The following is a 56,574-nucleotide window of genomic DNA, read 5'->3' as shown; positions in this document are numbered from 1 at the left end:
GTTCGCCAGTTGCTGCGCATCGGCCTTGGACTGGCCGACGAAGTTGGGCGTGGCCACCTTGTCGTTGCCCACGCCCCCGCCGCTGAACATCCACTTGCCGATGAGGATCGCGCCGACCAGAACCAGCACACCCGCGACGACCAGCAGGACCGTCGAGGTGTTCGACTTCTTCTGGCGGCGGCGGTCCGGGCGGTCGTCGTAGCCGAAGCCGCCGTCGTCGGGGTTCATCGGCGGCAGCATCGTGGTGGCGCCGCCACCGCCGTCCGCGCGCAGGGCCGTCGTCGGCTGGTCGTCGGGATAGCCGCCGTAGCCGACCGCGCCCAGCGCGGCCGTCGCCGCGACCGGCTGGCCGTCGAGGCACGCCTCGATGTCCTGCCGCATCTCGTCGGCGCTCTGGTAGCGGTAGTCCGGGTCCTTGACCAGCGCCCGCAGCACGATCGCGTCCATCGCCGGTGTGATCTCCGGGTCGAAGACGCTCGGCGGCTGGGGTTCCTCGCGGACGTGCTGGTAGGCGACGGCGACCGGGGAGTCGCCCACGAACGGCGGACGGACGGTCAGAAGCTCGTAGAGCAGGCAACCCGTCGAATACAGGTCCGACCGGGAGTCGACCTGCTCGCCTTTCGCCTGCTCCGGCGAGAGGTACTGGGCCGTACCGATCACCGCGGCCGTCTGCGTCATCGTCATACCGGAGTCGCCCATGGCGCGGGCGATGCCGAAGTCCATCACCTTGACCTGGCCGTTGCGCGTCAGCATGACGTTCGCGGGCTTGATGTCGCGGTGGACGATGCCGCTGCGATGGGCGTACTCGAGGCCCTGGAGGATGCCGATGGTCATCTCCATGGCTCGCTCCGGCAGCAGCTTGCGGCCGCTGTGAAGAAGCTCACGCAGTGTGGACCCGTCGACGTACTCCATCACGATGTACGGGATCGAGACCCCGTCGATGTAGTCCTCGCCCGTGTCGTACACCGCGACGATCGCGGGATGGTTGAGCGAGGCGGCCGACTGGGCCTCCCGGCGGAACCGGGCCTGGAACGACGGATCGCGTGCGAGGTCCGCCCGCAACGTCTTCACCGCCACGGTGCGGCCGAGCCGGGTGTCATGCGCGAGGTAGACCTCGGCCATGCCACCACGGCCGAGCACCTGGCCCAGCTCGTACCGGCCGCCGAGGCGACGCGGCTCTTCCATAGCTTCCTACCAGCCCTCTCCGTCGATCCCGACCACACCCGCGTGTGATCCGGCGGTGTGCTGTCCGGGCATACGGTACCCGGCTAGCTCTGCGTGACCTGGCCACATCCGCCACCCGATACAGGACCGGTATCGCAACGTGCACCGATGTGAAGGGAACGTGACGGGGGTCACTTCTTGCTGTTGATGACCGCCTCCATGACGTTCTTTGCGATGGGAGCGGCGAGGCCGCCACCGGAGATGTCGTCGCGGTTGGCCTTGTCGTCCTCGACGACCACGGCGACGGCCACCGGGGAGCTGCCGTCACTGAGCTTGGCGTACGAGATGAACCAGGCGTACGGCTTCTCGCTGTTGTTCAGACCGTGCTGGGCGGTACCGGTCTTACCGCCCACCGTGGCGCCCTGGATCTGCGCATTGGTACCGGTGCCCTTCTGGACGACCGTCTCCATCATCGACTGAAGGATCTGGGCGTTCTTCTCGGACAGCGGCCGGCTCAGCTCCTGCGGCTGGGTCTGCACCAGGGTGTCGACGCCCGACGTCTCCAGCTTGTCGACCATGTACGGCTTCATCAGCTTGCCGTCGTTGGCGACCGCCGAGGCGACCATCGCCATCTGCAGCGGCGTCGCGGCTGTCTCGAACTGGCCGATCGAGCTGAGCGCGGTCTGCGGCGCGTCCATCTTCTCCGGGAAGTTGGAGGCGTTGGCGCGGACCGGCGTGAACTGCTCGGAGTCGAACCCGAACTTCTTCGCCTCCGCCAGCATCTTGTCCTTGCCGAGGTCCGCGCCGATCTTGCCGAAGACCGTGTTGCAGGAGAACTGCAGCGCGATGCGCATGGTCGCGTCCTTGCAGGGGATGTTCCCCTCGTTCTTCAGCTCGGTCCTGGTGTTCGGCAGGGTGAAGGGCAGCGGCGAGTTGGTCTTCTGGTCGGCCTCGGAGTACAGCCCGTTCTCCAGCGCGGCGGCCGCGGTGACCACCTTGAAGGTGGAGCCCGGCGGGTAGGTCTCGCGCAGAGCCCGGTTCAGCATCGGGTCGCTCGGGTTGTTCTTCTTCTGCAGTCCCGTCCAGGCCTTGGAGTCCACCGAGGTGGAGTTGCCCGCGAACGACGACGGGTCGTACGACGGGTAGGAGGCCAGCGCCAGGATCGCCCCGGTCTGCGGGTCGAGCGCCACCGCGGCGCCCTTGCCGCCGACGTTCTTGAGCCCGTCGAACGCGGCCTTCTGCGCGGCCCCGTTCAGCGTGGTGACGACGTTGCCGCCCTCCTGCTCCTTGCCCGTCAGCATGTTGAGCGTGTTGCGGAAGAACAGCCGGTCGTCGTCGCCGGTGAGGATGCCGTCCTCGATGGACTCCAGCTGCGTGGCGCCGAACGCCTGGGACGCGTAGCCGGTGACCGGCGCCCACATCGGGCCGTCCTTGTACGTCCGCTTGTACGCGAAGTCGTTGAGGCTGTCGGTGGACGTCTTCTTGGACCCGGTGATCGGGTTGCCGTCGACGATTATGTCGCCGCGGGGCTTGGAGTACCGGGCGATCAGGACACGGCGGTTGTCCGGGTTGGTGCGCAGGCTGTCGGCCTGGACGTACTGGAGCCAGTTGTCGCGGATGAGCAGCGCGAGGACGAGCAGCCCGCAGAAGATCGCGATCCGGCGCAGGGGCTTGTTCACGGGCGGACCACCTGGGTCATCTCGGCGTCGGGGTTCGGTGCGGGGGACGGTGCGGGACGGCGCGCGGTGTCACTGATGCGGATCAGGATGCCGATCAGTGCCCAGTTGGCGATGACGGACGAACCGCCGTACGCGAGGAAGGGCATGGTCATACCGGTCAGCGGGATGAGGCCCATGACACCGCCGGCGACGACGAAGACCTGCAGCGCGAAGGCGCCGGACAGGCCCACGGCGAGCAGCTTGCCGAACGGGTCGCGGGCCGCGAGGGCGGTGCGGACGCCGCGCTCCACGATGAGGCCGTAGATCAGCAGGATCGCCATGATGCCGGCCAGCCCGAGCTCCTCGCCGAACGTGGCCAGGATGAAGTCGGAGTTCGCGGCGAAGCGGATCAGGTCGGAGTGGCCCTGGCCCAGGCCGCTGCCGAGGGTGCCGCCGGAGCCGAACGCCCACAGGGCCTGCATGGCCTGCTCGGAGTGGACGATGCCGTCCTGGGCCCCGGAGCGGCTGAGCTGGTACTCGTGAAAGGGGTTGAGCCAGGCCTGCACACGCGTCTGGATGTGCGGCTCGAAGCTCGCGACGCCGACGGCGCCCACCGCGGACATCAGCAGACCGAAGACGATCCAGCTGGTCCGCTCGGTGGCGACGTACAGCATGATGATGAACATTCCGAAGAACAGCAGCGATGTGCCGAGGTCGGTCTCGAAGACCAGGATGAGGATCGAGATCGCCCAGACGACCAGGATCGGGCCGAGGTCACGGCCGCGCGGCAGGTAGAGCCCCATGAAACGGCGGCTGGCCAGGGCCAGCGCGTCACGCTTCACCATCAGGTACCCGGCGAAGAACACCGCCAGCACGATCTTGGCGAACTCACCGGGCTGGATGGTGAAGCTGCCCACCTGGATCCAGATCTTGGCGCCGTAGACGTTGGCACCGAGGCCCGGGACCAGCGGGAGCAGCAGCAGGACCAGCGCGACGACCATGGAGATGTAGGTGTAGCGCTGCAGGACCCGGTGGTCCTTCAGGAAGACCAGTACGCCGACGAAGAGCGCGATGCCCATCGCCGTGTAGATCAGCTGGTTGGTCGCCTTGCCCCCGGCCACGTGGATCGACTGCAGCAGCTTGGACTGGTCGAGCCGCCAGATGACGACCAGGCCGAGTCCGTTGAGGAGCGTGGCCAGCGGCAGCAGCAACGGGTCCGCGTACGGCGCGAACTTGCGGACGACGAGGTGGCCGACCCCGGCCAGCAGACCCAGGCCGATGCCGTAGCTGAGCAGTCCGGCGGGCACCGAACCGTTGATGGCCAGGCCTACGTTGGCGTAGGCGAACACCGGGATGGCGACGGCGAAGATCAACAGCGCCAGTTCGGTGTTGCGCCGGCTCGGCGCCCCGATCGAGCCGATCGTGGACGTGTGGTGGGTCGACGTGTTCGTACTGCTGCTCATGGTGTGACAGGGCCCCTCACGGCTTGCTTACTGCTTACCGCACAGTGAGACGACCTTCTGCTCTTCCTCCGAGAGGGTGGGGCCGGGTGTGGGTGTGGGTGCGGTTGGGGTCTTGGTCGCCGAGCCCGAGGGATTCGGAGTCGGCGTGGCCTTGGACGTCAAGGAGGTGGTGGTGGTTCCCGTGGTGTCCCCGCCCTTGCCGGCCTTGGCGCCGCTCGCACTCTCGGCCTGCTGGCGCTCGTCCTCCTTCTTGCACGCGGACGCCTGCACGGCCAGTTCGGACACCTTCGACTGGGCCGCCGGGAGACCGCCCTCGGCGATGGTCGCCTTGACCTGCTTCTGCTGGTACGGCGGCAGGTACTTGAGTTCGATCTCGGGGTGGTCCTTCTCGACTTTCGAGAGCGACACCCACGCCAGGTCCTGGCTGATGCCGCGGTACAACGCGACATGCTCGCCGTTGGCGCCGACGTAGTACTGCGTCTGCGTCCACTGGTAGGCGCCGTAGGACCCGCCGCCGAGGATGCCGAGCGCGAGGACCGTGTAGAAGGATCTCTTCAGCCACTTGCGGCCCTTGCGCGGCTTGACGAAGTCCTCGTCGGTGTAGTCGTCGAAGCTACCCGCCGGGACGTAGCCGGTGGTGTCGCCGCTGCCGGGCGGCCCGAACTGGCCGCCGCCCTGCCCGGGCACCTGGCGGCCGAGGCCGGAGGCGCGGCCGGCGGGCGTCTGCATGATGCCGTTGTCGTGCAGATGATGCTGGTTCTCGGCGACCGCGCCCACCACGATCGGGGTGTCGGAGAGCTGCGCCGCGAGGGTGTCCCCGGTGTCCAGGTCGAGGACGTCGGCCACGATGACCGTGATGTTGTCGGGGCCGCCGCCGCGCAGCGCGAGCTGGATCAGCTCCTGCACGGTCTCCTGGGGGCCCTGGTAGCTGGCGAGGGTCTCCTCCATCGTCTGGTGGGAGACCACCCCTGACAGTCCGTCGGAGCAGATCAGGTACCGGTCGCCGGCCCGCACCTCACGGACGGACAGGTCGGGCTCGACATGGTCGCCGCTGCCCAGTGCGCGCATCAGGAGGGAGCGCTGCGGGTGGGTGGTGGCCTCTTCCTCCGTGATGCGGCCCTCGTCGACGAGCCGCTGCACCCAGGTGTGGTCCTGGGTGATCTGCGTCAGGACGCCGTCCCGCAGCAGATACGCGCGCGAGTCGCCGACGTGGACGAGGCCGAGCCGCTGACCGGTCCACAGCAGGGCGGTGAGCGTCGTCCCCATGCCCTCGAGCTGCGGGTCCTCCTCCACCATCGCGCGCAGCTGGTCGTTGGCGCGCTGCACCGCCGCGCCGAGCGAGGTGAGGATGTCGGAGCCGGGGATGTCGTCGTCGAGCGCGACGATGGTGGAGATCACCTCGGAGGAGGCGACCTCACCGGCGGCCTGGCCGCCCATTCCGTCGGCGATCGCGAGCAGGCGCGGTCCGGCGTAGCCGGAGTCCTCGTTGCCCTCGCGGATCATGCCTTTGTGCGATCCGGCGGCGAAGCGCAGTGACAGACTCATGCGCACCTCGCCTGTCGGCTCCGGGTACATCCGCACGGTGCCCACCCTCCGGTCGGGAGCGCGCCGGGGCCCGTGGTGTGGGCCACCGCTGCGTGCTCGCTCCGCTCGCTCATTTTTCGTACTACTTCCGCAGCTCGATGACGGTCTTGCCGATGCGGATCGGCGCGCCCAGCGGAATCGGTGTGGGAGTCGTCAACCGGGCCCGGTCCAGATAGGTGCCGTTGGTGGACCCGAGGTCCTCGACGATCCACTGACCATCCCGGTCGGGGTAGATCCTGGCGTGCCGACTGGAAGCGTAGTCGTCGTCCAGCACGATCGTGCTGTCGTGGGCGCGGCCGAGCGTGATCGTCTGGCCCTGCAGCGCGACTGTCGTACCGGTCAGGGAACCCTCGGAGACGACCAGCTTGGTGGGGGCACCACGGCGCTGCCGGCCGCCGCTGGGCTGCTGGCGCTGTGGCGGGGGCGCCGCCTGGCGGGCGGCCTGCTGGGGCCGTCCGCCGTCCCGGCGCGAGCCGCGCTGTGTGACACGCGTACCGAACAGGTCGCTGCGGATGACCTGCACGGCCACGATCACGAACAGCCACAGTACGGCCAGGAAACCCAGCCGCATGACCGTGAGGGTCAGCTCTGACATTGCCCCCGCTTCACCCTTCGGCTTGCCGGTAAATGATGGTGGTGCTGCCCACGACGATCCGCGAGCCGTCGCGGAGCGTAGCGCGGGTGGTGTGCTGCCCGTCCACCACGATGCCGTTGGTGGACCCGAGATCCTGGATCGTCGAGGGCGTTCCGGTCCGGATCTCACAGTGCCGGCGCGAGACGCCGGGGTCGTCGATCCGCACGTCGGCGTCGGTGCTGCGGCCCAGCACGAGCGTCGCACGGGAGATCTGATGGCGGGCGCCGTTGATCTCGATCCAGTAGCGGGTGCGCCCGCCGGAGGCCGGGGCGGCACCAGGGCGCTGGCCCGCGGGCTGCGGGTAGCCGCCTCCGCCGGCGCGCCCGCCGGGCGGCGGCGCGGACGGCATCGGGGGCACTCCCGCGGGAGCCGCGGGCTGCGGGTAGCCGTACCCACCGGGGCCCTGCCGTCCGGCCGGGGCGGCCGCGGGCGCCTGCTGGTCCGTGGAGGAGGCGAGCGTACGGCTGCGCACCCGGTACAGACCGGTGTCGAGATCGTCGGCCTTCTCCAGGTGGACCTTGATCGGGCCCATGAACGTGTACCGCTGCTGCTTGGCGTAGTCCCGCACCATGCCGGCGAGCTCGTCGCCGAGCTGGCCGGAGTAGGGGCTGAGGCGCTCATAGTCCGGCGTGCTCAGCTCCACGATGAAGTCGTTGGGGACGACAGTCCGGTCGCGGTTCCAGATGGTCGCGTTGTTGTCGCACTCCCGCTGCAGCGCACCGGCGATCTCCACGGGCTGGACCTCGGACTTGAACACCTTGGCGAAGGTGCCGTTGACCAGACCTTCGAGACGTTGCTCGAACTTCTTCAGGACTCCCATGGGGCACCTCCTCCGTCGTTGCCGTCCTGCGTCCTGCTTACCTGGTACTGCTTACTGATCGTATCCACGCGCCGGAAAATCGGCTGGTTCCCCCTAACGGCCCTGTCGACGATGCCGACGCCTCGGGAGTTCCCGTGGGACGACCTCTTCGAACTAGTTCCGGACGTACTCCTTGCACGTACGGCGCGGAGTAGTCCTGGCATGGATCGTAGAGGTGGCTGTAGACCAGTGTCCCGCACCTGACTGTGGACCCTGTCCCCTCCCGGATAGATGGGCGGGACCGGTACGAGGTTGATACGTGAACAGAGTCGCGTTGAGACGTTGTGGGACGCCGTGGGGGATATGGGCCGGCCGGCCCGGGAAATGGACCGTCGGCCGCTTTCGGGAGTGCCGTCGATCACGGAGGTGACGGGTCCTCCCGCGGGTCTGCGGACGGCGCCGGCCGCCGCCGTCCGGTGTCGCACGGCGGAGCGGTCGGGGACGGGGTGCGGGCCGCTCAGGGCGAAGGGCGGAGGGTGCGAGGTGGTGGCCGGTAGGCGCCGATGGGTTCGTGTCCACGCGGGGCCCTGCCGGGCCGGGCAGGCCATGGTGTCCGGTGCCAGGGGCCTGCGGGAAAGGGATGTGAACCCACCCTCTCCAGCGTGCTAATGTTCTGGATGTCGGAAGGCGGCGGCGCCGCAAGGAGCCAGGGACCGGAAGACACACCCAATGCGCGGGTGGCGGAATAGGCAGACGCGCTGGATTCAGGTTCCAGTGCCCGCAAGGGCGTGGGGGTTCAACTCCCCCCTCGCGCACCACGAGGTACCGACGAAACGGGTCTCAGTCAGTGGCGGAAGTCACGACGGGGCCCGTTTATCGTTGTTCTGCCGGGTTCTGTCGAGAATGTGAGACATTGCACGGTTCGAGCCGAGACGCCGTCAGGGCCCCGATATGTGAGGCATCTCACGGCGGGGTTCTGCTTCTTTGTCCTGATGTTCGCACTTCGGCGGCCGGTCTGGTCAGGGCGATCTACGCCGCCGGGACCAGGTAACCGGCTGGAGTCCAGGACCTCGGTTCTTCAGTCTTCCGGCGGTGATGGGTACGACGGCGTGGTCGTTCGCTGTTCAGTGCCAGGGTGTCCAACCACTTCTTGATTTTGCGGCGGTTGGCGTGGCCCAGCTGGAAGGCGAGCAGGATCGTCTGTGCCGCGGTGCCGCGGTGCCGCGGATGCGGTGGGAACCCGCGGACTCGATCGTCCACACCCTGATCGGTGGTCGAGACGAAATTCCCGAGGTCGCTCTCGAGGGGGAGCTCGAGAACTACGAGGACGTTGCGGCATTCGCCGGCTTCGAACCAGACGACGAGGAAGGTCTGAGGTCCCTCCGTGCACTTGGTGACTGCTACGGCGACGAGTCGCCGGTCCGCAAGCGCATCGACGAATCCCTCGCCGAAGCCGCGACGCCCGGATACCGGGCGTCTGATGTGCCTGCCATGCGATCCGAGAGACCCGCTGACCATGATTGCGGAAAACGATCTTGGTGTGCGTGGGAAATGACGACGACGATGGAGGGGTGGACTACGCGATCGAAGCAACTCGGAGCGTGGTTTCAGCCTGGAGCGTGAGGCGGCTGCCGTTCGAGCCCCAAGGATGGCAGCGTAGGTTCCGGGATGAACTGCGACTGGCGTTACAGGCACTTGAACCGGAGCGTGGGCACGGGCTGATAGCTGAGTACGACGCTCCGGATGACGCGTTCGCCGACGTGGAGAACGTCCTGCTGTACAACATCGGAGCGGGTTCCTATGGGCATCTGCTCGGCCCGGGACTGGTCTGCCGCCGCGGCAGCAGCACCGACGGTCGACACCATGTGCGCTACACCCTCGCCTCGGCGATACCTGATCCCGACCCAGACGCCACAGTGGTAATCGGTGATCTCGCTGCTGACCTTGGCGCCCAGCTCCCGCGGACGCCAGGGGAATGGTGGATGCGACTGCGCCCGCGCACCACGATACGAACCGGAAGGTCCGGGGCAGACCGAGTAGCAGACTCATTCGTGCTGGACTTGTCGGTGGCGGGACCTGACCTTCCCGGCCGGCGCGCGGCAGGCACCGTCAAGGCTCTGCTCGACGGCGTGGTCAGTTGCTTCCACGCCCACGACGGCAGCGAGTCCGACGTGCTCCTACCGCGATTGACAAGCCTCGGGGGCGACCAGGCATGGGAGCTTGTCTGTGAGCCAACTTCCGCGGTCCTCGGAGTGCGACCTCTTGTCCGCCCACACGGCAAAGGCATCGCGTGGAACCCGGCAGATGAACGCTGCCATGCCTTCCGCGTCGCCTTCGTCTGTGACACCCGGTGGAAAGTGCAGGCCCAACTCCGCGTCCACGCATCACCGGACGACGAAGGTTGACGAGTGCGTTGGAACGAACCCCCCATGGAACGCTGGGAAGTTCGTCGAATTGGTTCTTCGGGGCTGCCGCATCTTGCTCGCCTGGTAGAGGAAGGGCTGCCCTGACCGGCTGACTGCGGCACGCACCGGCAGGAGACCGCCCGCCGGGCCGGCCTGGGCATCGGGAGCGGAGCCCGAGAGGCGTGTGGCAAGCCGGCTGCCGCCCGCAGTAAACAGTTGATCAAGGGACGGTGGGGTCCTCCGAGGCGGTGTTAGCGTCCGGGTGCTCTGCGGTCCCGTATCGCAGCAGCGGGGGAAAGGCCGCGTGCGTGGGGAGACGCATGCTGCCCTGGCAATCGCCGTGTGCGCAACCTGGCCCCCGGGCGCTGCCCCCGCGAGAGCGCAGGCATTCGACACTGACGTACGGGCAGGGCCCAGAAGGAAGACACCTGTGAATCGAACCGCGCACCAGCGCGGCAGGCTCGCGCTGCTGCTGGCCGGCGCGATCGTGGCAGCGTTTCCGGCGGCAGCGGCCGCCGACGAGACCCCGATCGACCCGGCACTGCCGGCGCCTACCTTGCCGGCCGGAGCGGACTGCGGCAGCGACAGCAGCCCGACCTGGCGGACCGTGTCCAGTCCGCCTCCCACGGGGATGACCGTCTCCATCGGCGTACCGCGGCCCACGGTCAACGGGGTGACGTACCAGGGGGTCGTCCACATGTGGGACGTGGACGGTTCGCAGGCGGCCGACGGGTCCGTCTCCGGGCTGCCCGGGCCCGTCCAGTCCGTGTACGTCCCGCTGCCCCTGGCGGACGGGCACACTTACGGCTGGCACGCGTCGACGTACGACGGGACGGCGTACTCGAACCCGACCGAGCCCTGCTACTTCAGGGTGGACGGGAGCGCGCCCCTCACTCCGGTCGTCACCAACCCGGACTTCCCTCCGGTGGGCAGCCCGGGAACGCCCACGAAGGCTGCCGGGCAGCCCACCACGTTCAGCTTCAGCTCCACCAGCGATCCCCTGCCCAGCGGGTGCGCCGAGGCGGGCGCCCCGGACTGCCAGGCCAGCGGCTTGGACCACTTCGAGTACGCCCTGGACCAGGAACCGGGCATCGGTGCCGCCCGGGTTCCCGCCGACGCGGAGGGCAACGGCAGTCTGACGACCGCCCTGTCCTGGGGAACGCACACCCTTTACGTCGTCGGGGTCGATGTGGCCGGGAACCGGACGCAGCAGCCAGCTGCGTACACGTTCTCGGCTCCGTGGCAGCTCCCGCCCCCGAGTCAGCCCACCCTTGACCTCACCGCCCCGGTGACATCCGGCCGGACGGCCCAACTGACCGTCTCCGGGCAGCTGTCGGCGGCTCCGTACTCATCCGGTGAGGCCGTTCACGTGGTCAAGAGCGACCTGGCCCATCCCGCCGGTGTGGCGCTGCCCGATGCGCCGTTGTCCGCCGACGGCACGTTCCACATTGCCGATGTCCCGCAGGTCGGTGGAGCCAACACCTACACCGTGACCTACGCGGGTGACTCCACCCATCAGGCCGTCAGCGCGTCCGCGACCGTCCAGGTCTCCCGCAGTGCCACTGCGGTGTCCATCAAGACCGACGCTCCGTCGTACGCCTACGGCGCGACCGCAAAGGTCACCGCCCACCTCGGCACGACCTATAACGGCCGTACCCTCGCCATCTACGCACAGCCTTACGGCGGCAAGAAGGCGCTGGTCGAGAACGGCACGGTGAACAGCCACGGCGACCTGGTCACGACCTACAAACTCACCCGCAGGACCACCTTCACCGCGGCTTTCGCCGGTGACTACCGTTTCGCCCCGGCCACGGCCGCCACGACCGCGTCGGCCTACGCCAAGGTGTCCGAGTCGCTCAGCGGCTACTACGGGAGCACCCACTACGCCGGCCTTCTCTACCGGGTCTACCACCACACCGCCGAGGCCAAGCTGAACGCCACGGTCACGCCCAACAAGGCCGGCCAGTGCGTGCAATTCCAGATCCAGCGGTACTACGGCGGTGCCTGGCACACACAGAGCACCTCCTCCTGCCGCAAGCTCAGCACCTCGAGCACCGGCTACGCGACGCTGAGCCTCACCAAGGCGGTCAACAGCAAGTTCCGTATGCGGGCCGAGTATGTCCACAGCAGCAAGGACACCGGCAACCTCAACACTTGGGGTGCATGGCAGTACTTCACCGTCAGGCAGTGAGGCACGCGGTCCGCTGCGATAGCCGCCGACCGTAGACCGCTCCCATGGCGGCGTGGACGCGCAGGTATCGGGGCACGCTCCGATCTGGACTGTGGGAAACGATCTTTGATGAGGGTGGCGCGGCCCCTGATCAGCGCATTTCGTCGGGTGCCCCACCACGAGGTACCGATAAAACGGGTCTCAGCCAGTGGCGGAAGTCACGGCGGGGCCCGTTTTTCGTTCTTCTGGTCGAAGATCTGAGACATCGCACGGCGGGGCCCTGCTCGTTGACCAGCGCTGCCACCCCATGACGGCTTCAGGGCTTGGCGGCAGCAACCAAGGAAAGCGAACGCATCCGCTCGTTCAGGTCGTAGACGGGGGGCGACAGCATCAGTTCGTCTGCCCCGGTTTGTGACGCCACGGCCGACAGCCGTCGACGCACCTCTTCAGGGGTCCCGTACGCCTGAGCAGCACGCATCCGTCCGAGCCGCTCCTCCAGCGCCGGGTTCAGCGTCTCTGTCGCGGCCTTCGCCGGGGACAGCAGCGGCGCCTCGGCACGGCCCTCCACGGCCGCAGCCATGGCGAGCATCGCCGGGCGACCGAGACGGTCGGCCTCGGCATGGGTCGGCGCGCAGAGGGTCTCCACACTCACCAGCACCCGAGGGCGCTCGCACCACCGCGAGGCCCGGAACTGTTCCCGGTAACGCCCCAGCGCCTCAAGCGTGTTGTCCGGTCGAATGTGATGTGCGAAGGCGAGCGGCAATCCGAGCTCGGCGGCGAGCTCGGAACCGCCGACGCTCGATGACAGGAGCCACGGCTCGGGAAGTGCGTCGGCCCCCGGCAGCACTCGCCAGGCAACCGCATCGGCCAGATACTCCAGCAGTTCGACGAGGCCGGCACGGTACTCGTCGTCGGTCGCCCGATCGGCTCCGCGACGCAGCGCACGGATGGTGTCGAGGTCGTTCGTGCCCGGACCGCGGCCGATGCCCAGGTCGATGCGACCGTGGTGGAGCGCTGCCAGCGTGGTGAACTGCTCGGCGACGGCGAGCGGAGCGTGGTTCGTCAGCAGGACCCCACCCGAGCCGACCCTGACCCCGGAGGTCGAGGCCGCGAGATGGGACGACAGCACAGCGGGCGCGACGCTGCCGACAGACCGATACCTGTGGTGCTCGGCCACCCAGACCCTGCGAAAGCCGAGCTCACTGGCCCGTCGCGCGGTCGAGACCACCGCGGCCATGGCGTCGCGGGCTCCGGCGCCCTCTTCTGTCAACGCCAGGTCGAGGACGGACAGCGGCGGTAGAAGTCCAATTGCCGACGGCGGTTCCCCGGCCCTCCGCACCGAACGAACGTCACCCGGTTGGTGCTGACTGATGTCCACGAGCGCTCCTGATCCTTGAACGATGTGGTGATGCCGGTACGTCAGTCGCATCGGGCAACTGGCGGGCGTCCGTCTCACGGGCCGGCTCAGGGCGGGCGGGGCAGTTCTGAACGGCCGCGACTTGTTCTTCTTCTTTCCTGTGCTCCGGCCGTCGCTGATGCCCGGCTGAGGGACGGTGTGACGAGCCGTCCGCGAGCGGGACGGGTGATGCGTGGTGAGACTGGGGGGACGGGAAGGAGGCAGGAATGAGCCCGGTGGCGCTTTGTGTCCGCTTCACGCTGCGCGAGGGTGCAGGAGAAGCGTTTGACAACCTGGTCCGGGAGACCGCTGCGGCGATCCGTGCGCACGAGCCCGGCACGCTGGTGTACGTGTGCAACGAAGTCGAGGGGGCGGCGAACCAGCGCGTCTTCTTCGAGCTCTACGCCGACCACGACGCCTTCGAGGAGCATGGGCGTCAGCCGTACGTCCGTCACCTCCTGTCGGAGTGCGAGAAGTACGCGGAAAGAACCGAGATCGACCGCCTTCGGCCCTACGCCGGCAAACACCCTGCCGGGTCCGAATAGCGGCTCTCGCCGGAGCCGGGCTGTTGGCAGTTCTTGCCGGAGCCGGAGCCGGAGCTGGAGCCGCAACCGGAGCCGGGCGTCGGCCGCGGGGTGCCGTCGAGCACCGCACGCCGGAGGCGGTTCACGGTGCGGGCGGTGCGGTCTGACAGCCCGCGTGACCCGGGGCTGCGCGTCAGGCGGCGGGCGCCGAGTCATGTGACTGCCGTTGCTTGAGCCGGTCGGCGACCGTGGTCAGAAGCTGGTCGGACAAGGCCGGGTCGGCTACCGCCCTGGCCATGAGCATGGCGCCGACCAGGGCGCTGAGGGTGAGCATCGCCTCGGCCCGCGCCCCTTCGGAACCGTCGTCAAGGCCGGCGATGAGGTCCAGGTACGTGCGGACCTGCCTTTCGTAGGCCTCTTTGAGGCCTTGGTCACCGCGCCCGGCGGCGGCGCCGAGCGTGACCAGGGCGCATCCGGTGCCGGGCGCGTCGCGGTGCTGCTTGGCGAGGTAGGAGTCGATGAGGCCGGTCCGCGGTGCCTGCTCGTTCGTCCGCGCGGCCCGCTCCATCTTCGCCGAGCCCTCCTCCAGGGCCAGGGCCGCAGCCTGCGTGATCAGGTCGTCACGCGAGGTGAAGTGCTTGTAGAACCCGCCGTGGGTCAGGCCCGCCTCCTTCATCAGGTCCGCGACGCCCGGGCGTGTGAGGCCCTCCTCACGGATGCGTCGGGCGGTGACCTGCAGGACGCGCTCACGCGACGCGGCTCTGGCTGCCTGCGAGTGGCCCATGTCATGACCTCCCGGTATCTGTCTCTCGACCCGGCAATCTGGATGACGTTCATCATACAGATGTGATTCGTGCTGCTCCGCGCCCGGTCCGCCCGGGCGGCCTCTGCTGCGGGAAGTGATCCGCCCCCCTGCCCCCCTGCCTCGAGTCCGAGGCGTCGTTTGACTCTCAGGATGATGGTGGTAATCCTGAATCTAGATGTCCTTCATCATCCAGTTTTGGGAGGAACCATGTCCGAGACCTACGACCCCCGCCGGACGGCGGTTCTGCTGGTCGACCCCTTCAATGACTTCATCTCCGAGGGCGGCAAGGTCTGGCCGCATCTGGAGCCGGTGGCCAGGGAGGTCGGTCTGCTGGACCATCTGCGCTCCGTGATCGCCTCGGCCCGGGAAGCCGGTGTGCGCGTGGTGTTCGTCCCGCACCGCCGCTGGGAGCCGGGGGACTACGACTCCTGGAACCACCCGAACCCCTCACAGCGCAAGATCCAGCAGATGCACCACTTCGCCAGGGGCTCCTGGGGCGGGGAGTTCCACCCCGACTTCGAGCCGCAGCCGGGCGAGGTCGTCGCCCAGGAGCACTGGGGATCGAGCGGGTTCGCCAACACCGACCTGGACATGCAGCTCAAGCAGCACGGCATCACCCACGTGGCGATCGTGGGCCTGCTGGCCAACACCTGCATCGAGGCCACCGCGCGTTTCGCCATGGAACTCGGCTACCACGTGACGCTGGTCCGTGACGCCACCGCGGCCCTCCGCCCCGAGATGATGCACGCCGCTCACGAACTGAACGGCCCCACCTACGCCCACGCCATCGTCACCACTGACGAGCTCACCACCGCGTTCGAGGAGGCTCGGGCATGACACTGACCGGAGACCTGCTGATCGGAGCAGCCCAGGTGCCCGCCACCGCGGGCACGATGAAGGCGTTCAACCCCGCCACCGGGGAGTACTTGGAGCCGGAGTTCACCTTCGGCGGCGTGGCCGAGGTCGACCGGGCCCTGCGCCTGGCCGACGAGGCCTTCGACAGCTACAGCCACACCGGTCCGGCCGAGCGGGCCGCGTTCCTCGACCTCGTCGCGGACAAGCTCGAGGCGGTCAAGGACGAACTCGCCGCACGTACCTCGCTGGAGACCGGACTGCCCGCCGCCCAGTTCGAGGGGGAGACCCTGAGGACCGCGGCGAACTTCCGCAAGTTCGCCACCGTTGTGCGTCAGGGCCGGTTCCTCCAGGCGGCCGTCGACCCTGCCCAGCCGAGTCGGCAGCCCGCACCGCGCATGGACCACCGGCTGCAGAAGGTGGCCCTCGGCCCCGTCGTGATCTTCGGCGCGAGCAACTTCCCGATCTCGTACTCGGTCGCGGGCGGCGACACCGCCTCGGCCCTGGCCGCCGGCTGCCCCGTCGTCCTCAAGGCGCACAACGCCCACCCCGGTTCCTCCGAGATCCAGGGCCGCGCCATCCAGCAGGCCGTCGCCGAGGCGGGACTGCACGAAGGCGTCTTCTCGCTGATCCGGGGCGCCGGCAACGAGATCGGCGAGGCGCTGGTGGACCACCCGCTGGTCCGGGCGGTCACCTTCACCGGGTCCGAGGGCGGCGGCATGGCCCTGTACCGCCGGGCCCAGCAGCGTCCCGACCCCATCCCCGTGTTCACCGAGATGACCAGCGTCAACCCGACCTTCGTCCTGCCCGCCGCTCTCGCGGCCCGCGGCGCGGAGATCGGCGCCGGCCTTGCCCAGCGCGCGCAGTACAACGTCGGGCAGGCCTGCCTGAAGCCGGCCGTCCTCCTCGCCGTCGACGGGCCGGGCTTCGCGGAACTGCGGGACGCGGCGAGGGCCGAGGTGGAGAAGGCCGCCGCGCGGACCATGCTCACGCCCGGCATCCACGACGCCTACACGGGCAACGTACGGCGGATGCAGGACAGCGGCGCCGTCCGGATCGGCGCGGGACAGGCTCCGAACCACGCAGGGGACGGCCAGTCCCTGCTCTACGAGGTCACCGGTGAACAGCTGCTGTCCCAACCGGCCCTCCGCGAGGAGGTCTTCGGCCCCTCCGTCCTGCTGGTCCGGCTGACCGGCCTGGAGCAACTGCAGGAAGCCGCCCGCGTCTTCCGGGGTCAGCTGTCGGCCACCGTCCACGCCGAAGTGAGCGACCATGCCGTCGCCGTACAGCTCCTGCCGATCCTGGAACGCCGCACCGGCCGCATCGTGTTCAACGCCTTCTCCATCCCGCAGGAGGCGACCTATGCCTCTGTCCACACAGGCCCGTTCCCGGCCACCTCCGACAGTCGCTTCACCTCCGTCGGGATGAGCGCGATCGAGCGATTCCTGCGTCCGGTCACCTACCAGAACTTCCCCGACGAGTTGCTGCCCGAGCCGCTGCGCGAGGCCAACCCACTGCACCTGTGGCGCCTCGTCGACGGCGAACTCACCCGCGACTGACGCCCGTCGTCTCCGCCTCACAGGGCCCCTTCGCCTCACGGGGGCCCCTGTTCTTCCCCCTGACTCCGGCGCGCACCTCGCTACGGACAGCCGCGCGCAAAGGAGCTGAATGACGAACCCATGGATGAAAGCCGCACATCAATGACAACCAACGACCAAGCGGCGGCAAGCCGCGAACACGAGGCCTGCGAAGACGTACGCAAGAAACTGCTGGGCGCGTGGGAACTCGTGTCGTACACCGCGACAGACGCGGACGGCCAGGTCATCGACCCCCTCGGCCCCCAGCCGCACGGGCTGATCGTCTACACACCCGAGGGTTACATGTCCGCCCAGCTGTGCCGCAGTGATCGCCCGGGCCTGGGATCCGATCGTCTCGAGGAAGCCACAGCGGATGAACTGGCCCAGGCAGCGATGACCTACGTCGCCTACGGTGGCCCCTACACCGTCGTCGATCCGACGACCGTCGAGCACCAGGTCACCACCGGCCTCTTCCCGAACTGGGTCGGGCGGCCCCAGATCAGAAGAGTCGGCTTCGAAGGCGAGTTCCTGAAGCTGCGCCTTGCCACCCCCACGCGTCTGTGGGGCGCGGACCGCACAGCCGAACTCACGTGGCGGAGAGTGAGCTGACCCAGGTATCTGCCTCCTCTCACGGCGAGGCCGTCTTGGCCGCCCGGCGGGGGCTGCGGGGGCCGCCACCTCGACGAGGCCGGCCCCCAGGCCACCGTGCAGGGGCGGTGTCCAGCCCGTGGGTTGTCCGGCGCGGTTCGTCACTGGTAGTAGATCGTCATATTACTGTGGGTGACTGCTGTCGGGAGGAGCTGGCATGGGCGCCCATGTGGAGGCGGGGGGCGAGCCGGACCGGGTGCTGCGGATCGCCGTGGTGCTGCTCGTTACCGCTTCCGGCGCGGTGGAGGCCATCTCGTTCACCGCCCTGGACCGGGTCTTCGCCGGTGTCATGACGAGCAACCTGGCGCTGCTCGGGATGGCGATCGGTGAGTCGCGCAGCGCAGGTGTGAATGCGGCACTGCTGGCCTTGGTGGGCTTCGGCGTGGGCGCCGTGCTGGCCGCCTGGGTCACCCGGGGCGCCACGGGTATCGCCACCCACTGGCCGCCGCGCGTGATGGTCTGCCTGGTCGGTGAGGCGGTTCTGCTCGCTGTCGGGGCGGGGGTCTGGGCCACGGTCGGTGGCGCGCCGAGCATCATGGTGCGGCACGTGCTGCAGTGCGGCGCCGCCCTGACGATGGGCGTACAGGCCGCGGCCATGGTGGCGGCCGGGCGGGCGGCCGCTCCGACCACCTATCTGACCGGCACGCTCGCCACCTACATCGTGCGCGGCGTCGGCAGCGCCTCGACGCCCCCCAACCGGTGGGTCCCCCTCCGGCTCTTGGGTCTGATCGTGGGCGCGGCGGCCACCATGGCGCTGCGGCGGACCGCACCGGAATGGGCCGGCGTCCTCCCCTTCGTACTCGTCACCGCAGCGGCCCTCATCGCCCGCGGGCCCCTGGTCCGGGCCCGTCGCGGGGCCTGAAACGCGAGGTGGCGTGCCGTGGCCCGCCGACATGCGGTACGCCGCACCGCTGTCCCCCACGGTCGATGTGCGCTGCGGAGGCTACGACGAGCGACTCCGGCCGCCCGCGCGCTGTCCCGGTCGATCACCACGATCTCCCGGCAGGTGCCGCCGCGTTCGACCAGCGACAGCACGGTGGCGGATCCGACCGCGCCCACGCCGATGACTCCGACCTTCACCGCGCCACCTCTCCTTCCGGGTGGCCCGGCGGCGGTGACGGCGGCTCAAGGGCCACGACCGCCTCGCTCGTGTAGGCCAGGAAGGTGAGCGTCTCCTGGAAGTACAACTGCACGGTGCTGTCGTCGTGCGACAGGTACCCGATCGACAGGTCCTGGCCGATGCGCAGTTCGAAGTCGCCGCCCCGGGTGGACACGAGAAAGGCCCCGTCGATGGCGGGCGCCCACACGATGTCGCCGTCCAGGAGCCTGGCGATGTGGTTGATGACCGGGTAGCCGTAGTCGGAGGTCTCACTGACGGCGGTGTACGCCTCGGCGCTCAGCGCCAGGGTGTAAGCGCCGCCCACGCCCGCCAGCCGCAGCGCGCTGATGGCCTGGCTGACGGCGTCGGGGTAGGCGCGCACCTCAGCGGGCAGGGTCAGGACCGGGTTCGACGAGCTCGCACGCAGACCGGCGATGCCGGCGGAGGCATAGCCCTCGAACACGGCCCGGTCCTCGGCGTACGCGATCCGCCGGGCGGCGTCCTTCACCGGTTGCCAGTCGGCGTCCTTGGCTCCGCGTGCGACGTCGTCGACCTGCTGCCGGTCGACGGTGAACGGAACACAGAGTTCCACGACGGGCTGGTACAGGCGGGTACGGGCCAGGACCCCCTCGGCGGGGGCATCGACGGTCTGCAGATGACCGGTGCCCACGCCGGACAGCTCCAGGCCTTCGGGCTCGGGCACGTCGACGATCCGGCGGGCCGCCACATGGCGCCTGAACGTACGCCGCGCCTCCTCCTCCAGGTCCGCCCAAGCGACGGCGGAGAGGGGCGCCAGTTCGCGGTGAAGGTTGTTCATCGGCGTCAACTGCCCTTCAGGTCACCGATCCCGAGGGAATCGTCCGGAGCCGCCAGGTGCGCGAGGGGCATCGCGCCGGTCGTAGTACGGGTGCCATCGCCATCGGCGTCGGCCGCGGGAGGGGCTTCGAGTTCGGTCTCGGTTCCGGCTGCGGACGCGCTCGCATCGGGTGGGTCGGGAAGGTCGTCGAGGAAATCGCTGGTGGGCACGTGGAACAGCGATCCGGTGACCGGGGTGGAGAAGTCCAGGATCCGGTCGTGGGACGCGGGCGGCGCGCCGAGGAACATGCGCTCCAGCATGGTCTCCGTCACCGCTGGGGTGCGGGCATACCCGATGAAGTAGGTGCCGAACTCGCCCTTGCCGACGGCGCCGAAGGGCATGTTGTCCCGCAGGATCTCGTGTTTCGTACCGTCCGGGTCCTCGAGCGTGGTGAGCGCGACATGCGAGTCGGCCGGTTTGATCTCGTCGTCCAGTTCGATGTCGGACAGCTTCCGGCGTCCGATCACCATCTCCTGCGCCTCCACCGGGAGGGCGTTCCACGCCCGGAGATCGTGGATGTACTTCTGCACGATCACGTAGCTTCCGCCCGTGAAGGGGGGATCCTCGTCGCCGACCAGGACGGCCGCGCTCGCCGCCGGCCCCACCGGGTTCTCCGTCCCGTCGACGAAGCCGAGCAGGTCCCGTACGTCGAAGTACTTGAAACCATGCACCTCGTCGCGCATCGTCACGGCGCCACGGAGACGCTCCATGATCTCCGCGGCCAGCGCGAAGCACAGGTCCAGTCGTGCGGCCCGGATGTGGAAGAGCAGGTCACCGGGCGTGGACACGGCGTGGTGCAGAGGTCCGGCCAGTTCGCGGAAGGGGTGCAGCTCCGCCGGGCGCGGACCGGAGAACAGACGGTCCCACGCATCGGATCCGATACCCGTGACACAACTCAGCCTCCCCTCGGCCGTGGCACGGAAGCCGACGGCGCGCTGCAGGCCGTTCATGTCGGACAGCAGAGAGCGGACGACCGGCTCACCGCCGCGATCGACGGTCATCACGAGGAAGATGGCGGCAGCCGTCAACGGGGAGAGCACCGACTGGGGGACCGGCTCCTCGGAGCGTTCGGCCACGAGCCACACCCCTTTCCCGGGGCACGAGGGAAGGCGGGCGTCCACGCCCTTTGAGCCGCCGCCACGCCCCGGGGGCTGCGTACCGGTCCGGCTGCTCACGGTGTGCCGGGCGGTGCGGCGGTGACGGGAAACGTTCTCTCACCATAGGGCGGCCCCAACGGGTCTGCCACCGAGGCCCATGACGGAGCGTGAGCACGACGGGACGGCGGTTCGGGGCGCGACAGATCGCGGTCGAGTGGTGCCGCTGCGGGTGTGGCGGCTGCCCCAGCGCTGGGAGAGCCGGGCGACGATGAGCAGACCCCGGCCCCCTTCGTCGGACAACCAGGCGCGCCGCAGGTGCGGGGCGGTGCTGCTGGCGTCGCTGACCCGCGTGCGCCTCGGACGCCACCGCGTCGCCCGTGCGCAGCACCTGCCGCACCGCTTCGCTGATGCGCGGCAGGTCCCGCAGCGTCTCACCGGTCCCGGACTCCCCGATCGGCCGGCCCACAAGGTCATGATCAGCCGGGCCCCGCGTGCGGTCGGAGCGTCTGAGAGTCCTTTGGGCTCGTGTCCTCGGGCAACGCGGCGCTCGAGGGGCGCCTCCACCACCGCCTCGGTCGCTGTTCCCACCCCGTTTTCCACCCTCGCGGACTTATCCACAGGGTCTGACGCCTCTAGACGCCCCGCTGTACGGTCATCCGCAGTTGATGTTCGTACGGCTGCGTGGACAGCGGGGGAGGCGGTCGTCATGACCGAGGTCGGTGCAAGGATCGAAACGGCAGTGCCGCGGCAGGCGCCCAGGATCCCTTCGATGCGGGGCTTCGCGCGGTGGCCGGTCGCAGACTCCCCCAAGGAAGAGGGCAAGGCCCTGCGCGCCCGGGTGCGGCGACGGTCGCACGCCGAGCTGCCGGTGGACGGCGACCGCCCGGACGCGGTCACCGCGGTCGAGGAGTCCAACCGCGGCCGGATCCCCGAACTCACGCCGATACGCGTCGGCAGGATGGCGGCCTCCCCCTTCGCGTTCCTGCGCGGCTCGGCAGGCCTCATGGCCCACGACCTCGCACGCACGCCGAGCACCGGCATCAACGCCCAGATCTGCGGCGACGCCCACGCGGCCAACTTCGGCCTGTACGGGGACGCACGCGGCGGCCTGGTCATCGACCTGAACGACTTCGACGAGACGGTGCACGGCCCCTGGGAGTGGGACCTCAAGCGCCTCGCCACATCGCTGGTCCTCGCCGGCCGTGAGGCGGCAGCCGACGAGGACACATGCCGGCAGGCGGCGCGCGACACCGTGGGCGCGTACCGGCGCACCATGCGCCTGCTGGCCAGGCTCCCGGTCCTGGACGCCTGGAACGCGATCGCCGACGAGGAGCTCGTCTCCCACACGGACGCCCACGACCTGCTCGGCACGCTGGAGCGGGTCTCGGAGAAGGCACGGAACAACACGAGCGGACGCTTCGCGGCGAAGTCCACGCAACCGGTCGAGGGCGGCGGCCGCCACTTCGTGGACGCACCGCCAGTGCTGCGCCGCATACCGGACGGCGAGGCGGCGGCGGTCGCGGCGTCGCTGGAGCAGTATCTGACCACGCTGTCCGAGGACCGCCTTCCGCTGCTGGCCCGGTACGCGGTGCACGATGTGGCGTTCCGCGTGGTCGGCACGGGCAGCGTGGGCACGCGCTCCTATGTGGTGCTGCTGCTCGACCACCGCGGCGAGCCGCTGATCCTGCAGGTCAAGGAGGCGCGTCCGTCCGCTCTGCTCCCCCACCTGGCCACGGCCGGCCACCCGGTGCCGCACGAGGGCCGCCGGGTCGTCCTCGGCCAGAAGCGCATGCAGGTGGTCAGCGACATCCTGCTGGGCTGGACGTCGGTCGACGGACGTCCCTACCAGGTACGGCAGTTCCGCAACCGCAAAGGCAGCGTCGACCCCGCCGCCCTGGCCCCCGACCAGATAGACGACTACGCCCGCATGACCGGAGCGCTGCTGGCCCGTGCCCACGCGCACAGCGCCGACCCGCGCCTGATCTCGGGCTACTGCGGAAAGAACGACGAGCTGGACGAGGCGATAGCCACGTTCGCCGTGTCCTACGCGGACCGTACGGAGGCGGATCACGCGGAACTGGTGGCTGCGGTGCGTGGGGGGCGGATTGCCGGGGAGATGGGGGTCTGAGGGGGGTGGGGGGAGGGGAGGGGGGAGCCCCCGATCTCCCGACTTGCCCCGAGTCCGCCCCCGCACCTACCCCCGTCCCCCACCGGTCCCCACGCCCGACCGGAAGAACGGTGCCGCGTACGTGTCTTAGGCTGGTCCGGTGACGACGCCCGAAGCCGAGCAGAGCGAGTCCCTGTCCGCCGCCGAGGAGCCGGTTGCCGAAGGCCTCGGGTCCGGCGAAGGTGCGGCCATGGGAGTGGACGGTGCCGGGTCCGGCGAAGGCGCGGACGGTGCCGGGTCCGACGAAGGCGCGGGCTCCGGGGCAGACGGTCCGGGGACCGGCGGGGGCCCGGACGGCCCGGCCGGCGGGGCGCGGCCCGAGGATCGGCTGGAGCGGGCCGTGCGGGCCGCTGAGCAGGCGTTGATCGAGTACGAGATCGCCGTGGAGACCTTCCGCGTCGAGGTCGAGAACTTCTCCCGGCTGCACCACCAGAAGCTGGGCCCGATGTACGCCCGCCTCGACGAACTGGAGGCGGATATCGCCGAGGCGCGGGCCGCCCGGACCGGCGCCGCCGAGGACATACGCCTCGCTGACGAAGCACGCGCCCGGGTCATGCCGATGCCGGGCGTCGAGGAGCTGTTCCACGGCTGGATGGACTCCGACGGACTGTTCCCGGAGGCCCAGGCCATGCTCACGGACCGTCCTGTGCGGCCTCCGCAGCGTGTCCGCCCCAGCGAGGAGGCCCGCAAGCTGTACCGGGAGCTCGCCCGCAAGGCCCACCCCGACCTCGCTCAGGACGAGGAGGAGCGCACGCGGCGCGACGAGTTCATCGCCCGGGTCAATGTCGCCTACGCCCGTGGCGACGAGGCCCTGCTGCGGGAGCTGTCCGCGGAGTGGGCCGCTGGGCCGGTCCCGAAGGAGCGCAGGCCGAGCCGCAGCGAGGAGCTCTACGCCCGCCTCGAGTGGCTTGCCCAGCGCAAGGACATGCTCACGCTGGTGGCCCAGGAGCTGGAGGAGAGCGCGATCGGCTCGATGCTCCGGCTGGCTCCCGACGACCCGGACGGTCTTCTCGAGGACATCGCGGAGCAGCTGCTGGCCCAGGTGGCGGAGAAGGAAGCCGAGCTGGTGGCACTGCGCGGCTGAGTCCGTGCTCGCCGTTTGCGCGGCGCAGCTCAGGAGGACGGCGTACTGTTCGGTCCCCTGTCGTTCGGCCACCCGCGCACGGCAGCCCTCAGGGGCGGGGGCCCAGGTCCGTGGTTCGGTCGGGTAGCGTCGGAGTATGCATTTCGGAGCTGGTGTGCCCACGGTCGGGGTCACGGACCTCAAGGACGGCGACTTCCTGCTGGACGTCCGCGAGGACGACGAGTGGCAGGCGGGTCATGCCGCTGGGGCGTTGCACATTCCCATCAGTGAGTTCGTCGCGCGCTACGGCGAGTTCACGGAGGCGGCGCCGCAGGACGGCCGGATCCATGTGATCTGCCGCTCCGGTGGGCGTTCGGCCCAGGTCGCGATGTACCTGGTCCAGCAGGGCGTCGACGCCGTGAACGTCGAGGGCGGTATGCAGGTCTGGGCCGCCGCCGGCCGTCCTGTCGTGGACGCCAAGGGCGAGTCGGGCTTCGTGCTCTAGTACGGGACGCGGGGCCCGCCCGGGAGCGGGCCGTGTGCTCATCCCAGTCGGTGTGCCGCCAGCAGGTCGCCCAGTGTCTCTTCGTGGGCTGCGGCGGGGCCGAGCGAGAGTTCGAGGTGCTTGGCCCAGGCGTGGTAGCGGTGCAGCGGGTAGTCGACGTCGGCGCCGAAGCCTCCGTGCAGATGCTGCGCCGTCTGCACCACCCGGCGTACGCCTTCCGAGGCCCAGATCTTCGCTACCGCCACATCCCCGGCTGCCGGTAGTGCGCCGGCCGCTCCGGAGCCGATGCGCCAGGCTGCCTGCCAGAGCGTGGCCTCCATGGCCCGCAGATCGATGTACCGGTCGGCTGCCTGGACGGCGACCGCCTGGAACGTGGCGATGGGATGGCCGAACTGCTCCCGCTTGCCGGTGTACTCGCTCGTCATCTCCAGTACGCGTTCGCCGAGGCCGAGTGCGAGTGCGCAGGTGCCGGTGGTGAGCAGCAGGCGCAGCTGGTCCCAGGCTCCCTCGGCGTCGAGTACGTAGCGCCCCGTGATCCGCGCCGACTCGAGCCGCAGTTCGGCGAGCCGTTCTCCGCTGGTGGAGAACTGTTCGGCAAGGACGACGCCCTCGTGCACCCCGGGTACGAGGGCGAGGACGGCGAGGCCCGAGTCGTCGGTGTGCGCGGGTACGAGGATGCTGTCGGCGTTGTACGCCCAGGGCACCGCCGTCTGTACGCCGTCCAGCGTCCAGGTGCCGTCTGTGTCCCGCCGTGCGATCACCGAGAGTTCGGCCGGGTCGTGGCCGGTGCGGCCGTGTGCGGCGACGGTGAGTACCTGTTCTCCGCGACCTGCCCGTGCGAGCAGCTCTTCTTTGAGTCCGGGGCTGCCGTGGGCCTGGATGACCGTGGTCGCGGCTGTGTTTTCCAGCAGCGGTACGCGTGCCAGTACCTTGGCCGATTCCCGGAGCACCAGGCAGAGCGCGATCGGGTCGAGGCCGGCCCCGCCGTACTGTTCGTCCAGCAGCAGGCTCAGCAGGTCCGCGGTTGCGAGCCGCGCCCATAGTGCCCGGTCGAAGTCGTCGGCCACGGCGCCGGGGCTGAGCGCGGGGGTGGGCACCGCGTCCGGCGCGACTGCGGCGAACACGGCTTGCGCCGCCTCGAGTGCCGCCTGCTGCTCCTCGCTGAAGGTGAAGTCCACGGCCTGTCCTCCTGGCGGATCCGCTGATCTGACGGAGCGTCAAGATAGAACAGGTTCTAGAAGAAGGGAACGGCCGGTCGGCGAGAGCCCGGACAGGATGACCGTCAGTTGTCGTTCTGTCCGGCCGTCTGTGGCCGCCGGCCGTCCCCACCGACTCCGGCGCCGCCCTCGACGCGGGAGCCGGAGTCGGCGCCGCTCACCGGTCGAAGTCGAGCTCCACTGCTTCCGTGACCGGATGCGACTGGCAGGCCAGCACGTATCCCGCGTCCGTCTCCTCCGGCTCCAGCGCGAAGTTGCGGTCCATGCGCACCTTCCCCGAGACCAGGAAGGCCCGGCAGGTCCCGCACACGCCGCCCTTGCACGCGTAGGGCGCGTCGGGGCGGTTGCGCAGCACCGTCTCCAGAAGCGACTCGCCGTCCTGGACCGGCCAGGTCCCGCCGCGTCCGTCGAGCCGCGCGGTCACCGTGCTGTGCGCGGGAGCCGGTACGGACGGCCCGGCGGGGGTTCCGTCGTCCACATGGAAGATCTCCTCGTGGATGCGCGTCCGCGGGACGCCGAGCCCGCGCAGCGCCCGCTCCGCCGACTGCACCAGTCCCAAGGGTCCGCACAGGAACCACCCCGCGACCTTGTCCACGGAGAGCAGCGCCGGCAGCAGCCCGGACAGCCGCTTCTGATCGAGCCGTCCGGACGGCAGTCCTGCCTGCTGCTCCTCCCGGGAGAGCACGGTGGCCAACTGGAACCGGTCGGGAAAGCGGTCCTTGATGTCGGCGACCTCCTCCAGGAACATCGTCGAGGCGGACGTCCGGTCGCTGCGTATGAGGCAGAACCGCGCCTGGGGCTCTCGCGCAAGCAGCGTCGCGACGATCGACAGCACGGGTGTGATCCCGCTGCCGCCCACCACCGCGGCGTACATATCGGGTGCGGGCTCCAGTGTGAACCGGCCCGCCGGGGTCATCACCTCCAGCTCGTCGCCGACGGTGATCTCCTTGAGCGCGTAGGTGGAGAAGGCTCCGCCGTCGACCAGCCGTACCCCGACGCGCAGAGTGCTGGGGCCCTCGGCGTCCGGTTCGGGGGCGGGGGAGCAGATCGAGTAGGTGCGCCGGACCTCCGTGCCGTCGACGGTGCGGCGCAGGGCCAGGTGCTGGCCGGGTGTGTACCGGAACTCCTCACGCAGTGCGGACGGCACGGTGAGGGTCAGCGCCACGGAGTCGTCGGTGAGCCGGTCGATCGCGGCCACCGGGAGCGCGTGGAAACGGGCCATCACAGCTCCTTGAAGTGGTCGAACGGCTCGCGGCAGGCCAGGCAGCGGCGCAGGGCCTTGCACGCGGTGGAGGAGAACCGGCTCAGCAGCTCGGTCTCGGCGGACCCGCAGGACGGGCAGCGCACGGGCTCGTCCTGCAGGGGGGAGGCGGTGACCGTGTGTATCGCGTCCGCTTTACCGGGGTCGGTGGCCGTCCGCGTGGGCCCCAGCTGCACTGCGACCGGGCCGGACGCCTCCTGGTGCCGGGTGCGCGGGGGCGCTATCCCGAACTCGCGCAGTTTGCGGCGGCCTTCCTCGGTGATGTCGTCCGTCGACCAGGCGGGGGTGAGCACTGTACGCACGACGACGTCGCGTACGCCGTGCTCGTGCAGTACCCGCTCTATGTCCAGGGACATCGCCTCGATCGCGGGGCATCCGGTGTAGGTGGGGGTCAGCTCGACCTCCACGGAGTCCGTGCCGTGGGCGTGGACCGAGCGCAGGACGCCGAGCTCCTCCAGGGTGAGTACGGGCAGCTCCGGGTCGGGGACGGAGCCGGCGAGCCGGCGCAGTTCCTCTTCGAGGGCCGTGGCCGTCACCATGACACCCCCGGGTGACTGCGGTGCAGATGCTGCATCTCGGCGAGCATCCGCCCGAAAGGCTCGGTGTGCAGGCCCTGCCGCCCCGCGCCCGCTGTCCACGCCCCGGACTGCGGTCCCTCGGGAATCTCCAGGGTGGCCCGGCGCAGGACGTCGCCCACCGAGCTCAGCCAGGCTTCCCGCATGGCCGCCCAGTCGGCGTCCACACCTTCGATCGGCTGGAACATCTCCCCTGTGAACCGCCACAGCGCCTCGCACGCGCGCCGCATCCGCTCATGGCTGATGTCCGTACCGTCGCCGAGCCTCAGGGTCCACTGCTCGGCGTGGTCCTGGTGGTAGGCGACCTCTTTGACCGCCTTGGCCGCGAGGCCCGCGAACTCGCCTGCGCCGCAGGCGAGCTGGGTGTAGAGGAGCCGCTGGTAGGTGGAGAAGTACAGCTGCCGGGCGATGGTGTGCGCGAAGTCGCCGTTGGGCTGCTCCACCAGCTGGAGGTTGCGGAAGGCACGCTCCTCGCGGAGGTAGGCAAGCTCGTCCTCGTCGCCCGCCATCGACAGCAGCACGCGGGCCTGGCCGAGCAGGTCGAGGGCGATGTTGGCGAGGGCGACCTCCTCCTCGAGCACCGGCGCATGACCGGCCCACTCCCCCAGGCGGTGCGAGAGCACCAGGGCGTCGTCGCCGAGGTCCAGGGCGGCCGCGGTGCGCACGGTGACGGTCACAGGTGCTTCACCCCTTCCGGGATCTCGTAGAACGTGGGGTGCCGGTACGGCTTGTCGGCGGACGGCTCGAAGAAGGGGTCCTTCTCGTCGGGTGAGGACGCCGTGACGGCGGACGACGGGACGACCCAGATGGAGACGCCTTCGCCGCGCCGGGTGTACAGGTCACGCGCGTTGCGCAGGGCGAGTTCCGCGTCCGGGGCGTGCAGGCTGCCGGCGTGGGTGTGCGAGAGGCCGCGGCGAGAGCGTACGAAGACCTCCCACAGGGGCCAGTCGGTGTTCGTCATGCTTGCGTCGCTCCTGTCACACCGTGGTGCTTGGCCGCGTGGGCGGCGGCCGCGTCCCGTACCCATGCGCCTTCCTCGTGCGCCTGCCTGCGCTGTGTGATGCGCTGCTCGTTGCAGGGGCCGTTGCCCTTGAGGACCTCCCGGAACTCCGTCCAGTCGATGGGGCCGAAGTCGTAGTGCCCCCGCTCCTCGTTCCACCTGAGCTCGGGGTCGGGGAGGGTGAGGCCGAGTGATTCGGCCTGGGGGACGCAGATGTCCACGAAACGCTGGCGCAGCTCGTCGTTGGAGTGCCGCTTGATCTTCCACTCCATCGACTGCGCGGAGTGCGCCGACTCGTCGTCGGGCGGGCCGAACATCATCAGGGAGGGCCACCACCAGCGGTCCACCGCGTCCTGCGCCATCGCACGCTGCTCCGGCGTGCCCCGGCTGAGGGCGAGCAGCAGTTCGTACCCCTGGCGCTGGTGGAAGGACTCCTCCTTGCAGATGCGGACCATGGCGCGTGCGTAGGGCCCGTAGGAGCAGCGGCACAGGGGCACCTGGTTGGTGATCGCGGCGCCGTCCACCAGCCAGCCGATGGCTCCGACGTCCGCCCAGGTCAGCGTGGGGTAGTTGAAGATCGACGAATACTTCTGGCGGCCCGAGTGCAGTTTGTCCAGAAGTTCGTCGCGGCCGGTGCCGAGTGTCTCCGCGGCGCTGTACAGGTACAGCCCGTGGCCCGCCTCGTCCTGGACCTTGGCTATCAGGATCGCCTTGCGCCGCAGTGAGGGCGCACGGGCGATCCAGTTGGCCTCGGGCTGCATGCCGATGATCTCGGAGTGCGCGTGCTGGGCGATCTGCCGGACGAGGGTGGCCCGGTAGGCGTCGGGCATCCAGTCGCGCGGCTCGATGCGCTCGTCAGCGGCGACGGTGGCGTCGAAGACGGCCTGGTAGGCCGTCGTGTCCGGCTGTGTGCCACCCGAGCCGGCCATCCGGTGGGCTGCTGCTGTCGCCATGCGGACCCCCTCGACCACTCCGTCTCCCGACCGATCGTTCGGTCCGGTCGATTCAATGGTCGGTCGAGGCGCCGTAGGGTGTCAATCGCTGTGGACAACCTCCGGGCCGGCGTCCGGCCGCTGGACCCATCGGGCTGTGCGGGACGGGCGGGGCTGAGTACCGTTCGGTGCGCATGCCGCGCTGTGCTGCGACCGGGTGATGCGGCCCGGGCGGCCCACGGCAGAGCGGCGGCCGGTGGACCGGATCGGCGGCAAGGCACGGCACCGGGGCGCGAGGCTCGGGAGACGGGGCGGGATGGACACGTACGACAAGGGACCGGACGCCGGGCGGGAGCAGCCCGGCGGTTCCGACGACCCGGTGTCCCGCCTGCCCGAGGGCGCCGCCAGGGACGTATCCGAGGACCCGGCGCCGACGCAGGCCCCGGAGTGGTCCGGCACGGACGGCCCCCTCCCCGAGGCGCCGGCCCTGGTCGAGCCCGAGGCCGCACTCCCCACCGGTCCCGGCGACGGTGAGGCGGCCGCCTCCCGCACGGGTCTGACCGCCCTCTCCCTGCCCTATCAGATCGCCGCCGTACTGGCGCTCGCGGTCGTCGCCGTCGCCGTCTGTGTGCATATCGGGATGGTGTTCCTGCACGTGGCGCCCGCGAACACCGTCACCAAGAAACACGGCACGGCGATCGACGAATGGATCTACCCCGAGTTCGAACAGAACTGGAAGCTGTTCGCCCCCAACCCGCTGCAGCAGAACATCGACGTCCAGGTCCGCGCGGACGTACGCACCGGTGACGGCGGCGAGCGGACGACCGGCTGGTACGACCTGTCGGTGCTCGACGGGGCAGCCATCGACGGCAATCCGCTGCCGAGCCACACCCAGCAGAACGAACTGCGTCGCGCCTGGGACTTCTACGTCGCCTCGCACGACGCCCAGAACCGCCCCGTGGGTCTGCGCGGTGCGCTGGCGGAGGACTATCTGCGCCGCGTGGTCGCGCTGCGCCTCGGCCGTGAGCACGCGGCCGGCCACGGCGAGGCCGTCGAACGCGTCCAGGTCCGCTCCCGTACCACCAACGTGCCCCCTCCCAAGTGGAGCGACGAGAAGGTCCCCACCACACCCGACTACCGTGAGCTGCCCTGGTGGTCGCTGTCGGCCGCCGAATGGACGGGGGCGAACGCCTGATGAGCCGCTTCGCGCTGTCCCTCTCGCGTGGCATCGGCCGCGTCACCGAGGCCGCCCTCGGTTCGTACCAGACCGCGATCGTCCGCATCGGCTTCGCCGCCACCTGGCTGCTGTTCTTGCTGCGCGAGTTCCCGCATCGTCAGGAGATGTACGGACCCGACGGCCCGTGGAGCTGGAACCTGGCCCGGCAGCTCATCGCGAACAACCACGCCTTCACGATCCTCATGTGGTCCGACAGCCAGGCGTGGTTCGAGACCGTGTACGCCCTCGCCGTGCTCTCCAGCGCCCTGCTGCTGCTCGGCTGGCACACCCGCGCGATGTCGGTGCTGTTCATGGTCGGCGTGCTCTCGCTGCAGAACCGCAGCGTCTTCATGGGCGACGGCGGCGACAACGTCATCCACCTGATGGCGATCTACCTGGTGTTCACCCGCTGTGGGCAGGTGTGGTCGCTGGACGAACGGCGCGCGCGGCGCGCCCGTGCCGCACAGGCGCTTGGCGAGTTGCCGCGGCCCGACCGGGCGGGACCCGCGTTGTGGGCCGTGCTCGGCCTCTCGCTGGCCCTGGCGACGGGTGCGGGCTGGCTGGACACCGGGTGGCTCGTCGTGTTCTGGGCGTTGTGGGCGGTGCAGGGGCTGTGGTGGTGCGTCGAGAGGCGCGCCCCGCACTCGGAGCCCCGCATGCTGCTGGACATCGTCGCCAATCTCGTCCACAACGCGGCCCTGCTCGTGATCATGGCAGAGGCCTGTCTGATCTACTCGACGGCCGGCTGGTACAAGATCCAGGGCTCCCGCTGGCAGGACGGCACCGCGGTCCACTACCCGCTTCACCTGGACTACTTCTCGCCCTGGCCCGCACTGTCCGACCTGCTGTCCTCGTCCAGTGTGCTGGTCCTGCTGGTGACGTACGGGACGGTCGCCGCGCAGGTCGCCTTCCCCTTCACCCTGCTCAACCGGCGCGTCAAGAACGTCCTGCTGGCGTTCATGATGACCGAGCACGCGGTGATCGCCGTGGTCCTCGGGCTGCCGTTCTTCTCGCTGGCGATGATCGCCGCCGATGCCGTGTTCCTGCCGACGCCCTTCTTGCGGCGGCTGGGCGCATGGGCGGCACGCGGGCGTCGACGGCTCGCTCAGCACCGTGTCCGGTCCTCCCTGCCCGGGCCGCGCCTGCGGCAGCACGCCGATGAGGCGCCCGAGCACACACATGCCGGTACGACGGCGTAGGTGCGTGCCGTCCCGAGCCCGAGGGGTCTTGCCTGATACAGGGCGGAAACCAGCCGTCTGTGCTGTCCTTGCCGTTCGTGCCCCGCGGATGCCCGGGCCCTCGACGCCGAGAGCCTCCCGGGCTGCGTCGCACGTAGGCTGCGGGGCATGACGGATCCGGCCTCCGGCACCACCGACCCGCTGAGCACCTGGCGCAGGCTCGCCGACGCCTGCGTCCTGCTCGACGGGTTCCACGCGCTCAAGCACGCGGTGCGTTTCCACGCGCGCGTGCCGGTGGCCGTCACCACCGACCGGCAGGCCGCACTTTCCCTGGCCGACGAGCTCGCCCCCGACGTACACGACACCCTGGACGCCCTCCTGGTGGAAGTCCCCGAGAACATCTACCAGGCGCTGGTGCCGCGCCCGCACCCCACCGGGGTGGCCGCTCTCGCCGTGCGCACCGCACGCGAGACCAACCTGGAGACGCTGCGGCGCATGCCCCGTCGCGCCCCCGTCGTCGTCCTCGACAACCCGCGCAACCTGGGCAACGCGGGAGCGGTGATCCGCCTCGCGGCCGGCTTCGGCGCGACCGGAGTGGTCACGACCGGCACCCTGGACCCCTGGCATCCCACGGTGGTCCGCGGCGGGGCCGGGCTGCACTTCGCGACCGCCGTGGAACGGCTGTCCGTGGCCGAACTGCCGCCGGGCCCGCTCTTCGCCCTGGACCCGGAGGGCGAGGACATCCGCGGACTGAAGCTCCCCGACGACGCCGTCCTGGCGTTCGGCTCCGAGCGCACCGGTCTGTCCGCCGAACTCCGCGACCGCACGGACCACCTGGTGTCCCTGCCGATGCGCCCCCAGGTCTCCAGCTACAACCTCGCGACCAGTGTGGCCATGACGCTGTACCACTGGAGCGCCGCCGGGGGCGCACGCGCACCCGCCTGAGCCGGTCCTACGCCTCCCGGCGCACCTCCACCACACGGAAGCGGTTCGCCACGAACGCCCCGTCGCACAGGGCGGCGTTGGCCGCCGCGTTGCCGCCCGAGCCGTGGAAGTCGGAGAACGCGGCCGTCTGGTTGACGTACACCCCGCCGGTCAGGTTCAGGGAGAGCTGGGCGCACTCCTCCAGGCAGGCCTCCTCGACGGCCTGCTCGACCTCCTCGGAGGTGGTGTAGGCGCCGACGGTCATCGCACCCTTGTCCCGGATCGTCCGCCGCAGCAGGTCCACCGCGTCAGCCGCCGAATCCACCGCGACCGCGAAGGAGACCGGGCCGAAGCACTCGCTCATGTAGGCGGCCTCGGCGTCCGGCTTGGCGCCGTCGAGCTTGACCACGACCGGTGTCCGGACGACCGCTCCCGGGAAGTCGGGGTTGGTGATCTCCCGGGAGGCCAGGGCGACCTCGCCGAGGCTGGCCGCCGCCTCCAGACGTGCCTTGACGTCGGGGTTCACGATCGCGCCGAGCAGTGCGTTCGCCCGGGCGTCGTCGCCCAGCAGGCCGTCGACCGACCGCGCGAGATCGGCGACCACCTCGTCGTAGGACTTCGGGCCCTGGTCGGTGGAGATGCCGTCCCGCGGGATCAGCAGGTTCTGCGGGGTGGTGCACATCTGGCCGCTGTAGAGGGACAGGGAGAACGCCAGGTTCGACAGCATCCCCTTGTAGTCGTCCGTCGACTCCACGAGCACGGTGTTGACACCGGCCTTCTCCGTGTAGACCTGCGCCTGGCGGGCGTTGGCCTCCAGCCAGTCGCCGAACGAGGTCGAGCCCGTGTAGTCGATGATCCGGATCTCCGGGCGCACGGCGAGCGTCTTGGCGATGCCTTCGTCGGGGTGCTCGGCGGTCAGTGCCACCAGGTTCGGGTCGAAGCCCGCCTCGGCCAGCACCTGCCGGGCCACCTGGACGGTGAGTGCGAGCGGCAGCACCGCGCGCGGGTGGGGCTTGACCAGGACCGCGTTGCCCGTGGCCAGGGACGCGAACAGGCCGGGGTAGCCGTTCCACGTCGGGAAGGTGTTGCAGCCGATGACCATCGCGATGCCGCGCGGGACCGGCTTGAACGTCTTGGTGAGCGCCAGCGGGTCCCGCTTGCCCTGCGGCTTGGTCCACTCCGCGGTGTCCGGGGTGCGGACCTGCTCCACGTACGCGTACGCGACCGCCTCCAGGCCGCGGTCCTGGGCGTGCGGGCCGCCAGCCTGGAACGCCATCATGAAGGCCTGGCCGCTGGTGTGCATGACCGCGTGCGCGAACTCGTGCGTCCGGTCGCTGATGCGCTTGAGGATCTCCAGGCACACCACCGCGCGCATCTCCGCGCCGGCGTCGCGCCAGGCCCGCTGGCCCGCGCGCATGGCGGGCAGCAGCACGTCGATGTCCGCGTGGGGGTAGGTGACGCCCAGCTCGATCCCGTAGGGGGACGTCTCGCCGCCCGTCCAGTCGTCCGTGCCCGGCTGGCCGAGGTCGAGGCGGGTGCCTAGGAGGGCGTCGAAGGCGGCCTTGCCGGCCGCGGCGTCCAGGCTGCCGTTCTCTCCGTAGGCCTTCGGGTGCTCGGGGTGCGGGGACCAGTACGCGCGTGTGCGGATGGATTCCAGCGCCTGGTCGAGGGTGGGCCGGTGCTGGGCGATCAGCTGGTGCGCGGTGAGTTCGGCGGCCATGCGGGACCAACTCCTCGTCTCTCGAGCTCTTCCTTGAGCTTATGAGCTGGGCAGGAACAGGCGGACAGAGTTAGAGTAACCGAACGATCGGTCGGTACAAGGGGGACCGCCGTATCTGTGGAAAACCCCGTGCGGGAGGATCGCGCACATGACAGCACTCGACCTCAGCAGCCCCATGGCCGTCGTGGGCACCGGCACCATGGGCCAGGGCATCGCCCAGGTCGCGCTGGTAGCAGGCCATTCGGTGCGGCTGTACGACGCCGTCCCCGGCCGAGCCCACGAGGCGGTGGCGGCGATCGGTGGCCGCCTCGACCGGCTCGTCGAGAAGGACCGGCTCACCCCAGCCGAGCGGGACGCGGCTCGCGCCCGTCTGCTGGCCGCCGGAAGCCTGGAGGAACTGGCGGGCTGCTCGCTCGTCGTCGAGGCGGTCCTCGAGCGCCTGGAGGCCAAGCAGCAGCTGTTCCGGGACCTGGAGGACATCGTCGGCGACGACTGCCTGCTCGCCACCAACACCTCGTCCCTGTCCGTGACCGCAATCGGCGGGGCCCTGCGCAACGCGGGCCGTCTCGTCGGCCTGCACTTCTTCAACCCCGCCCCGCTGATGCCGCTGGTGGAGGTCGTCTCCGGGTTCGCCACCGACGTCACCTCGGCCACGCGCGCGTACGAGACGGCCCGGGCCTGGGGCAAGACCCCGGTCGCCTGCGCGGACACCCCCGGGTTCATCGTCAACCGCATCGCGCGGCCCTTCTACGCGGAGGCATTCGCGGTCTACGAGGCGCAGGCCGCCGATCCGGCCACCATCGACGCGGTCCTGCGCGAGTCCGGCGGCTTCCGGATGGGCGCCTTCGAACTGACCGACCTGATCGGCCAGGACGTCAACGAATCCGTCACCCGCTCCGTGTGGGAGTCCTTCTTCCAGGACGTGCGCTTCACGCCCTCGCTCGCCCAGCGCAGGCTGGTGGAGTCGGGGAGGCTCGGACGCAAGAGCGGCCACGGCTGGTACGACTACGCGGACGGCGCCGAGCAGTCCGAACCGCACACCGCGGAGAAGGAGCGCCCGCCCGCGTACGTCGTCGCGGAAGGCGACCTGGGACCCGCCGGCGAACTGCTCGCCCTGATACGCGAGGCCGGCATCGGCGTCCGCGACGACGAAGAGGACCACGGCACCCGTCTGGTCCTGCCCAGTGGCGGCCAGCTGGTCCTCGCCGACGGGCAGACCTCCGTCGAGTTCCGTGACGTCGTCTACTTCGACCTGGCGCTCGACTACCGCCGGGCGACCCGGATCGCCCTGTCCGCCTCACAGGACACCTCCGCGCAGACCCTCGCCGAGGCCACCGGGCTGTTCCAGGCGCTCGGTAAGGACGTCAGCCTCATCGGGGACGTACCCGGCATGATCGTCGCTCGTACGGTGGCGCGGATCGTCGACCTGGCGCACGACGCGGTCGCCAAGGGCGTGGCCACCGAGGAGGACATCGACACCGCGATGCGCCTCGGCGTCAACTACCCTCTGGGCCCCTTCGAGTGGAGCCGCAGGCTCGGGCGCAGCTGGGCCTACGACCTGCTGGACGACCTGCACATGCGTGACCCCTCCGGGCGGTACGCCCCGTCACTCGCGCTGTACCGCCACGCGTACGCATCCGAGAGGCGGGAGGGCACCTCATGACCACCGTGAGGCGCGACACGTACACCCCGGAGAGCCTGCTCTCCGTCGCCGTGCAGGTCTTCAACGAGCGCGGCTACGACGGCACCTCGATGGAGCACCTCTCCAAGGCGGCCGGCATCTCCAAGTCGTCGATCTACCACCATGTGGCGGGCAAGGAGGAGCTGCTGCGCCGCGCCGTCAGCCGGGCGCTGGACGGCCTGTTCGGGATCCTCGACGAGGAGCACGCGCGCGTGGGGCGTGCCGTGGAGCGGCTCGAGTACGTCGTACGGCGCATGGTGGAGGTGCTGACCGCCGAACTGCCGTATGTGACGCTGCTGCTTCGGGTGCGCGGCAACACCGGCACGGAGCGGTGGGCGCTGGAGCGGCGCCGCGAGTTCGACCACCGGGTCGCCGAGCTGCTGAAGGCCGCGGCGGCCGACGGGGACGTGCGCGGCGACGTGGAGGTGCGGCTCGCGACGCGGCTGGTCTTCGGGATGATCAACTCGATCGTGGAGTGGTACCGGCCCGACGGGCGTGGCATGGGCGAGCGAGAGGTCGCCGACGCGGTCGTGCAGTTGGTCTTCTCGGGGCTGCGCCAGGAGGGCTGAGGCCGGGTGGCGCCCTGAGGGTCAGCCCTCCGGTTCCAGATCCTCCTCCTCGAAGACCAGCAGCGTGCGCGTGCTGAGCACCTCGGGGATCGCCTGGAGCCGGGTCAGGACCAGCTCGCGCAGGGCCCGGTTGTCGGGCGTGTGGACCAGCAGCAGTACGTCGAAGTCCCCGCCGACCAGGGCGATATGGGAGGAGCCGGGGAGCAGACGCAGCTGCTCGCGGACCGTGCGCCAGGAGTTCTGGACGATTTTCAGGGTGATGTACGCCGACGTGCCGTGGCCGGCGCGTTCGTGGTTCACCCGGGCACCGAAGCCGCGGATCACGCCGTCGTCCATGAGCCGGTTGATCCGCGCGTAGGCGTTGGCGCGGGAGACATGGACCCGCTCGGCGACCGCCCGTATGGACGCACGGCCGTCCGACTGGAGGATCTGCAGGATGTCCCGGTCGATGGCGTCGAGCGGGCGCGGCGGCTGAGCGGGGCCGTGCTCCGGCGGCTCAGCCATTTGTTCAGGTGCCATGCGCCCGCGCCTCCCTACCATGGACGTACTGCGTACATCTCAGGTTGTGGAGAACCGTTTGTCCACAGCCTGAAGGCGCCTGTAGCCAAAATGTGCCGACGACCGAACAATCGGTAGGTGAGGCGCATCACTCCCGTGGCGCGCCTGAAGCCGCTCCCACGAGGAGGTGCCGTCATGACGGTCATGGAGCAGCGGGGGGCCTACCGGCCCACACCGCCGCCCGCCTGGCAGCCCCGTACCGACCCCGCTCCGCTGCTGCCCGACGCACTGCCGTACCGCGTCCTCGGCACCGAGGCCGCCGCCAAGGCCGACCCGGAGCTGTTGCGCCTGCTGTACGCGCAGGTCGTGCGCGGCCGCCGGTACAACACGCAGGCGACAGCGCTCACCAAGCAGGGCCGCCTGGCCGTCTACCCCTCCAGCACCGGGCAGGAGGCCTGCCAGGTCGCCGCCGCGCTCGTGCTCGAGGAGCGCGACTGGCTCTTCCCCAGCTACCGTGACACCCTCGCGACCGTCGCCCGCGGCGTCGACCCCGTCGAGGCGCTGACCCTGCTGCGGGGCGACTGGCACACCGGTTACGACCCGTACGCGCACCGTGTGGCCCCCCTGTCCACCCCGCTGGCCACCCAGCTGCCGCACGCCGTGGGTCTTGCGCACGCCGCCCGGCTGAAGGGCGACGACGTGGTCGCGCTCGCCCTGGTCGGCGACGGCGGCACCAGCGAGGGCGACTTCCACGAGGCGATGAACTTCGCCGCCGTCTGGCAGGCGCCGGTCGTCTTCCTCGTCCAGAACAACGGCTTCGCGATCTCCGTGCCGCTCGCCAAGCAGACGGCGGCACCCTCCCTGGCCCACAAGGCCGTGGGATACGGAATGCCGGGCCGTCTCGTCGACGGAAACGACGCCGCCGCCGTGCACGAGGTGCTCGCCGACGCCGTACGGCACGCGCGCCAGGGCGGCGGCCCCACGCTCATCGAGGCGGTGACGTACCGCATCGACGCCCACACGAACGCCGACGACGCGACCCGCTACCGCGGCGACGCCGAGGTCGAGGCCTGGCGCGACCACGACCCGATCCTGCTGCTCGAGCGCGAGTTGACCGAGCGCGGACTCCTCGACGAGGACGGGATAAAGGCTGCGCGTGAGGACGCCGAGGCGATGGCGGCGGACCTGCGGGCCCGTATGAACGAGGACCCGGCGCTCGACCCGATGGACCTTTTCGCCCACGTCTACGAACGACCCACCACCCAGCTCGTCGAGCAGGACACCCAGTTGCAGGCGGAGCTGGACGCCGAGGCCGCCGGACCGGAAGGAGCCGGGCGATGACGACCGTTGCCCTCAAGCCGGCCACCATGGCGCAGGCCCTCACCCGCGCGCTGCGCGACGCCATGGCCGCCGACCCGTCCGTGCACGTCATGGGCGAGGACGTGGGCACACTCGGCGGTGTCTTCCGTGTCACCGACGGGCTCGCCAAGGAGTTCGGCGACGACCGCTGCATGGACACGCCGCTCGCCGAGGCGGGCATCCTCGGCACGGCCGTCGGCATGGCGATGTACGGCCTGCGGCCGGTCGTGGAGATGCAGTTCGACGCGTTCGCCTACCCCGCGTTCGAGCAGCTCGTCAGCCATGTCGCACGCATGCGCAACCGCACCCGCGGCGCCATGCCGATGCCGATCACCATCCGTGTCCCCTACGGAGGAGGCATCGGCGGCGTCGAGCACCACAGCGACTCCTCCGAGGCGTACTACATGGCGACGCCGGGGCTCCATGTCGTCACGCCCGCGACGGTCGCCGACGCGTACGGACTGCTGCGCGCCGCGATCGCCTCCGACGACCCGGTCGTCTTCCTCGAGCCCAAGCGGCTGTACTGGTCGAAGGACTCCTGGAACCCCGAGGAGCCCGAGACGGTCGAGCCCATAGGCCGTGCCGTGGTGCGACGCCCGGGCCGGAGCGCCTCTCTCATCACCTACGGCCCCTCGGTACCGGTCTGCCTGGAGGCCGCCGAGGCCGCACGGGCCGAGGGCTGGGACCTCGAAGTCGTCGATCTGCGCTCCCTGGTGCCCTTCGACGACGAGACGGTGACGGCGTCCGTCCGCCGCACAGGCCGGGCCGTGGTGGTGCACGAGTCGACCGGCTTCGGCGGGCCGGGCGGCGAGATCGCCGCGCGGATCGGCGAGCGCTGCTTCCACTATCTGGAGGCCCCGGTGCTGCGCGTGGCCGGGTTCGACATCCCCTATCCGCCGCCGATGCTGGAGCGGCACCATCTGCCGGGCGTGGACCGGATCCTGGACGCCGTCGGGCGACTTCAGTGGGAGGCGGAGAGCTGATGGCCCAGGTGCTGGAGTTCAGGCTGCCCGACCTCGGGGAGGGGCTCACCGAGGCGGAGATCGTGCGCTGGCTGGTCCAGGTCGGCGATGTCGTCGCGGTCGACCAGCCGGTCGTCGAGGTGGAGACGGCCAAGGCGATGGTGGAGGTGCCCTGCCCCTACGGAGGCGTGGTCACGGCCCGATTCGGCGAGGAGGGCGCGGAACTGCCCGTCGGCGCCCCGCTGTTGACGGTCGCCGTCGGCGCCGCCGTGGACGAGGCCGAGGAGTCGTCCGGGAACGTCCTGGTCGGGTACGGCACCTCGGCGGCGCCCGCACGCCGCCGCAGGGTGCGGGCACAGCAGCCCGGCTCGCGGGCCTCGGACGGAGTGACACGGACAGCGCGTCCCGGCTCCGGCCGGGCAACAGAGACGGACTTCGCCCCGGCACCCACCGCCGGCGCCCCGGCGTCCGCTGTCGCCGACGGGAGGTCCCGTGCTGCCGTCTCGGAGCGCCCCGACGGCCCCGTTCCGGTGATCTCCCCGCTTGTGCGCAGGCTCGCCCGCGAGCACGGCGTGGACCTGAGGCAGTTGGACGGTTCGGGGCCGGACGGGCTGATCCTGCGGGCCGATGTGGAGGACGCGCTGCGGGCCGCGGTGGCCCGGACCGGGTCCTCGGCGGCCATGGCCGCCGGGTCCACCTTCGCCCCGGTCCCGTCCCGTACGTTCCCGTCGTCCGGGGCGCCGGTCCCCGAAGCGGCGCCGTACACACCCGGACCGGGCACACGCGCACCCGGACCCGTCACCGCCGGCACCCGCGTCCCCCTCAAGGGCGTCCGCGGCGCCGTCGCCGACAAGCTCTCCCGCAGCCGGCGCGAGATCCCGGACGCCACCTGCTGGGTCGACGCCGACGCCACGGAACTCATGCGCACCCGGGCAGCCATGAACGCGGTCGGCGGCCCGAAGATCTCCCTGCTCGCGCTGCTCGCCCGGATCTGCACCGCGGCCCTCGCCCGGTTCCCCGAGCTCAACTCCACGGTCGACACGGAGGCCCGGGAGATCGTCCGGCTCGACCAGGTCCACCTCGGGTTCGCCGCCCAGACCGAACGAGGACTCGTCGTGCCTGTCGTACGCGACGCGCACGTACGGGACGCCGAGTCGCTGACCGCGGAGTTCGCCCGGCTGACCGAGGCCGCGCGCACCGGGACCCTCACCCCCGGCGAGCTCACCGGCGGCACCTTCACCTTGAACAACTACGGGGTGTTCGGCGTCGACGGCTCCACGCCGATCATCAACCACCCCGAGGCGGCCATGCTCGGCGTCGGCCGTATCGTCCCCAAGCCCTGGGTGCACGAGGGCGAACTGGCCGTGCGGCAGGTCGTGCAGCTCTCCCTCACCTTCGACCACCGGGTGTGCGACGGCGGTACGGCGGGCGGGTTCCTGCGGTACGTGGCGGACTGCGTGGAACAGCCGGGGGTGCTGCTGCGCACGCTGTGAGCCGGCTGCGCCACGGACATCCCTCGACACTGTGAGCAAGCTCCCGCCCACAGCTGCTGTGCGCGGGGGTGGCAATGATCCATCCGGCGCCCATACTCGGGGGCATGACCGCGTACGAGGACCCCGGCGACTGGGGCGGCGACGTGTACGACGCCGTCGTGCTCGCCGGCGGCTCCGCCCGGCGGCTCGGCGGGGCGGACAAACCCGCGGTGCGCGTCGGCGGACGGGCGCTGCTCGACCGCGTGCTGGTGGCCTGTTCGGGCGCGGCCACCACGGTGGTCGTCGCCGACCCCAGGCCCACCGCGCGCCCCGTGGTCTGGGCCCGCGAGGAGCCGCCGGGCGCCGGACCGGTCGCCGCGCTCGACACGGGCCTGGCACGGACCACCGCCGGAAACGTCGTCGTGCTCTCCGCCGACCTGCCGTTCCTGGAGCAGGGGACGGTACGGCGGCTGCTGGCAGGCGTGGCGGCCGACGGCGCCGATGGTGCCGTGCTCACCGACTCCGAGGGCCGGGACCAGCCCCTCGTCGCTGCCTACCGGAGCGCTGCGTTGCGCCGCGAGCTGGCGGGGCTGGCCACCGAGCACGCCGGTCTCTCCGGCCTTCCGCTGCGGCGCCTGACCGCCCGGCTCGGTCTCACCCGTATCTCCGACCCCGTCGCGTCGTTCGACTGCGACACCTGGGACGACATCGCCGCCGCCCGCACACGGATCAGGGAGCATGAGCACGTGCTGGATGAATGGATCTCCGCAGTCAAGAACGAACTGGGCATCGCCCTCGACGTCGACACCGGCGTCCTTCTCGACCTCGCTCGTGATGCCGCGCACGGCGTCGCACGTCCCGCGGCCCCGCTGACGACGTTCCTCGTCGGCTATGCGGCCGCGCAGGCGAACGGCGGGCCGGAGGCGGTCGCCGAGGCCGCCCGCAAGGCAGCCGCGCTGGCTCTGCGCTGGGCGGACGAGGACCCCGCCGAGCCCGCGCCGGACGCCGGATGACCGAGCGCGGCGCCCAGGGACACCTGGACACCGAGGAACACGACGTGGAGGAGGCGCTGGCCGTGGCCAACGACAGCGGGGGCAGGAGCCGTCCGCAGCCGGCCCGCCCCACCGGTTCGCCCACGGAGCGGCACGACCTGGACCTCGAAGAGGCCCTCGCCCTCGTTCGGGACCCGAATGCGCACCCGCCCGGGCCCACCTCGCCGTCCCCGGAACACGGCGCCCATACGCCCGGGCACCCGCCCGGCACCGCGGGGGACGCCGACAGCGAAGGCTCCGGCCCGGACCGTGCCGACGGTGCCGGGTCCCGTGCGACGTCGAAGCATCCGGACCGCCATCACGCGACGCCCTGGCCCGAGGCCCGTGCGGTCGCCGCGCGCGCGGCCCGATCCGTGCCGCGCCGGGAGCCCGTCCACGTGTCCCTCGACGCCGCCCTCGGTCTCGTGCTCGCCGAGCCCCTCACCGCCCTCACCGATCTGCCCTCCTTCGACACCTCGGCCATGGACGGCTGGGCGGTCGCGGGCCCCGGTCCCTGGGCCGTACGGGAGGGGAACGGAGTCCTCGCCGGGCACGCCGAGCCCGCGCCTCTGGGTGACGGCGAGGCCGTGCGGATCGCCACCGGCGCCCGCGTCCCGCCGGACACCACCGCCGTGCTGCGCAGCGAACACGGCCGTATGGACGGCAACGGGCGCTTGCACGCGGCCCTCCCCCAGGGTTTCGGTTCCGCTCGGGCAGGGGGGACCCCCACGGTCGCGCACGGGCAGGACATCCGGCCGCGCGGCCAGGAGTGCCACAGCGGGGACCAGTTGCTTCCCCGTGGCACCCAGGTCACCCCGGCCGTGCTCGGGCTCGCCGCGGGCGCCGGGTACGACGCCCTGTCCGCGCTGCCCCGGCCGCGCGCCGAAGTCCTGATTCTGGGGGACGAGTTGCTCACCGCGGGCCTGCCCAAGGGCGGCCTGATCCGGGACGCGCTCGGTCCGATGCTGCCGCCGTGGCTGCGGGCCCTCGGTGCCGAGGTGCCGGCCGTCCGGAGGCTGGGGGATTCCGCCGAGGCCCTGCAGCAGGCGATCACTTCTTCGACCGCCGACCTGATCGTGACGACCGGCGGCACGGCCGCGGGACCTGTCGACCACGTCCACCCCACTCTGCGCCGCCTCGGAGCCGAGCTCCTCGTCGACGGGGTGAAGGTGCGCCCCGGCCACCCCATGCTCCTGGCCCGCCTGCGGGAGGACCAGCACCTCGTGGGACTGCCCGGCAACCCCCTCGCGGCCGTCTCCGGTCTGCTCACGCTCGCCGAGCCGCTGCTGCGCGGCCTTGGGGGGCGCCTGGCACCGGAGTTGTACACGCTGCCTCTGAAGGACTCCGTCCACGGCCACCCGTACGACACCCGACTCGTCCCTGTCTCCGTCCGGGCCGACCATGCGGTGCCGCTGCATTACAACGGCCCGGCGATGCTGCGCGGCATCGCCGCCGCGGACGCCCTCGCGGTCGTACCGCCGGGTGGCGCGAGGCCCGGTGAGGAACTGGAACTCCTCGACCTCCCCTGGGCCTTGACGGGGTGAATTCCTCACCGTGACTTCGGGAACGTGTCGTCCGGAGCGTGGCCTGGAGAGCGTGACTCGGGCGGGTGACTTGGCAGGGTGAGTCGCTAGAGGGTGTGTTTCACGTGAAACATCCGATTCCGAGGCGGGCGCTGCTGACCGTGCGCACACCCGGCGGTCGCCTGCCGACCGGGCTGACACCCCGGTGGCCACGTGCTGGCCGTTTGGTCACTCCGGCGGTCACTTGCTGACTGTGTGGTCACCCCGGCGGGCACTTGCTGACTGTGTGCTCACCTCGGCGGTCATTTGCTGGCAGACTGCCCACCCGTCACCCATCGGGTGGAAGTCCCGGAGCGGGCGCACCTGGCGGTCTTCCCCCTTGGCGTAAGGCGCCGTGCCGTCGGCTCTCGAAGGGCTGACCATGAGGAGTAGCGTCCCTCTCATGTACGCGATCACGATTCCTGAACCTGGTGGACCCGAGGCGCTGGTGTGGACCGAGGTCCCCGATCCCGTACCCGGCGAGGGCGAAGTGCTGGTCGATGTGGTGGCCGCCGGCGTCAACCGCGCCGACGTCCTTCAGCGGCAGGGCTTCTACAACCCACCGGCCGGTGCCTCCCTCTATCCCGGACTCGAATGCTCGGGGCGCATCGCCGCGCTGGGCCCGGGTGTCTCGGGGTGGGCCGTCGGCGACGAGGTCTGTGCACTGCTCGCGGGCGGCGGCTACGCCGAGAAGGTCGTCGTCCCCGCGGGGCAGCTGCTGCCCGTGCCGGAGGGCCTCGAACTGCGGCATGCCGCCGCGCTGCCGGAGGTGACCTGCACGGTCTGGTCGAACGTCTTCATGGTCGCCCATCTGCGCCCCGGCGAGACGCTCCTCGTGCACGGCGGATCCAGCGGCATCGGCACCATGGCGATCCAGCTCGCCAAGGCTGTGGGCGCCAAGGTCGCGGTCACCGCGGGCAGCAAGGAGAAGCTGGAGCGCTGCGCGGATCTGGGAGCGGACGTACTGATCAACTACCGCGAGCAGGACTTCGTGGAGGAGATCCGGGAGGCCACCGCCGGGGAGGGTGCGGACGTCATCCTCGACAACATGGGTGCGATGTACCTGGACCGCAATGTCCAGGCACTCGCGGTGAACGGGCGACTCGCGATCATCGGCCTGCAGGGCGGGGTGACGGGCGAGCTGAACATCAACACATTGCTGAGGAAGCAGGCCGCGATCACGGCGACCTCGCTGCGGGCGCGTCCGCTCGGTGAGAAGGCGGCGATCGTGGCGGCGGTGCGCGAGCACGTCTGGCCGCTGACCGCCGCCGGTCACGTCCGCCCGGTCGTCGACCGGGAGATTCCGATGAACGACGCCGCCGAGGCCCATCGCCTGCTGGAGGAGAGCGGGCACATCGGGAAGGTCCTGCTGGTCGTGCCGTAGCCGGGCGCAGCGGTCACTCCCGGCGCAGACGCAGGGCGAGGAGGGCGAGTCCCAGTCCGGCACCGACGAGGACCAGACCGCTGCCGAGGGGCAGTATCTCCGTCACCGGTTCCGAGCCCCCGGCCTCCCGGGCGAGGACGGCGGAGTCCTGCGACGGGGTGGGCGAGGACTTCAGCGGGTCGACCGCGCCGATGGACTCCTCGTCCCCCAGGTCGGGGTACTGGGTGTACGTCGGCTCCGGCAGTGCCGAGGGGTCCTCGTCCGTGTACGTCGGCTCGTCCCCCTGGTCCTCCGGAGAGGAGTCCGTCCGCCCGGGCCGCAACCGTCCCACTCCGGGCAGGCTTCCGGCACGGGAGGGATCGGGCGAGGACACGGCGGAGGCCGCCAGTGCCGGCGCCGTCGGACGCCTGGCGGCGGGTGCGCCCGCGGGGGCGCGGGACGCCTTGAAGTCGAAGACCGCCATGCGGATGGATGCCGCCGGGGCCTTGGCCGCGAGGGACCTGCCGGTGGCTGAGGTGGAAGTCCTGTGCGCGAGGGAAGTCGCGGCACGGGGAGCGGGGGCCGTCGCTTTGTGCTCCGTGGGAGCTGAGTGTGGGGTGGCGGATATCGCCTTGTGCTCTGCGTGGGCTGAGTGTGGGGTGGCGGGTATCGACTTGTGCTCCGCGTGGACTGCATGAGCAGTGGCGCGTACCGCCTTGCCCCTTTCGGGAGCTGCGTGAGCGTTGGCCAGTGCCGCCTTGTGTCCCACGACGGTTGCGTGAGCGGTGGCGGCTGACGTCTTGTGTCCCGCGACCGCTGAGTGCGCGGCGAGGGCTGACGCCTTCTGTCCCCCGCGGTGTGGGGAGCCGGTCGTGGCCGTCGGCCTGTGCGCAACGGCGCTGGGGAAGCACGAGGCGTATGCCCCGTGCCCGGCGGCGTGCACGTGGGTCGCGGGCGGCGCCGTGGCGGGCCGCATGGAGTGTGCGGACCGGGTGGCGTACGCCGACGAGGCGGCGACCGCGGAATACCGGGTGTTGTACGTGGGCTGAGCGGCGGACGACGCGGGCCGGGGGCCGGAGCGGGACCCGATCCCGTACTCGGGCGACATGCCGTACGCGGGGGATATGCCCAAGAGGGCCGTCGTCGTGAGGACGGACGGCAGAACGGACACGCGAAGCGTGCGGAACGTGGTCGGCGTACAGAGCCTTGGAGTCACGCGTGTGACCCCCTCCCGTGCTCGGGGCGGCAAGATCAACGGCTTCAGCCTCACACGGGCCCCCATATCCGGCATCTCGGCTCTGGGCCCGATGAGAGGCCCGCTTTCCGGCCGTCATTTCCCCACCCGGCCCACCGCAAAGAGCGGCATGTCAATGCGCCACGCCGTGCCTACGCTGCTGAAACGCGATTTCTCGCGACGGTGCCCGGCTGTGCACGGAGCCGGAGGCGCGGACCCGGGCGGTGCGGGCGCCGGACGCCGGGAAGACGAGCGTGGTCCTGGCGCGGCTGGGGGAGGAAGGGCTGGTCAAGCAGGAGAAGCGGGGCGCCAGAGGGCACGCGTACGCATTCACCGAAGCAGGCCGTGACGAACTGCGCGACGGGTACCTCCGTCCGCAGGACCGCTGCATCCGTCCGGTGGAACGCCCCGGTCCGCCGCGCAGTGAACAGGCGGCCAAGCCGGCCGTGGCCGTCGACACACCCGAGGCCGCGCCCCATCGGCTCGACCCTCTGCGAGGCCAGGCTGCCTCGACCCACTACGAGGCCGTGCTGCGGCGCCTCGCCGCGCCACTGACGGAAGCGCCTGCCGAGCCCGGACAGGGCGTGTCGCAGGGTGGATCACCTCTCACCGAGGGCACATGACTGGTGTGATGCACCCGTGCGAGAGAATGGCGGCATGGAGATGCCGAGGAACGAAAGGTCGTCCGAGAACGCCCAGAGGATCCTGGTCGTAGGCCAGGACGGAATGGCACTCGGCGGCACTGGAGACGATGACTCCCGCGAGGTCCCGGTGACCGAACAGGTGGAGCAGCCCGCGAAGGTCATGCGTATCGGAAGCATGATCAAGCAGCTGCTGGAGGAGGTGCGTGCGGCTCCTCTGGACGAGGCGAGCCGACAGCGCCTTAAGGAGATCCACGCCAGTTCGGTGAAGGAGCTGGAGGACGGTCTCGCCCCCGAACTCGTCGAGGAACTGGAGCGGCTCTCCCTGCCCTTCACGGACCACGTCATTCCGAGCGACGCGGAACTGCGTATCGCGCAGGCACAGCTGGTGGGCTGGCTGGAGGGGCTGTTCCACGGCATCCAGACCACCCTGTTCGCCCAGCAGATGGCGGCGCGGGCTCAGCTGGAGCAGATGCGCCGGGCCCTGCCGCCGGGCGTCGGCTCCCCCGACGGCGAGGAGGACGGTCGCACGGGCGGCCGGGCCGGCGGACCGTACCTGTAGAACCCGGGAACGTACGAGGGCCCGGCACCATTCGGTGCCGGGCCCTCGCGTTGCGTCAGGAGCCGCTCACGACGGGTTGCCCGTGGAGACGCTCAGTTCGATCTCCGGCATCTTCTTGGGGTCGACGTCCGTGCCGGCGGACGGGAACTGATCCATCACCGTGCCCTCGCCGTAGGTGTTCTCGTCGACATGCTTGATCGACATCTGCCAACCCGCGGCCTGGAAGCACGATTTGACCGACATGATGTACTTGTAGGAGAAGTCCGGGACCCGGATCTTCTTCGGGTCGTTGTACGACTCCTCCGGCTCCGTGCACTTGGTCGTGTCGATCGTCTTCGTCGTGTCGGGGCCTTTGTGGCCCGCGACCCCGCTCGAGGACGCGCTGGTGCTGCTGCCGCCACCGCCCGGGTTGTCGTCGCCGCCGGCATTCAGCGACAGGGCCGTGACGAGAGCGCCTATCGCGACCAGGGCGACCACGATCGAGCCGATGACCACGCCCCGGTTGCTCTTCCGCCCGCCCGAGCCGCCGTTGGCGGGCGTCGGGTACTGCGGGTTGATGGTGTACGGCGGCGGGGTGGAGGACGGCTGCGGCGCGTACGCGGCGGTCTGCGGCGTCTGGTAACCGCCCTGCTGGGGGTAGCCGTACGCGGGCGACTGCGCGGGCGCGTGGGCCGGCGCGCCGTAGGGGCCGGGGTAGGGCGTCTGGACGGCGCCCGGCGGGACGGGCCTCGCCTGGTCGATGGGCGGGAACACCGCGGAACTGACTCCGGCGCCGTCCGAGGTCCGCGCACCCGGCACGATGCTCGGCGGGGCCGTCGTGAGGGACGCGGCCACGCGCAGGCACTCGTCGCGCATCGCCTCGGCGCTGGGGAAGCGCTCGTTGGGATTCTTCTTCAGCGCGCGGGCGACCAGCGCGTCCACCGCGGGCGGCAGCGAGCGGTTGATCGAGGAAGGAGCCACCGGCTCCTCCTGTACATGCGCGTACGCGATCGCCAGCGGTGAGTCCGCCTCGAACGGCAGTCGTCCGGTGACCAGTTGGAACAGCATGATGCCGACCGAGTACAGATCGCTGCGCGCGTCCACGCCCCGGCCGAGGGCCTGCTCAGGCGACAGGTACTGCGGTGTGCCGACCACCATGCCGGTCTGCGTCATGGAGGTGACGCCGGACTGCATGGCGCGCGCGATGCCGAAGTCCATCACCTTGACGACGTTGCGCTTCGTCATCATCACGTTGCCCGGCTTGATGTCCCGGTGGACCAGGCCCATCTCGTGGCTGATCTCCAGGGCCGCCAGCACATCGGCGGTGATCTTCAGCGCTTTGTCGGCCGGCATCGCGCCGTACTGCCGGACGTCCGCGTCGAGGACGGAGCCGAGGGGCTTGCCCTCGATGTACTCCATGACGATGTACGGGGTGGTCATCCCGTCGAGCTGGTCCTCGCCGGTGTCGAAGACCGAGACGATGTTCGTGTGCGTGAGCTTCGCCACGGACTGCGCCTCACGCCGGAAGCGCTCGCGGAAGGCCTGTTCGCGGCCGAGCTCGGTGTGAAGTGTCTTGATCGCGACCTGGCGGTCGAGCACCGTGTCGTACGCGAGGTGCACCGAAGCCATTCCGCCTTCGCCGAGCAAGTCACGCAGCTGGTAGCGGCCCCCGGCGACCGATCGCCCCGCATAACGGCCCTGTGCGCCGTCCTGGCTCATCTTCTGCGTCCCCCATCGGCGCGGCGGCGATCGCTCGTCGCGCCCCCGACCGTGATCGATATTCGAGTGTTCGGCGATCGACGCGATCGATCCGTGATCGACTGATCTATTCCCGGCCAGTCTGCCCGAGGGCAGTGACACGTCAAGCTCGGTGCCCGTTCCGTGACCGTACGCGAAAGTAGCGTCGCGCAAGCGTTACAGGGGTCGTAAGAGCGGTACACGGGATTTGCCCACGGGACCCCCCGCAGGGTTTGATGGCCGGTCCTTCCCGGTTCCATCTCGGACCGGTGACTTGCACGGAGCCTGTAGCGTGGCCCGTCGGAGACCGTAACAACCACCGCGCAGACCGCGGGCAGAAACGACGGCGAGGACTGATGGCACAGACGCAGCGCGCCCAGGGCCCGTCCGACCCCGAGGCGACTGGCGGCGGGATGTCGGACGCGCCGGAGACGTGGGGCAACGGCGGGCTTGTCGGGGACGGCCGGTACCGGCTGACCCGCAGACTCGGCCGGGGCGGCATGGCCGAGGTGTTCGCGGCCGAGGACGTGCGCCTCGGCAGGACCGTCGCGGTCAAGCTGCTCCGCTCGGACCTCGCGGAGGACCCGGTCTCCAAGGCCCGCTTCACGCGCGAGGCCCAGTCGGTGGCCGGGCTCAACCACCATGCGATCGTCGCCGTGTACGACTCGGGCGAGGACTCGGTGGGCGGCCAGTCGGTGCCGTACATCGTGATGGAGATCGTCGAGGGCCGCACGATCCGCGACCTGCTGCTCAACGCGGAGGCCCCCGGGCCCGAACAGGCCCTGATCATCGTGTCGGGCGTCCTCGAGGCCCTCGCCTATTCGCACCAGCACGGCATCGTGCACCGCGACATCAAGCCGGCGAACGTCATCATCACCAACAACGGCGCGGTGAAGGTGATGGACTTCGGCATCGCGCGGGCCCTGCACGGGGCGTCCACGACGATGACGCAGACCGGCATGGTCATGGGCACCCCGCAGTACCTCTCCCCCGAGCAGGCGCTGGGCAAGGCCGTCGACCACCGCTCCGACCTGTATGCGACGGGCTGCCTGCTGTACGAACTGCTCGCGCTGCGACCCCCGTTCGTCGGCGAGACGCCGCTGTCCGTGGTCTACCAGCACGTCCAGGACATGCCGGTGCCGCCGTCCCAGATCTCCGAGGGCGCGGCGGCTCCGCCGGAGCTGGACGGGCTCGTCATGCGCTCCCTCGCGAAGGAGCCGGACGACCGGTTCCAGACCGCCGAGGAGATGCGCGGACTCGTCCAGTACGCGCTGCAGATGCTGTACGACCAGGGCGGCCACACCGGCACCTGGAACACCGGCCCGGTGGGCGCCCACGACGGCCGGCACACCCCGGCGGCGGGTTTCGCGGGCATGACCGTGATGCCTCATCCCGGCCAGTCCGGCACCACGCAGATCCCGCAGCCGATCCTGCCCGCGGGCTACGGCGGAGGGGACGACGGCGGCTTCGAGGGCCACGGCAACCAGGGCAGCGGCCGCGGCAAGCTGTGGATCCTCGCGGTGCTCGCGGTCGTCGCCATCGCGGCGGGTGTCGCGCTCGCGCTGAACAACGCGGCCGGAAGCGGCGGCGGGACCGGCACGACGCAGTCGCCCGCCCCGACGAAGGCCCACCAGGACGACAAGTCCACGCCGACGCCGTCGGACGAGACGACCGGCACGTCCACGAGCGACAGCTCGAACACGGGCAGCGGCTCGGACTACACGCCCTCGTACACGCCGTCGCCGACGTACAGCCAGCAGCAGCCGGCCCAGCCGTCGACGACTCCGGACCAGCCCACCGACGAGCCCACCGATACGACGCCCACGGACGCGCCGACCGACACGCCCACCGATGGCGGCGGCGCCTCGGACCCGACGTCGACGGACGGCGGCGGAAACAGCGCGGGCGGTACGCAGGGGCCCTGACCTGCGAACGCCGACCCGGCCGGGTCGGTCGGCCACCCGGGCCCCGCGGCGGGAGCACGGTGACCGCCGAGCGACGGCGGCCGTGGGCGGCGCCCGAAGAGTACGGCCTCCACGCGCGCGTGGCCCCCGAGCACGACTGGACCTGGAAACCGGGGACGTGCGACGGCCTCCACGCGCGCGTGACGTCGTTCACGAATCCGCCCCGGCGCGTGGAGATTCCTCGGCGCCGCCGGTGTCCGGGCCCGTATCCGCACCCGACCGGACTCGCACCGCGCCCGCTCGCCCCGCAGGGATCACGGCCCGGTGCTCGCCCTCAGCGCGTGAACGCGTGGCACACCGTGTCGTACGTGTGCGTCCACCACACCGCAAGGGCCGAGGCGGCCGGGAACTGCGCGTCCGCGCGGCGGTCGCCGCGCTCGTAGTGCCAGCGCAGCATCCAGAAGTCGTTGAGCCGCTCCCACCACACGCGGTGCGCGGCGGTGGCGAGTTCGCCGGGCCGCGCCCCCGCGGTACGGCGGTACGCGCGCGCGTAGGCCCGCACTTTCGCCAGGTCGAGCGTGCCGACGGGCCGCAGGAAGAAGATCGCCGCGGCCCGTACCGCCTCCTCGGCGGGCGGCTCCACGCCGAGCCTGTCCCAGTCGACGATCGCGGCGGGCACATCTCCCCGGTAGAGCAGGTTGAACGGGTGGAAGCCGTGCACCCACCCCACCGAGCCACCGCTCGGCGGCCGCCGGTCCAGATGCTGCTCCAGCAGTGCCCGCCGCTCCGTCAGGCGGTGCAGGGCGAGCTCGTCGAACGCGTCCCGGGGCCGGTGCCGGCGTACCCGGCGCAACAGGTCGTCGATGAGTTCGAAGGTGTCGGCGGGGTCGGCGCTCGTGGGGCGGGCGGCGGGTGCTGAGGTCATCACCCGCTTCAGGCTCGCGTGCACCGTCCCGAGGAGCGCGCCGAGCCGCCCGCACTGCTCCGTGGTGAGCTGTCCGCCGTGCCGGTGCCGCCCGTCGACCCACGGTGCAGGGCGTAGGCGTGGCCGCCGACGACAGCGACCGTACGGCCGTCGCGTCCGGCCAGCGGCGGTGCCACGGGGACGCCGAGGTCCGCCAGACGCTGGGTGGCACGGTGCTGCCGCGTGATCGCAGCGGGATCGGCGGTCTCGGGGTCGAAGTGGTGCTTGAGGAAGTAGCGGCCGCGCGTCGTGCGGAGCCGGTAGCCGCGGTTGAGCAGTCCCTGGGCGACGGGGTCGCAGGTGAGCGCGGATCCGGCGGCGTACTGGCGGAGGAGGGCGCCCAGAGGGGGCGCATGCGACACCGGGGTTGGTACAGATGAGCGCGACACGCGCCAGATGTTAGGGCACCAACCGGGCGCATGAGCTGGGCCTTGTCACAGACAGTCGCATTCGGTCACTAGGGGGTCGGCGCGTGATCGTCGGGGCGGAATGCGGATCGGTGTCCGCCGACAGGGAGGCGTGCGAGGGGCGCCGCTGAATTCATGTCTTCCCGTGCTCCAGGTGAGCGGGATAACGTGCCGTTGTTCCGGCCCCCTGCAAGGCTGTGACCAGCGCCTGTTCCCGACTTACTCGATTTACTTGGATATCCAAGTAAAATCCCAGGTCAGGAGGGGTTTCACAGAAATGTGGAGCACTGGGTAACGTGCCCTTTGCAGGGCGCTCGCCGGGGCACCTGTCACGTCTGTTTCGAACGAGCCGCACCCACCCCGTGCGTCCGTGCGCTGCAGGCGAGCCGCTCTCAGCGGCCCCACGCGGGCCGAGGGGACCCCCAGGCACCCGGCGAACCCGGGGGCCGGACCGACGGAGGAGCACACGTGACCGTGGAGAGCACTGCCGCGCGCAAGCCGCGACGCAGCGCTGGAAGCAAGGCCGGCACCACCGGCACCAAGCGCACCAGCCGCACCACGCCCAAGCAGGGCACTGACCCGGACCTCGTCCAGTTGCTGACGCCTGAGGGCACGCGGGTCGAGAACGCGGAGTACGACCAGTACGTCGAGGGCATCACGCCCGAACAGCTGCGCGGACTGTACCGGGACATGGTGCTGACCCGCCGCTTCGACGCCGAGGCCACCTCCCTGCAGCGGCAGGGCGAGCTGGGCCTGTGGGCGTCGCTGCTCGGCCAGGAGGCCGCCCAGATTGGCTCCGGCCGGGCGCTGAACGACGACGACTACGTCTTCCCGACCTACCGCGAGCACGGCGTCGCCTGGTGCCGCGGGGTCGACCCCGCGAACCTGCTCGGCATGTTCCGCGGTGTGAACAACGGCGGCTGGGACCCGAACAGCAACAACTTCCACCTCTACACGATCGTCATCGGCTCGCAGACGCTGCACGCCACCGGCTACGCCATGGGCGTCGCCAAGGACGGCGCCGACTCGGCGGTGATCGCGTACTTCGGTGACGGCGCCTCCAGCCAGGGCGACGTGGCAGAGTCCTTCACCTTCTCCGCGGTCTACAACGCCCCGGTCGTGTTCTTCTGCCAGAACAACCAGTGGGCGATCTCCGAGCCCACCGAGAAGCAGACCCGTGTGCCGCTGTACCAGCGCGCGCAGGGCTACGGCTTCCCGGGCGTGCGGGTCGACGGCAACGACGTACTGGCCTGCCTGGCCGTCACCAAGTGGGCGCTGGAGCGGGCGCGCAACGGCGAGGGCCCGACCCTGGTCGAGGCGTTCACGTACCGCATGGGTGCGCACACGACCTCCGACGACCCGACCCGCTACCGCCACGACGACGAGCGGGCCGCCTGGGAGGCGAAGGACCCGATCGCGCGCCTGCGCACGTATCTCCTGGCCTCAAACCACGCGGACGAGGGATTCTTCGCGGAACTCGAGGCGGAGAGCGAGGCGTTGGGAAGGCGAGTACGCGAAGCGGTCCGTGCCATGCCGGACCCGGACCACTTCGCCATCTTCGAGAACGTGTACGCGGACGGGCACGCGCTCGTCGACGAGGAGCGAGCCCAGTTCGCCGCCTACCAGGCGTCGTTCGCGGACGCAGAAGGGGGACGGTGACATGGCCGAGAAGATGGCGCTCGCCAAGGCGATCAACGAGTCGCTGCGCAAGGCTTTGGAGTCGGACCCCAAGGTCCTGGTGATGGGCGAGGACGTCGGCAAGCTCGGCGGTGTCTTCCGGGTCACCGACGGACTGCAGAAGGACTTCGGTGAGGAGCGGGTCATCGACACCCCGCTCGCCGAGTCCGGCATCGTCGGCACCGCGATCGGCCTGGCGCTGCGCGGGTACCGGCCGGTGGTGGAGATCCAGTTCGACGGCTTCGTCTTCCCGGCGTACGACCAGATCGTCACCCAGCTGGCCAAGATGCACGCCCGCTCGCTGGGCAAGGTCAAGATGCCGGTCGTCGTCCGCATTCCGTACGGCGGCGGCATCGGCGCGGTCGAGCACCACAGCGAGTCCCCCGAGGCGCTGTTCGCGCACGTGGCCGGTCTGAAGATCGTCTCTCCGTCCAACGCGTCGGACGCGTACTGGATGATGCAGCAGGCCATCCAGAGTGACGACCCGGTGATCTTCTTCGAGCCGAAGCGGCGCTACTGGGACAAGGGCGAGGTCAACGCCGAGGCGATCCCCGGCCCCCTGCACAAGGCCCGCGTGGTGCGTGAGGGCACGGATCTGACGCTGGCCGCCTACGGCCCGATGGTGAAGGTCTGCCAGGAGGTGGCGGCCGCCGCCGAGGAGGAGGGCAAGTCCCTCGAGGTCCTGGACCTGCGTTCGGTCTCCCCGCTCGACTTCGACTCCATCCAGGCCTCGGTGGAGAAGACCCGCCGCCTGGTCGTGGTGCACGAGGCACCGGTGTTCTTCGGCTCGGGCGGGGAGATCGCCGCCCGGATCACGGAGCGGTGCTTCTACCACCTGGAGGCGCCCGTCCTGCGGGTCGGCGGCTACCACGCCCCGTACCCGCCGGCGCGGCTGGAGGAGGAGTACCTGCCGAGCCTCGACCGGGTGCTCGACGCCGTCGACCGCGCCCTGGCGTACTGAGGAGAAGGTCGTGACGACGATGACTGACGCGTCCGTGCGAGAGTTCAAGATGCCCGACGTGGGCGAGGGACTCACCGAGGCCGAGATCCTCAAGTGGTACGTGCAGCCCGGTGACACGGTCACCGACGGGCAGGTCGTCTGCGAGGTGGAGACGGCGAAGGCGGCCGTCGAACTGCCGATCCCGTACGACGGGGTCGTCCGGGAACTCCGCTTCCCCGAGGGCACCACGGTCGATGTCGGCACCGCCATCATCGCGGTCGACACCACCGGAGGGGCCCCGGCCGAGGAGGCCCCGGCGTCAGCCGAGGCCCCGGCCGCGCAGCCCGCGGCCGAGGAGCCCAAGCAGGAGGGCCGCCAGCCGGTGCTCGTCGGGTACGGCGTCGCCGAGTCCTCGACCCGGCGCCGGCCCCGCAAGACGACCGCGACGGCCGCCGAGGAGACCCTCCAAGCGGCCACGGCGCTCCAGGGCGAGCTGAACGGACACGGCGCGCAAGCCCCCCGTCCGCTCGCGAAGCCGCCGGTGCGCAAGCTCGCCAAGGACCTGGGTGTCGACCTGGCGAGGGTGCGGCCCTCGGGTCCGGACGGGATCATCACCCGCGAGGACGTGCATGCCGCGGTGGTGCCCGCACCGGCCGCCGCTGCTCCGATCCCCGCTCCCGCGGCTCCCGTCGCCCAGGCGCCTGCCGCCGTCCAGGCGCCAGCGGTGACGTACGACACCGCGCGGGAGACCCGTATCCCCGTCAAGGGCGTCCGCAAGGCCACCGCGCAGGCAATGGTTGGCTCGGCGTTCACCGCGCCACACGTCACGGAGTTCGTGACCGTCGACGTGACCCGCACGATGAAGCTGGTCGAGGAGCTCAAGCAGGACAGGGAGCTGCAGGGCCTGCGCGTGAACCCGCTGCTCCTCATCGCCAAGGCCCTGCTGGTGGCGATCAAACGGAACCCGGACATCAATGCGTCCTGGGACGAGGCGAACCAGGAGATCGTGCGCAAGCACTATGTGAACCTGGGCATCGCGGCGGCCACTCCGCGCGGTCTGATCGTGCCGAACATCAAGGACGCGCACGACAAGACCCTTCCGCAGCTGGCGCAGGCGCTCGGCGAGTTGGTGGCCACGGCGCGCGAGGGCAAGACGTCTCCGGCGGCGATGCAGGGCGGCACGGTCACCATCACGAACGTGGGCGTCTTCGGCGTCGACACGGGTACGCCGATCCTCAACCCGGGCGAGTCGGCGATCCTCGGGGTCGGCGCGATCAAGCTCCAGCCGTGGGTCCACAAGGGCAAGGTCAAGCCCCGCCAGGTCACCACCCTGGCGCTCAGCTTCGACCACCGTCTGGTCGACGGCGAGCTGGGCTCCAAGGTCCTTGCGGATGTGGCGGCCATCCTGGAGCAGCCGAAGCGGCTGATCACCTGGGGCTAGGGCCGAAAGCTGTTGCAGAAGGGGGCCGGGGCTGCCGTGGGCCTGGATGACCGTGGTCGCGGCTGTGTTTTCCAGCAGCGGTACGCGTGCCAGTACCTTGGC

48 protein-coding genes, 1 tRNA gene and 2 pseudogenes (1 of these 51 only partly in view) are annotated in these 56,574 nt (G+C 70.5%); 29 read left to right on the top strand and 22 right to left on the bottom strand.

What is annotated here, in order from left to right:
* From pknB to ABZ904_RS33695, 6 genes are all read right to left on the bottom strand, one after another.
* On the bottom strand, positions 1–1,185 hold the 5' portion of the coding sequence (pknB, locus tag ABZ904_RS33720; protein ID WP_361827641.1) for a Stk1 family PASTA domain-containing Ser/Thr kinase. Its footprint begins 804 nt before the window's first position; 1,185 of the gene's 1,989 nt are visible here — the first part of the coding sequence; it begins with the start codon at positions 1,183–1,185; its stop codon lies off the left edge, out of view.
* A gap of 170 nt (positions 1,186–1,355) precedes the next feature.
* Positions 1,356–2,843, bottom strand: a complete 1,488-nt coding sequence (locus tag ABZ904_RS33715; RefSeq protein WP_361827638.1) for a penicillin-binding transpeptidase domain-containing protein — start codon at positions 2,841–2,843, stop codon at positions 1,356–1,358.
* A complete protein-coding gene (locus ABZ904_RS33710) occupies positions 2,840–4,285 on the bottom strand; it encodes an FtsW/RodA/SpoVE family cell cycle protein (RefSeq protein WP_361827635.1) in 1,446 nt (481 codons plus the stop codon). Before ABZ904_RS33710 ends, ABZ904_RS33715 begins: the two co-directional genes overlap by 4 nt.
* Positions 4,286–4,312: 27 nt before the next feature.
* Positions 4,313–5,830: a Stp1/IreP family PP2C-type Ser/Thr phosphatase gene (locus tag ABZ904_RS33705; protein WP_359390415.1), complete on the bottom strand. Its 1,518-nt coding sequence runs from the start codon at positions 5,828–5,830 to the stop codon at positions 4,313–4,315.
* A 121-nt stretch (positions 5,831–5,951) separates the two neighbouring features.
* On the bottom strand, positions 5,952–6,464 hold the full coding sequence (locus ABZ904_RS33700) for an FHA domain-containing protein (RefSeq protein ID WP_359390412.1): 513 nt from the start codon (positions 6,462–6,464) through the stop codon (positions 5,952–5,954).
* 10 nt (positions 6,465–6,474) lie between these two features.
* Complete coding sequence (locus tag ABZ904_RS33695; RefSeq protein ID WP_360991050.1) at positions 6,475–7,323, bottom strand: DUF3662 and FHA domain-containing protein; 849 nt, start codon at positions 7,321–7,323, stop codon at positions 6,475–6,477.
* A gap of 710 nt (positions 7,324–8,033) precedes the next feature.
* Between ABZ904_RS33695 and ABZ904_RS33690 the strand changes: the two genes are divergently transcribed.
* The 3 genes from ABZ904_RS33690 (at position 8,034) to ABZ904_RS33680 (ending at position 11,898) form a co-directional block, all read left to right on the top strand.
* A tRNA-Leu gene (locus tag ABZ904_RS33690) sits at positions 8,034–8,120 on the top strand.
* Positions 8,121–8,846: 726 nt separating this feature from the next.
* Positions 8,847–9,707, top strand: a complete 861-nt coding sequence (locus ABZ904_RS33685) for a hypothetical protein (RefSeq protein WP_361827630.1) — start codon at positions 8,847–8,849, stop codon at positions 9,705–9,707.
* 430 nt (positions 9,708–10,137) lie between these two features.
* The gene (locus ABZ904_RS33680) at positions 10,138–11,898 is read left to right on the top strand and encodes a hypothetical protein (protein ID WP_361827627.1); all 1,761 of its coding nucleotides are present in this window, start codon (positions 10,138–10,140) and stop codon (positions 11,896–11,898) included.
* 295 nt (positions 11,899–12,193) lie between these two features.
* Here the strand turns inward: ABZ904_RS33680 and ABZ904_RS33675 are convergent, their stop codons facing one another.
* Positions 12,194–13,216: an LLM class flavin-dependent oxidoreductase gene (locus ABZ904_RS33675; protein ID WP_361827652.1), complete on the bottom strand. Its 1,023-nt coding sequence runs from the start codon at positions 13,214–13,216 to the stop codon at positions 12,194–12,196.
* A 284-nt stretch (positions 13,217–13,500) separates the two neighbouring features.
* Here ABZ904_RS33675 and ABZ904_RS33670 point away from each other — a divergent pair, with 284 nt between their 5' ends.
* Complete coding sequence (locus tag ABZ904_RS33670) at positions 13,501–13,818, top strand: antibiotic biosynthesis monooxygenase (protein ID WP_359390393.1); 318 nt, start codon at positions 13,501–13,503, stop codon at positions 13,816–13,818.
* Positions 13,819–13,990: 172 nt separating this feature from the next.
* Here the strand turns inward: ABZ904_RS33670 and ABZ904_RS33665 are convergent, their stop codons facing one another.
* Positions 13,991–14,581: a TetR/AcrR family transcriptional regulator gene (locus ABZ904_RS33665; RefSeq protein ID WP_361827623.1), complete on the bottom strand. Its 591-nt coding sequence runs from the start codon at positions 14,579–14,581 to the stop codon at positions 13,991–13,993.
* Between the two features lie 228 nt (positions 14,582–14,809).
* Between ABZ904_RS33665 and ABZ904_RS33660 the strand changes: the two genes are divergently transcribed.
* From ABZ904_RS33660 to ABZ904_RS33645, 4 genes are all read left to right on the top strand, one after another.
* The gene (locus tag ABZ904_RS33660) at positions 14,810–15,439 is read left to right on the top strand and encodes an isochorismatase family cysteine hydrolase (RefSeq protein ID WP_361827620.1); all 630 of its coding nucleotides are present in this window, start codon (positions 14,810–14,812) and stop codon (positions 15,437–15,439) included.
* Positions 15,436–17,013, top strand: coding sequence for an aldehyde dehydrogenase (NADP(+)) (locus ABZ904_RS33655; RefSeq protein ID WP_360991076.1), 1,578 nt, complete (start codon positions 15,436–15,438; stop codon positions 17,011–17,013). The genes ABZ904_RS33660 and ABZ904_RS33655 overlap by 4 nt, the downstream gene beginning before the upstream one ends.
* A 141-nt stretch (positions 17,014–17,154) precedes the next feature.
* A complete protein-coding gene (locus ABZ904_RS33650) occupies positions 17,155–17,640 on the top strand; it encodes a lipocalin-like domain-containing protein (protein WP_360991080.1) in 486 nt (161 codons plus the stop codon).
* Between the two features lie 196 nt (positions 17,641–17,836).
* Positions 17,837–18,541, top strand: a complete 705-nt coding sequence (locus ABZ904_RS33645) for a YoaK family protein (RefSeq protein WP_359390380.1) — start codon at positions 17,837–17,839, stop codon at positions 18,539–18,541.
* Positions 18,542–18,755: 214 nt separating this feature from the next.
* Here the strand turns inward: ABZ904_RS33645 and ABZ904_RS33640 are convergent, their stop codons facing one another.
* The 3 genes and pseudogenes from ABZ904_RS33640 to ABZ904_RS33630 all read right to left on the bottom strand — a co-directional run.
* The gene (locus tag ABZ904_RS33640; RefSeq protein WP_359390377.1) at positions 18,756–19,595 is read right to left on the bottom strand and encodes a family 1 encapsulin nanocompartment shell protein; all 840 of its coding nucleotides are present in this window, start codon (positions 19,593–19,595) and stop codon (positions 18,756–18,758) included.
* A 5-nt stretch (positions 19,596–19,600) separates the two neighbouring features.
* Positions 19,601–20,710 (bottom strand): Dyp-type peroxidase, encoded by a 1,110-nt coding sequence (locus tag ABZ904_RS33635; protein WP_361827615.1) that lies wholly within the window; start codon positions 20,708–20,710, stop codon positions 19,601–19,603.
* Between the two features lie 138 nt (positions 20,711–20,848).
* Positions 20,849–21,076: pseudogene (locus tag ABZ904_RS33630) on the bottom strand (hypothetical protein); the annotation flags it as partial.
* A 361-nt stretch (positions 21,077–21,437) separates the two neighbouring features.
* Between ABZ904_RS33630 and ABZ904_RS33625 the strand changes: the two are divergent.
* The 3 genes from ABZ904_RS33625 to ABZ904_RS33615 all read left to right on the top strand — a co-directional run bounded on the left by ABZ904_RS33625 (position 21,438) and on the right by ABZ904_RS33615 (position 24,466).
* Positions 21,438–22,859 carry a DUF2252 domain-containing protein gene (locus tag ABZ904_RS33625; protein WP_361827612.1) on the top strand — a complete coding sequence of 474 codons (1,422 nt, stop codon included), beginning with the start codon at positions 21,438–21,440 and terminating at the stop codon, positions 22,857–22,859.
* Positions 22,860–22,998: 139 nt separating this feature from the next.
* Positions 22,999–23,982: a hypothetical protein gene (locus ABZ904_RS33620; RefSeq protein ID WP_361827609.1), complete on the top strand. Its 984-nt coding sequence runs from the start codon at positions 22,999–23,001 to the stop codon at positions 23,980–23,982.
* 154 nt (positions 23,983–24,136) lie between these two features.
* On the top strand, positions 24,137–24,466 hold the full coding sequence (locus ABZ904_RS33615) for a rhodanese-like domain-containing protein (protein ID WP_359390728.1): 330 nt from the start codon (positions 24,137–24,139) through the stop codon (positions 24,464–24,466).
* 38 nt (positions 24,467–24,504) lie between these two features.
* Here ABZ904_RS33615 and ABZ904_RS33610 read toward each other — a convergent pair whose 3' ends face one another.
* From ABZ904_RS33610 to paaA, 6 genes are all read right to left on the bottom strand, one after another.
* Positions 24,505–25,644: an acyl-CoA dehydrogenase family protein gene (locus tag ABZ904_RS33610; protein WP_361827606.1), complete on the bottom strand. Its 1,140-nt coding sequence runs from the start codon at positions 25,642–25,644 to the stop codon at positions 24,505–24,507.
* Positions 25,645–25,840: 196 nt separating this feature from the next.
* Positions 25,841–26,905, bottom strand: a complete 1,065-nt coding sequence (locus ABZ904_RS33605; RefSeq protein ID WP_359390362.1) for a 2Fe-2S iron-sulfur cluster-binding protein — start codon at positions 26,903–26,905, stop codon at positions 25,841–25,843.
* The gene (gene paaD, locus ABZ904_RS33600; protein WP_360991104.1) at positions 26,905–27,483 is read right to left on the bottom strand and encodes a 1,2-phenylacetyl-CoA epoxidase subunit PaaD; all 579 of its coding nucleotides are present in this window, start codon (positions 27,481–27,483) and stop codon (positions 26,905–26,907) included. The genes ABZ904_RS33605 and paaD overlap by 1 nt, the downstream gene beginning before the upstream one ends.
* Positions 27,477–28,196, bottom strand: coding sequence for a 1,2-phenylacetyl-CoA epoxidase subunit PaaC (gene paaC / locus ABZ904_RS33595; RefSeq protein ID WP_361827602.1), 720 nt, complete (start codon positions 28,194–28,196; stop codon positions 27,477–27,479). Before paaC ends, paaD begins: the two co-directional genes overlap by 7 nt.
* Positions 28,193–28,480: a 1,2-phenylacetyl-CoA epoxidase subunit PaaB gene (gene paaB / locus ABZ904_RS33590; RefSeq protein ID WP_059208219.1), complete on the bottom strand. Its 288-nt coding sequence runs from the start codon at positions 28,478–28,480 to the stop codon at positions 28,193–28,195. The genes paaC and paaB overlap by 4 nt, the downstream gene beginning before the upstream one ends.
* Positions 28,477–29,472 (bottom strand): 1,2-phenylacetyl-CoA epoxidase subunit PaaA, encoded by a 996-nt coding sequence (paaA, locus tag ABZ904_RS33585; protein ID WP_360991112.1) that lies wholly within the window; start codon positions 29,470–29,472, stop codon positions 28,477–28,479. Before paaA ends, paaB begins: the two co-directional genes overlap by 4 nt.
* A 295-nt stretch (positions 29,473–29,767) precedes the next feature.
* Here paaA and ABZ904_RS33580 point away from each other — a divergent pair, with 295 nt between their 5' ends.
* The 3 genes from ABZ904_RS33580 (at position 29,768) to ABZ904_RS33570 (ending at position 32,790) form a co-directional block, all read left to right on the top strand.
* Positions 29,768–30,646, top strand: a complete 879-nt coding sequence (locus ABZ904_RS33580; RefSeq protein ID WP_361827598.1) for a DUF5819 family protein — start codon at positions 29,768–29,770, stop codon at positions 30,644–30,646.
* Complete coding sequence (locus tag ABZ904_RS33575) at positions 30,646–31,866, top strand: HTTM domain-containing protein (RefSeq protein ID WP_361827595.1); 1,221 nt, start codon at positions 30,646–30,648, stop codon at positions 31,864–31,866. Before ABZ904_RS33580 ends, ABZ904_RS33575 begins: the two co-directional genes overlap by 1 nt.
* A 147-nt stretch (positions 31,867–32,013) precedes the next feature.
* Positions 32,014–32,790: a TrmH family RNA methyltransferase gene (locus ABZ904_RS33570; protein ID WP_360991123.1), complete on the top strand. Its 777-nt coding sequence runs from the start codon at positions 32,014–32,016 to the stop codon at positions 32,788–32,790.
* A 7-nt stretch (positions 32,791–32,797) separates the two neighbouring features.
* Here ABZ904_RS33570 and paaN read toward each other — a convergent pair whose 3' ends face one another.
* Positions 32,798–34,489, bottom strand: a complete 1,692-nt coding sequence (gene paaN / locus ABZ904_RS33565; RefSeq protein ID WP_361827592.1) for a phenylacetic acid degradation protein PaaN — start codon at positions 34,487–34,489, stop codon at positions 32,798–32,800.
* Positions 34,490–34,637: 148 nt separating this feature from the next.
* Here paaN and ABZ904_RS33560 point away from each other — a divergent pair, with 148 nt between their 5' ends.
* Positions 34,638–36,152 (top strand): 3-hydroxyacyl-CoA dehydrogenase, encoded by a 1,515-nt coding sequence (locus ABZ904_RS33560; protein ID WP_361827589.1) that lies wholly within the window; start codon positions 34,638–34,640, stop codon positions 36,150–36,152.
* A complete protein-coding gene (locus ABZ904_RS33555; RefSeq protein WP_359390334.1) occupies positions 36,149–36,739 on the top strand; it encodes a TetR/AcrR family transcriptional regulator in 591 nt (196 codons plus the stop codon). The genes ABZ904_RS33560 and ABZ904_RS33555 overlap by 4 nt, the downstream gene beginning before the upstream one ends.
* A 21-nt stretch (positions 36,740–36,760) precedes the next feature.
* Here the strand turns inward: ABZ904_RS33555 and ABZ904_RS33550 are convergent, their stop codons facing one another.
* Positions 36,761–37,243 carry an Lrp/AsnC family transcriptional regulator gene (locus tag ABZ904_RS33550; protein ID WP_359390724.1) on the bottom strand — a complete coding sequence of 161 codons (483 nt, stop codon included), beginning with the start codon at positions 37,241–37,243 and terminating at the stop codon, positions 36,761–36,763.
* A 189-nt stretch (positions 37,244–37,432) separates the two neighbouring features.
* On the opposite strand from ABZ904_RS33550, the gene pdhA (ABZ904_RS33545) reads away from it, so the two are divergent.
* From pdhA (ABZ904_RS33545) to ABZ904_RS33520, 6 genes are all read left to right on the top strand, one after another.
* Positions 37,433–38,578: a pyruvate dehydrogenase (acetyl-transferring) E1 component subunit alpha gene (gene pdhA / locus ABZ904_RS33545; RefSeq protein WP_359390331.1), complete on the top strand. Its 1,146-nt coding sequence runs from the start codon at positions 37,433–37,435 to the stop codon at positions 38,576–38,578.
* Positions 38,575–39,579: an alpha-ketoacid dehydrogenase subunit beta gene (locus tag ABZ904_RS33540; RefSeq protein ID WP_359390329.1), complete on the top strand. Its 1,005-nt coding sequence runs from the start codon at positions 38,575–38,577 to the stop codon at positions 39,577–39,579. Before pdhA (ABZ904_RS33545) ends, ABZ904_RS33540 begins: the two co-directional genes overlap by 4 nt.
* Positions 39,579–41,051, top strand: coding sequence for a dihydrolipoamide acetyltransferase family protein (locus ABZ904_RS33535; RefSeq protein ID WP_361827584.1), 1,473 nt, complete (start codon positions 39,579–39,581; stop codon positions 41,049–41,051). Before ABZ904_RS33540 ends, ABZ904_RS33535 begins: the two co-directional genes overlap by 1 nt.
* Before the next feature lie 104 nt (positions 41,052–41,155).
* Entirely contained in the window at positions 41,156–42,043 is an 888-nt protein-coding gene (locus ABZ904_RS33530; protein WP_361827581.1) for an NTP transferase domain-containing protein, read from the top strand.
* Positions 42,040–43,605 carry a molybdopterin molybdotransferase MoeA gene (locus ABZ904_RS33525; protein WP_361827578.1) on the top strand — a complete coding sequence of 522 codons (1,566 nt, stop codon included), beginning with the start codon at positions 42,040–42,042 and terminating at the stop codon, positions 43,603–43,605. The genes ABZ904_RS33530 and ABZ904_RS33525 overlap by 4 nt, the downstream gene beginning before the upstream one ends.
* 421 nt (positions 43,606–44,026) lie before the next feature.
* On the top strand, positions 44,027–45,007 hold the full coding sequence (locus tag ABZ904_RS33520) for an NAD(P)H-quinone oxidoreductase (RefSeq protein ID WP_359390318.1): 981 nt from the start codon (positions 44,027–44,029) through the stop codon (positions 45,005–45,007).
* A 13-nt stretch (positions 45,008–45,020) separates the two neighbouring features.
* On the opposite strand, the gene ABZ904_RS33515 is transcribed toward ABZ904_RS33520, so the two are convergent.
* A complete protein-coding gene (locus ABZ904_RS33515) occupies positions 45,021–45,470 on the bottom strand; it encodes a hypothetical protein (protein WP_360991145.1) in 450 nt (149 codons plus the stop codon).
* 388 nt (positions 45,471–45,858) lie between these two features.
* On the opposite strand from ABZ904_RS33515, the gene ABZ904_RS33510 reads away from it, so the two are divergent.
* The 3 genes from ABZ904_RS33510 to ABZ904_RS33500 all read left to right on the top strand — a co-directional run bounded on the left by ABZ904_RS33510 (position 45,859) and on the right by ABZ904_RS33500 (position 47,423).
* Positions 45,859–46,035 carry a hypothetical protein gene (locus tag ABZ904_RS33510; protein WP_359390312.1) on the top strand — a complete coding sequence of 59 codons (177 nt, stop codon included), beginning with the start codon at positions 45,859–45,861 and terminating at the stop codon, positions 46,033–46,035.
* A gap of 409 nt (positions 46,036–46,444) precedes the next feature.
* Entirely contained in the window at positions 46,445–46,843 is a 399-nt protein-coding gene (locus ABZ904_RS33505) for a hypothetical protein (RefSeq protein WP_360991148.1), read from the top strand.
* A gap of 34 nt (positions 46,844–46,877) precedes the next feature.
* Positions 46,878–47,423: a bacterial proteasome activator family protein gene (locus ABZ904_RS33500; protein ID WP_359390306.1), complete on the top strand. Its 546-nt coding sequence runs from the start codon at positions 46,878–46,880 to the stop codon at positions 47,421–47,423.
* 66 nt (positions 47,424–47,489) lie between these two features.
* Here ABZ904_RS33500 and ABZ904_RS33495 read toward each other — a convergent pair whose 3' ends face one another.
* The gene (locus tag ABZ904_RS33495; protein ID WP_359390303.1) at positions 47,490–49,121 is read right to left on the bottom strand and encodes a protein kinase; all 1,632 of its coding nucleotides are present in this window, start codon (positions 49,119–49,121) and stop codon (positions 47,490–47,492) included.
* Positions 49,122–49,495: 374 nt separating this feature from the next.
* Between ABZ904_RS33495 and ABZ904_RS33490 the strand changes: the two genes are divergently transcribed.
* Complete coding sequence (locus tag ABZ904_RS33490; protein WP_360991153.1) at positions 49,496–51,064, top strand: protein kinase; 1,569 nt, start codon at positions 49,496–49,498, stop codon at positions 51,062–51,064.
* Between the two features lie 313 nt (positions 51,065–51,377).
* Here ABZ904_RS33490 and ABZ904_RS33485 read toward each other — a convergent pair.
* Positions 51,378–52,369 (bottom strand): annotated as a pseudogene (locus ABZ904_RS33485) (phosphotransferase).
* A gap of 513 nt (positions 52,370–52,882) precedes the next feature.
* Here ABZ904_RS33485 and pdhA (ABZ904_RS33480) point away from each other — a divergent pair.
* Genes pdhA (ABZ904_RS33480) through ABZ904_RS33470 form a run of 3 tightly spaced genes read left to right on the top strand, consistent with a single transcriptional unit; the run spans position 52,883 to position 56,472 of the window.
* Entirely contained in the window at positions 52,883–54,073 is a 1,191-nt protein-coding gene (pdhA, locus tag ABZ904_RS33480; RefSeq protein WP_360991156.1) for a pyruvate dehydrogenase (acetyl-transferring) E1 component subunit alpha, read from the top strand.
* A 1-nt stretch (position 54,074) separates the two neighbouring features.
* Positions 54,075–55,052: an alpha-ketoacid dehydrogenase subunit beta gene (locus ABZ904_RS33475; protein WP_360991160.1), complete on the top strand. Its 978-nt coding sequence runs from the start codon at positions 54,075–54,077 to the stop codon at positions 55,050–55,052.
* A 10-nt stretch (positions 55,053–55,062) separates the two neighbouring features.
* Complete coding sequence (locus ABZ904_RS33470) at positions 55,063–56,472, top strand: dihydrolipoamide acetyltransferase family protein (RefSeq protein ID WP_360991163.1); 1,410 nt, start codon at positions 55,063–55,065, stop codon at positions 56,470–56,472.
* Positions 56,473–56,574: the final 102 nt, after the last annotated feature.

Origin of the sequence: Streptomyces sp. NPDC046900, from assembly GCF_040644975.1 — a bacterium.
In the GTDB taxonomy this organism is placed as follows: domain Bacteria; phylum Actinomycetota; class Actinomycetes; order Streptomycetales; family Streptomycetaceae; genus Streptomyces.
This window is presented reverse-complemented; position numbering and strand designations above follow the sequence as displayed.

What these genes read in the sequence shown, in the direction of transcription:
- ABZ904_RS33710 (WP_361827635.1), bottom strand. Translation starts at nt 4,285, where the DNA reads ATGAGCAGCAGTACGAACACGTCGACCCACCACACGTCCACGATCGGC.
- ABZ904_RS33705 (WP_359390415.1), bottom strand. Translation starts at nt 5,830, where the DNA reads ATGAGTCTGTCACTGCGCTTCGCCGCCGGATCGCACAAAGGCATGATC.
- ABZ904_RS33700 (WP_359390412.1), bottom strand. Translation starts at nt 6,464, where the DNA reads ATGTCAGAGCTGACCCTCACGGTCATGCGGCTGGGTTTCCTGGCCGTA.
- ABZ904_RS33695 (WP_360991050.1), bottom strand. Translation starts at nt 7,323, where the DNA reads ATGGGAGTCCTGAAGAAGTTCGAGCAACGTCTCGAAGGTCTGGTCAAC.
- ABZ904_RS33670 (WP_359390393.1), top strand. Translation starts at nt 13,501, where the DNA reads ATGAGCCCGGTGGCGCTTTGTGTCCGCTTCACGCTGCGCGAGGGTGCA.
- ABZ904_RS33665 (WP_361827623.1), bottom strand. Translation starts at nt 14,581, where the DNA reads ATGGGCCACTCGCAGGCAGCCAGAGCCGCGTCGCGTGAGCGCGTCCTG.
- ABZ904_RS33660 (WP_361827620.1), top strand. Translation starts at nt 14,810, where the DNA reads ATGTCCGAGACCTACGACCCCCGCCGGACGGCGGTTCTGCTGGTCGAC.
- ABZ904_RS33655 (WP_360991076.1), top strand. Translation starts at nt 15,436, where the DNA reads ATGACACTGACCGGAGACCTGCTGATCGGAGCAGCCCAGGTGCCCGCC.
- ABZ904_RS33650 (WP_360991080.1), top strand. Translation starts at nt 17,155, where the DNA reads ATGACAACCAACGACCAAGCGGCGGCAAGCCGCGAACACGAGGCCTGC.
- ABZ904_RS33645 (WP_359390380.1), top strand. Translation starts at nt 17,837, where the DNA reads ATGGGCGCCCATGTGGAGGCGGGGGGCGAGCCGGACCGGGTGCTGCGG.
- ABZ904_RS33640 (WP_359390377.1), bottom strand. Translation starts at nt 19,595, where the DNA reads ATGAACAACCTTCACCGCGAACTGGCGCCCCTCTCCGCCGTCGCTTGG.
- ABZ904_RS33625 (WP_361827612.1), top strand. Translation starts at nt 21,438, where the DNA reads ATGACCGAGGTCGGTGCAAGGATCGAAACGGCAGTGCCGCGGCAGGCG.
- ABZ904_RS33605 (WP_359390362.1), bottom strand. Translation starts at nt 26,905, where the DNA reads ATGGCCCGTTTCCACGCGCTCCCGGTGGCCGCGATCGACCGGCTCACC.
- paaD (WP_360991104.1), bottom strand. Translation starts at nt 27,483, where the DNA reads ATGGTGACGGCCACGGCCCTCGAAGAGGAACTGCGCCGGCTCGCCGGC.
- paaB (WP_059208219.1), bottom strand. Translation starts at nt 28,480, where the DNA reads ATGACGAACACCGACTGGCCCCTGTGGGAGGTCTTCGTACGCTCTCGC.
- paaA (WP_360991112.1), bottom strand. Translation starts at nt 29,472, where the DNA reads ATGGCGACAGCAGCAGCCCACCGGATGGCCGGCTCGGGTGGCACACAG.
- ABZ904_RS33580 (WP_361827598.1), top strand. Translation starts at nt 29,768, where the DNA reads ATGGACACGTACGACAAGGGACCGGACGCCGGGCGGGAGCAGCCCGGC.
- ABZ904_RS33575 (WP_361827595.1), top strand. Translation starts at nt 30,646, where the DNA reads ATGAGCCGCTTCGCGCTGTCCCTCTCGCGTGGCATCGGCCGCGTCACC.
- ABZ904_RS33570 (WP_360991123.1), top strand. Translation starts at nt 32,014, where the DNA reads ATGACGGATCCGGCCTCCGGCACCACCGACCCGCTGAGCACCTGGCGC.
- paaN (WP_361827592.1), bottom strand. Translation starts at nt 34,489, where the DNA reads ATGGCCGCCGAACTCACCGCGCACCAGCTGATCGCCCAGCACCGGCCC.
- ABZ904_RS33560 (WP_361827589.1), top strand. Translation starts at nt 34,638, where the DNA reads ATGACAGCACTCGACCTCAGCAGCCCCATGGCCGTCGTGGGCACCGGC.
- ABZ904_RS33555 (WP_359390334.1), top strand. Translation starts at nt 36,149, where the DNA reads ATGACCACCGTGAGGCGCGACACGTACACCCCGGAGAGCCTGCTCTCC.
- ABZ904_RS33550 (WP_359390724.1), bottom strand. Translation starts at nt 37,243, where the DNA reads ATGGCTGAGCCGCCGGAGCACGGCCCCGCTCAGCCGCCGCGCCCGCTC.
- pdhA (WP_359390331.1), top strand. Translation starts at nt 37,433, where the DNA reads ATGACGGTCATGGAGCAGCGGGGGGCCTACCGGCCCACACCGCCGCCC.
- ABZ904_RS33540 (WP_359390329.1), top strand. Translation starts at nt 38,575, where the DNA reads ATGACGACCGTTGCCCTCAAGCCGGCCACCATGGCGCAGGCCCTCACC.
- ABZ904_RS33535 (WP_361827584.1), top strand. Translation starts at nt 39,579, where the DNA reads ATGGCCCAGGTGCTGGAGTTCAGGCTGCCCGACCTCGGGGAGGGGCTC.
- ABZ904_RS33530 (WP_361827581.1), top strand. Translation starts at nt 41,156, where the DNA reads ATGACCGCGTACGAGGACCCCGGCGACTGGGGCGGCGACGTGTACGAC.
- ABZ904_RS33525 (WP_361827578.1), top strand. Translation starts at nt 42,040, where the DNA reads ATGACCGAGCGCGGCGCCCAGGGACACCTGGACACCGAGGAACACGAC.
- ABZ904_RS33520 (WP_359390318.1), top strand. Translation starts at nt 44,027, where the DNA reads ATGTACGCGATCACGATTCCTGAACCTGGTGGACCCGAGGCGCTGGTG.
- ABZ904_RS33515 (WP_360991145.1), bottom strand. Translation starts at nt 45,470, where the DNA reads ATGGCGGTCTTCGACTTCAAGGCGTCCCGCGCCCCCGCGGGCGCACCC.
- ABZ904_RS33500 (WP_359390306.1), top strand. Translation starts at nt 46,878, where the DNA reads ATGGAGATGCCGAGGAACGAAAGGTCGTCCGAGAACGCCCAGAGGATC.
- ABZ904_RS33495 (WP_359390303.1), bottom strand. Translation starts at nt 49,121, where the DNA reads ATGAGCCAGGACGGCGCACAGGGCCGTTATGCGGGGCGATCGGTCGCC.
- ABZ904_RS33490 (WP_360991153.1), top strand. Translation starts at nt 49,496, where the DNA reads ATGGCACAGACGCAGCGCGCCCAGGGCCCGTCCGACCCCGAGGCGACT.
- ABZ904_RS33475 (WP_360991160.1), top strand. Translation starts at nt 54,075, where the DNA reads ATGGCCGAGAAGATGGCGCTCGCCAAGGCGATCAACGAGTCGCTGCGC.